Annotated in this window: 50 protein-coding genes and 1 tRNA gene (1 of these 51 running past the window's edge); 13 read left to right on the top strand and 38 right to left on the bottom strand. The window is 65.0% G+C overall.

Annotation, left to right across the window (positions count from 1 at the left end; all coding sequences use genetic code 11):
- The 17 genes from AC1MCD_RS07970 to dinB all read right to left on the bottom strand — a co-directional run.
- Nucleotides 1-594, bottom strand: partial view of a YggS family pyridoxal phosphate-dependent enzyme gene (locus AC1MCD_RS07970; protein ID WP_498677437.1) — the 5' portion only. Its footprint begins 147 nt before the window's first position; the window shows 594 of its 741 coding nt (coding positions 1-594); the start codon lies at nt 592-594; its stop codon lies off the left edge, out of view.
- Nucleotides 587-1,279, bottom strand: coding sequence for a purine nucleoside phosphorylase YfiH/LACC1 family protein (locus AC1MCD_RS07965; RefSeq protein WP_498677436.1), 693 nt, complete (start codon nt 1,277-1,279; stop codon nt 587-589). Before AC1MCD_RS07965 ends, AC1MCD_RS07970 begins: the two co-directional genes overlap by 8 nt.
- Nucleotides 1,280-1,287: 8 nt before the next feature.
- On the bottom strand, nt 1,288-2,523 hold the full coding sequence (gene ftsZ, locus AC1MCD_RS07960; protein WP_498677434.1) for a cell division protein FtsZ: 1,236 nt from the start codon (nt 2,521-2,523) through the stop codon (nt 1,288-1,290).
- A gap of 201 nt (nt 2,524-2,724) precedes the next feature.
- The gene (locus AC1MCD_RS07955) at nt 2,725-3,639 is read right to left on the bottom strand and encodes a cell division protein FtsQ/DivIB (protein ID WP_498677432.1); all 915 of its coding nucleotides are present in this window, start codon (nt 3,637-3,639) and stop codon (nt 2,725-2,727) included.
- Nucleotides 3,632-5,008 (bottom strand): UDP-N-acetylmuramate--L-alanine ligase, encoded by a 1,377-nt coding sequence (murC, locus tag AC1MCD_RS07950; protein WP_498677430.1) that lies wholly within the window; start codon nt 5,006-5,008, stop codon nt 3,632-3,634. Before murC ends, AC1MCD_RS07955 begins: the two co-directional genes overlap by 8 nt.
- Nucleotides 5,005-6,105, bottom strand: coding sequence for an undecaprenyldiphospho-muramoylpentapeptide beta-N-acetylglucosaminyltransferase (gene murG, locus AC1MCD_RS07945; RefSeq protein WP_498677428.1), 1,101 nt, complete (start codon nt 6,103-6,105; stop codon nt 5,005-5,007). Before murG ends, murC begins: the two co-directional genes overlap by 4 nt.
- 6 nt (nt 6,106-6,111) lie before the next feature.
- Nucleotides 6,112-7,398, bottom strand: coding sequence for a putative lipid II flippase FtsW (ftsW, locus tag AC1MCD_RS07940; protein WP_498677427.1), 1,287 nt, complete (start codon nt 7,396-7,398; stop codon nt 6,112-6,114).
- A gap of 2 nt (nt 7,399-7,400) precedes the next feature.
- A complete protein-coding gene (gene murD / locus AC1MCD_RS07935) occupies nt 7,401-8,978 on the bottom strand; it encodes a UDP-N-acetylmuramoyl-L-alanine--D-glutamate ligase (RefSeq protein ID WP_498677425.1) in 1,578 nt (525 codons plus the stop codon).
- Complete coding sequence (gene mraY / locus AC1MCD_RS07930) at nt 8,960-10,069, bottom strand: phospho-N-acetylmuramoyl-pentapeptide-transferase (RefSeq protein ID WP_498677424.1); 1,110 nt, start codon at nt 10,067-10,069, stop codon at nt 8,960-8,962. Before mraY ends, murD begins: the two co-directional genes overlap by 19 nt.
- Complete coding sequence (locus tag AC1MCD_RS07925) at nt 10,066-11,532, bottom strand: UDP-N-acetylmuramoyl-tripeptide--D-alanyl-D-alanine ligase (RefSeq protein WP_498677423.1); 1,467 nt, start codon at nt 11,530-11,532, stop codon at nt 10,066-10,068. The genes mraY and AC1MCD_RS07925 overlap by 4 nt, the downstream gene beginning before the upstream one ends.
- 6 nt (nt 11,533-11,538) lie before the next feature.
- Nucleotides 11,539-13,179 carry a UDP-N-acetylmuramoyl-L-alanyl-D-glutamate--2,6-diaminopimelate ligase gene (locus AC1MCD_RS07920; RefSeq protein ID WP_498677421.1) on the bottom strand — a complete coding sequence of 547 codons (1,641 nt, stop codon included), beginning with the start codon at nt 13,177-13,179 and terminating at the stop codon, nt 11,539-11,541.
- Between the two features lie 80 nt (nt 13,180-13,259).
- Nucleotides 13,260-15,062 carry a peptidoglycan D,D-transpeptidase FtsI family protein gene (locus AC1MCD_RS07915; RefSeq protein ID WP_498677419.1) on the bottom strand — a complete coding sequence of 601 codons (1,803 nt, stop codon included), beginning with the start codon at nt 15,060-15,062 and terminating at the stop codon, nt 13,260-13,262.
- A 94-nt stretch (nt 15,063-15,156) separates the two neighbouring features.
- The gene (gene ftsL, locus AC1MCD_RS07910) at nt 15,157-15,837 is read right to left on the bottom strand and encodes a cell division protein FtsL (RefSeq protein WP_498677417.1); all 681 of its coding nucleotides are present in this window, start codon (nt 15,835-15,837) and stop codon (nt 15,157-15,159) included.
- Entirely contained in the window at nt 15,834-16,826 is a 993-nt protein-coding gene (gene rsmH, locus AC1MCD_RS07905; protein ID WP_498677416.1) for a 16S rRNA (cytosine(1402)-N(4))-methyltransferase RsmH, read from the bottom strand. Before rsmH ends, ftsL begins: the two co-directional genes overlap by 4 nt.
- Nucleotides 16,827-16,994: 168 nt before the next feature.
- The gene (mraZ, locus tag AC1MCD_RS07900; protein WP_190988940.1) at nt 16,995-17,423 is read right to left on the bottom strand and encodes a division/cell wall cluster transcriptional repressor MraZ; all 429 of its coding nucleotides are present in this window, start codon (nt 17,421-17,423) and stop codon (nt 16,995-16,997) included.
- A gap of 429 nt (nt 17,424-17,852) precedes the next feature.
- Nucleotides 17,853-18,227: an SCO2097 family morphological protein gene (locus AC1MCD_RS07895; RefSeq protein ID WP_498677413.1), complete on the bottom strand. Its 375-nt coding sequence runs from the start codon at nt 18,225-18,227 to the stop codon at nt 17,853-17,855.
- A gap of 265 nt (nt 18,228-18,492) precedes the next feature.
- Complete coding sequence (dinB, locus tag AC1MCD_RS07890; RefSeq protein ID WP_498678235.1) at nt 18,493-19,650, bottom strand: DNA polymerase IV; 1,158 nt, start codon at nt 19,648-19,650, stop codon at nt 18,493-18,495.
- 140 nt (nt 19,651-19,790) lie between these two features.
- Between dinB and AC1MCD_RS07885 the strand changes: the two genes are divergently transcribed.
- The gene (locus AC1MCD_RS07885) at nt 19,791-20,318 is read left to right on the top strand and encodes a hypothetical protein (protein WP_498677412.1); all 528 of its coding nucleotides are present in this window, start codon (nt 19,791-19,793) and stop codon (nt 20,316-20,318) included.
- A complete protein-coding gene (locus tag AC1MCD_RS07880) occupies nt 20,315-21,409 on the top strand; it encodes a polyprenyl synthetase family protein (protein ID WP_498677410.1) in 1,095 nt (364 codons plus the stop codon). Before AC1MCD_RS07885 ends, AC1MCD_RS07880 begins: the two co-directional genes overlap by 4 nt.
- Nucleotides 21,410-21,496: 87 nt before the next feature.
- Here the strand turns inward: AC1MCD_RS07880 and AC1MCD_RS07875 are convergent, their stop codons facing one another.
- Nucleotides 21,497-21,850, bottom strand: coding sequence for an Rv2175c family DNA-binding protein (locus AC1MCD_RS07875; protein ID WP_498677407.1), 354 nt, complete (start codon nt 21,848-21,850; stop codon nt 21,497-21,499).
- A 240-nt stretch (nt 21,851-22,090) separates the two neighbouring features.
- On the opposite strand from AC1MCD_RS07875, the gene AC1MCD_RS07870 reads away from it, so the two are divergent.
- Nucleotides 22,091-23,491 carry a lytic transglycosylase gene (locus AC1MCD_RS07870; protein ID WP_498677405.1) on the top strand — a complete coding sequence of 467 codons (1,401 nt, stop codon included), beginning with the start codon at nt 22,091-22,093 and terminating at the stop codon, nt 23,489-23,491.
- A 112-nt stretch (nt 23,492-23,603) separates the two neighbouring features.
- A complete protein-coding gene (gene pknB / locus AC1MCD_RS07865) occupies nt 23,604-25,697 on the top strand; it encodes a Stk1 family PASTA domain-containing Ser/Thr kinase (protein WP_498677403.1) in 2,094 nt (697 codons plus the stop codon).
- Nucleotides 25,698-25,743: 46 nt separating this feature from the next.
- Here pknB and AC1MCD_RS07860 read toward each other — a convergent pair whose 3' ends face one another.
- The gene (locus AC1MCD_RS07860; RefSeq protein ID WP_498677402.1) at nt 25,744-27,135 is read right to left on the bottom strand and encodes a class II 3-deoxy-7-phosphoheptulonate synthase; all 1,392 of its coding nucleotides are present in this window, start codon (nt 27,133-27,135) and stop codon (nt 25,744-25,746) included.
- A 65-nt stretch (nt 27,136-27,200) separates the two neighbouring features.
- On the bottom strand, nt 27,201-27,983 hold the full coding sequence (locus AC1MCD_RS07855; protein WP_498677400.1) for a lysophospholipid acyltransferase family protein: 783 nt from the start codon (nt 27,981-27,983) through the stop codon (nt 27,201-27,203).
- A gap of 111 nt (nt 27,984-28,094) precedes the next feature.
- Here AC1MCD_RS07855 and AC1MCD_RS07850 point away from each other — a divergent pair, with 111 nt between their 5' ends.
- The 3 genes from AC1MCD_RS07850 to AC1MCD_RS07840 are packed head-to-tail and all read left to right on the top strand — an operon-like array spanning nt 28,095 to nt 30,455.
- Entirely contained in the window at nt 28,095-28,946 is an 852-nt protein-coding gene (locus AC1MCD_RS07850) for an alpha/beta hydrolase (RefSeq protein WP_498677398.1), read from the top strand.
- Nucleotides 28,943-29,737 (top strand): alpha/beta hydrolase, encoded by a 795-nt coding sequence (locus AC1MCD_RS07845; protein ID WP_498677397.1) that lies wholly within the window; start codon nt 28,943-28,945, stop codon nt 29,735-29,737. The genes AC1MCD_RS07850 and AC1MCD_RS07845 overlap by 4 nt, the downstream gene beginning before the upstream one ends.
- Nucleotides 29,730-30,455 (top strand): hypothetical protein, encoded by a 726-nt coding sequence (locus AC1MCD_RS07840; RefSeq protein WP_498677395.1) that lies wholly within the window; start codon nt 29,730-29,732, stop codon nt 30,453-30,455. Before AC1MCD_RS07845 ends, AC1MCD_RS07840 begins: the two co-directional genes overlap by 8 nt.
- Before the next feature lie 54 nt (nt 30,456-30,509).
- Here the strand turns inward: AC1MCD_RS07840 and AC1MCD_RS07835 are convergent, their stop codons facing one another.
- The gene (locus AC1MCD_RS07835) at nt 30,510-31,598 is read right to left on the bottom strand and encodes an ROK family glucokinase (protein ID WP_498677393.1); all 1,089 of its coding nucleotides are present in this window, start codon (nt 31,596-31,598) and stop codon (nt 30,510-30,512) included.
- 178 nt (nt 31,599-31,776) lie between these two features.
- On the opposite strand from AC1MCD_RS07835, the gene AC1MCD_RS07830 reads away from it, so the two are divergent.
- Nucleotides 31,777-33,585, top strand: coding sequence for an AMP-dependent synthetase/ligase (locus tag AC1MCD_RS07830; RefSeq protein WP_498677392.1), 1,809 nt, complete (start codon nt 31,777-31,779; stop codon nt 33,583-33,585).
- Between the two features lie 99 nt (nt 33,586-33,684).
- Here AC1MCD_RS07830 and AC1MCD_RS07825 read toward each other — a convergent pair whose 3' ends face one another.
- Nucleotides 33,685-37,080: a pyruvate carboxylase gene (locus tag AC1MCD_RS07825; protein ID WP_498677391.1), complete on the bottom strand. Its 3,396-nt coding sequence runs from the start codon at nt 37,078-37,080 to the stop codon at nt 33,685-33,687.
- Between the two features lie 304 nt (nt 37,081-37,384).
- Between AC1MCD_RS07825 and AC1MCD_RS07820 the strand changes: the two genes are divergently transcribed.
- Complete coding sequence (locus tag AC1MCD_RS07820) at nt 37,385-38,206, top strand: ParA family protein (protein ID WP_498677388.1); 822 nt, start codon at nt 37,385-37,387, stop codon at nt 38,204-38,206.
- Nucleotides 38,207-38,301: 95 nt separating this feature from the next.
- Here AC1MCD_RS07820 and AC1MCD_RS07815 read toward each other — a convergent pair whose 3' ends face one another.
- The 5 genes from AC1MCD_RS07815 to gcvH all read right to left on the bottom strand — a co-directional run bounded on the left by AC1MCD_RS07815 (nt 38,302) and on the right by gcvH (nt 41,386).
- Complete coding sequence (locus AC1MCD_RS07815; protein WP_190988955.1) at nt 38,302-38,898, bottom strand: MerR family transcriptional regulator; 597 nt, start codon at nt 38,896-38,898, stop codon at nt 38,302-38,304.
- Nucleotides 38,899-39,136: 238 nt separating this feature from the next.
- Nucleotides 39,137-39,640, bottom strand: a complete 504-nt coding sequence (locus AC1MCD_RS07810; protein WP_013600629.1) for a bifunctional nuclease family protein — start codon at nt 39,638-39,640, stop codon at nt 39,137-39,139.
- Entirely contained in the window at nt 39,640-40,356 is a 717-nt protein-coding gene (gene ftsR / locus AC1MCD_RS07805) for a transcriptional regulator FtsR (RefSeq protein ID WP_498677384.1), read from the bottom strand. Before ftsR ends, AC1MCD_RS07810 begins: the two co-directional genes overlap by 1 nt.
- Before the next feature lie 23 nt (nt 40,357-40,379).
- The gene (locus AC1MCD_RS07800; RefSeq protein WP_190988957.1) at nt 40,380-40,856 is read right to left on the bottom strand and encodes an FHA domain-containing protein; all 477 of its coding nucleotides are present in this window, start codon (nt 40,854-40,856) and stop codon (nt 40,380-40,382) included.
- Nucleotides 40,857-40,999: 143 nt separating this feature from the next.
- Nucleotides 41,000-41,386 (bottom strand): glycine cleavage system protein GcvH, encoded by a 387-nt coding sequence (gcvH, locus tag AC1MCD_RS07795; RefSeq protein WP_190988958.1) that lies wholly within the window; start codon nt 41,384-41,386, stop codon nt 41,000-41,002.
- A 275-nt stretch (nt 41,387-41,661) separates the two neighbouring features.
- Between gcvH and AC1MCD_RS07790 the strand changes: the two genes are divergently transcribed.
- Nucleotides 41,662-42,531, top strand: a complete 870-nt coding sequence (locus AC1MCD_RS07790; RefSeq protein ID WP_498677381.1) for an Fpg/Nei family DNA glycosylase — start codon at nt 41,662-41,664, stop codon at nt 42,529-42,531.
- Between the two features lie 442 nt (nt 42,532-42,973).
- Nucleotides 42,974-43,318 (top strand): hypothetical protein, encoded by a 345-nt coding sequence (locus tag AC1MCD_RS07785; RefSeq protein ID WP_498677377.1) that lies wholly within the window; start codon nt 42,974-42,976, stop codon nt 43,316-43,318.
- A 62-nt stretch (nt 43,319-43,380) separates the two neighbouring features.
- Here AC1MCD_RS07785 and AC1MCD_RS07780 read toward each other — a convergent pair.
- The 10 genes from AC1MCD_RS07780 to AC1MCD_RS07735 form a co-directional block, all read right to left on the bottom strand.
- A tRNA-Pro gene (locus tag AC1MCD_RS07780) sits at nt 43,381-43,457 on the bottom strand.
- Between the two features lie 147 nt (nt 43,458-43,604).
- Nucleotides 43,605-45,155 carry a ribosome biogenesis GTPase Der gene (der, locus tag AC1MCD_RS07775; protein WP_190988961.1) on the bottom strand — a complete coding sequence of 517 codons (1,551 nt, stop codon included), beginning with the start codon at nt 45,153-45,155 and terminating at the stop codon, nt 43,605-43,607.
- Nucleotides 45,152-45,847, bottom strand: coding sequence for a lysophospholipid acyltransferase family protein (locus AC1MCD_RS07770; RefSeq protein WP_498678233.1), 696 nt, complete (start codon nt 45,845-45,847; stop codon nt 45,152-45,154). The genes der and AC1MCD_RS07770 overlap by 4 nt, the downstream gene beginning before the upstream one ends.
- A gap of 28 nt (nt 45,848-45,875) precedes the next feature.
- Nucleotides 45,876-46,589, bottom strand: a complete 714-nt coding sequence (cmk, locus tag AC1MCD_RS07765) for a (d)CMP kinase (protein ID WP_498677372.1) — start codon at nt 46,587-46,589, stop codon at nt 45,876-45,878.
- A complete protein-coding gene (locus tag AC1MCD_RS07760; protein ID WP_498677369.1) occupies nt 46,589-47,698 on the bottom strand; it encodes a prephenate dehydrogenase in 1,110 nt (369 codons plus the stop codon). The genes cmk and AC1MCD_RS07760 overlap by 1 nt, the downstream gene beginning before the upstream one ends.
- A gap of 3 nt (nt 47,699-47,701) precedes the next feature.
- A complete protein-coding gene (locus AC1MCD_RS07755; RefSeq protein WP_498677367.1) occupies nt 47,702-49,021 on the bottom strand; it encodes a pseudouridine synthase in 1,320 nt (439 codons plus the stop codon).
- A 110-nt stretch (nt 49,022-49,131) separates the two neighbouring features.
- Nucleotides 49,132-49,701: an SMC-Scp complex subunit ScpB gene (scpB, locus tag AC1MCD_RS07750; RefSeq protein ID WP_498678231.1), complete on the bottom strand. Its 570-nt coding sequence runs from the start codon at nt 49,699-49,701 to the stop codon at nt 49,132-49,134.
- A gap of 110 nt (nt 49,702-49,811) precedes the next feature.
- A complete protein-coding gene (locus AC1MCD_RS07745) occupies nt 49,812-50,624 on the bottom strand; it encodes a segregation and condensation protein A (protein ID WP_498677365.1) in 813 nt (270 codons plus the stop codon).
- Nucleotides 50,625-50,631: 7 nt separating this feature from the next.
- Nucleotides 50,632-51,531 carry a ParA family protein gene (locus AC1MCD_RS07740; RefSeq protein ID WP_477711758.1) on the bottom strand — a complete coding sequence of 300 codons (900 nt, stop codon included), beginning with the start codon at nt 51,529-51,531 and terminating at the stop codon, nt 50,632-50,634.
- Nucleotides 51,532-51,764: 233 nt separating this feature from the next.
- Nucleotides 51,765-53,111, bottom strand: a complete 1,347-nt coding sequence (locus AC1MCD_RS07735; RefSeq protein WP_498677361.1) for a cation:dicarboxylate symporter family transporter — start codon at nt 53,109-53,111, stop codon at nt 51,765-51,767.
- Nucleotides 53,112-53,254: 143 nt separating this feature from the next.
- On the opposite strand from AC1MCD_RS07735, the gene AC1MCD_RS07730 reads away from it, so the two are divergent.
- Nucleotides 53,255-54,895, top strand: coding sequence for a sensor histidine kinase (locus AC1MCD_RS07730; RefSeq protein ID WP_498677360.1), 1,641 nt, complete (start codon nt 53,255-53,257; stop codon nt 54,893-54,895).
- A complete protein-coding gene (locus AC1MCD_RS07725) occupies nt 54,892-55,605 on the top strand; it encodes a response regulator (protein WP_498677358.1) in 714 nt (237 codons plus the stop codon). The genes AC1MCD_RS07730 and AC1MCD_RS07725 overlap by 4 nt, the downstream gene beginning before the upstream one ends.
- Here the strand turns inward: AC1MCD_RS07725 and AC1MCD_RS07720 are convergent.
- Nucleotides 55,602-57,500, bottom strand: coding sequence for an AMP-binding protein (locus AC1MCD_RS07720; protein ID WP_498677356.1), 1,899 nt, complete (start codon nt 57,498-57,500; stop codon nt 55,602-55,604). The two genes, AC1MCD_RS07725 and AC1MCD_RS07720, sit on opposite strands and share 4 nt — an antisense overlap.
- Nucleotides 57,501-57,671: the final 171 nt, after the last annotated feature.

The raw sequence follows: 57,671 nt of genomic DNA, 5'->3' as shown, positions 1-57,671 counted from the left end.
GGCGGCGAGTTTTTCGAAGGCCACCTCCGGACTGATCCCGAGGGGGGCGACGGCCATTACGCCTGTCAACTCCAGCCCGTCGGCCGCGGCCAGCCTGTCAGCCAGGAGCGGGACCTCAGCCGGCGCCGCGCCCCCGCGGTGTGCTCCGGCGTCGTCATCGAGACTGACCTGAATGAAACACTTCAGAGCGCCGCGGCCGGTCCGGTCCTGCTCCGCGGCGATAGCGCGCTCCAGGCCATCAACCAAGCCCGGACGGTCGATCGAGTGGACGGCATGGGCATACTTGGCCACGGACTTGGCTTTCTTGCTCTGCAGCTGTCCGACGAAATGCCAGTTGAGCTCGAGGTCGGCCAGTTCGGCGGCCTTGCCTGCGGCTTCCTGGTCACGGTTTTCGCCTACATCACGTATCCCTAGAGCAGCCAGGCGCCTGATGTCCGCGGCGGGATGGAATTTGGTGACCACGATCAAAGTGGGCAACTCATCGCCGCGGCCTGCTTCCGCGGTGGCGGATTTTATCCGCCGCTGAACCGCGGCCAGCCGTTCCGCCAGCTCCGTCATCCGTGCGGTGTCTTCCGCAATCAGTCCGTCATTCATGGGACCACACGAGACCGGCGAAGCGTCCGGTGGTGGTGGACCGCCGATAGGAGAACAGCTGGTCGCTTTCCAGCGTGCACGGCCCGGCATACTCAATGACGACGCCGGCAGCCTCCAGTTGGCTGCGCGCTCCCGACGGCAGATCCAGCGCGGGGGTCCCCCATGACGATTCGGCCCAGGCTGACGGCACCAGCCCAGCCACCTGGTCACGCAGGTCAGCGGGGACTTCGTAGCAGCCACCACAGATTGAGGGCCCGAGCCAGGCCCGGATGCCGGTGGCGCCGGCTGCCCGCATGCGTTCCACTGCTGCCGGCAGAATGCCGTTGGCTACTCCCGGCCGGCCGGCGTGTACAGCGGCCAGCACCGGGCCGCCGTCCGGGCTGTGCCCCACGAGCACGGCCGGGATGCAGTCAGCCACCATGACCGCGAGCGGCAGCCCCCGGGACACCATGGCGTCTGCCGTCGGCGAAGGGGTGCCGAGCTCCATCATTTCCACCGTGGAGCCGTGGACCTGATCCATGAACCGCAGGGATCCCGGGGCCAGGTCCGCGGCGTCCTCCAGCGCTCCGCGGCGCCGCCGGACCTCTGCAGCGTCGTCCCCTACATGCAGGGCCAGGTTGCCGGCGCCCGTGTCCGTAAATGCCACACTCACGCCGGGTGAGACTTCAGCCCGCCAAAGGAACAAGCCGTGCCCTACTTCAGGAAGTCGGGGACATCCAGGTCATCGGCGCGGTTCCCCGAGAGATCCGGCTCCACTACTGACGGAAGGTCGACGTCGAAGCCTGAATCGGCGGGGACGGCCGACGGGCGCTGCTGGCCCCAGTTGCTGAGCCCGGACGCACCCACTCCGGCGTGGACGGGCTGTGTGTTCAGCTGGTGGCTGCCGCCGCCGGACGTGGGGGCCTGCGTCGGTGCGGGCGCTGCGGCGGGCCGCTGCGGCGCCACCTGGGGCTGTGACTGGTCCATGGAGGGCGAGGTGGCCTTCACGTCGTCGAAGCCGGCCGCGATGACCGTCACGCGGGCCTCGTCGCCGAGGGCGTCGTCAATCACGGCACCGAAGATGATGTTGGCTTCGGGGTGGGCCACTTCCTGGACGAGTCGGGCTGCTTCGTTGATCTCGAACAGGCCGAGGTCCGATCCGCCCTGGATGGACAGCAGGACACCGTGGGCGCCGTCGATGGAGGCTTCGAGCAGGGGTGACGCGATGGCCAGTTCCGCGGCCTTCACGGCACGGTCTTCACCGCGTGCGGAGCCGATGCCCATGAGGGCCGAGCCTGCACCCTGCATGACGGACTTGACGTCGGCGAAGTCCAGGTTGATCAGGCCGGGGGTGGTGATGAGGTCCGTGATGCCCTGGACACCGGACAGCAGGACCTGGTCAGCGGATCGGAAAGCGTCCAGGACGGAGACGTTGCGATCGCTGATGGAAAGGAGCCGATCGTTCGGGATCACGATCAGGGTGTCCACCTCGTCGCGCAGGGCATCAATGCCCGCCTCGGCCGAGCCTGCACGGCGGCGGCCCTCGAACGTGAACGGACGGGTGACCACACCGATGGTCAGTGCACCGAGGGAACGGGCGATTCGGGCCACGACGGGAGCGCCACCGGTTCCGGTGCCGCCGCCTTCGCCGGCGGTCACGAACACCATGTCTGCACCGCGGATGACCTCTTCGATCTCGTCGGCGTGGTCCTCGGCCGCCTGCTTGCCCACCTCGGGGTTGGCGCCGGCGCCGAGGCCGCGGGTCAGCTCACGCCCGACATCGAGCTTGACGTCGGCATCACTCATCAGCAGTGCCTGGGCATCTGTGTTGATGGCGATAAACTCGACACCCCGGAGGCCGACCTCGATCATGCGGTTGACTGCGTTCACGCCACCGCCGCCGATGCCGACGACCTTGATGACGGCCAAGTAATTCTGCGGAGCTGCCACGTTACGTGTCCCTTGTTCGTGTCCTATTGCGAAAACTGTGGAGTCGGGCTTGAACCTTGCAACATTAACCTTCGAGTTGAAGGTTATAGTTATGTCAAGTAACTCATGTCTGGAACGCTATTTCCTATGGTTCTGACATTCAATAACCGGGGCCGCGTGTCGCAGGAATACCGGGAAAGTTTGCAGGTGCCGCAGAAACGTTCAACGCGTCACCGGATGACGGGGCGCGCTCACATCGTACACGCGCACGGGGTTCTTCGGATCGGCGGGGACCTTCAGCAGGGCGGCAAGCACCGTGGCTTTCAGTTCCTTCTCCCCCGCGTTTCCCCAAATGATGGTCTGACCGTCCACCAGCTTCAGTTCCACGGCATCCACCGATTGGGCGGATGCGTTGGAAAGCTTCGACAGCACGTCGGGCGGGAGCGCCCCGAGCACTTCAGCGGTGGCCTGGAAAAGGTCCTTGCCAATGGTGCCGGCGCCGCCGTCAATGACGGGCAGGGAAACGGATGCGGGGTCCCCCGTAGTGGCCAGCACCACGCCGTCCACGTCCACCAACTGGTACTGCTCCCCCTGCTTGACCAGAGCCACCGGGACCCGTTCGAGCACTTGCACCACCAGTTCCGACGGCGGCCGCGCTTGCGTCGACACGGATTTGATCTGGACCAGCGGCTCAAGCATGCGGCCCACCTCGTCGTCGCTGACCTGCGGAAGCGGTTTGCCCTTCAGCGGTTCGAGCGCGGTACGGACCTGGTCCGTCGTGACCAGTTTGGTCCCGGTCACAGTAATAGTACCCACGGCCAGGATGGGAGAAAAGATGGCTGCAGCCAGCAGGGCGGCAACCAGCCCCAGGACAACTCCCGTGGCGACCAGGAGATGCCGCTTCCGGCGCTTTGCCGGCGGCTCAGGAAAGACCAGCACGTTGTCGCTGACGGCCGGCGCCTTCTCCCGGGTCGGTGCTGAGCCCGGGCTCTTTCCTTTTTTGGGCCGCGTGGTAGCTGTGTCCGGAACGGGGGCGCTCTTGGATGCGGAGATGGTGTCCGGTTCAGCCGCCGGCGTCTTGGCCGCAGGCTGCCGCCGTGTCGGTGAAGCGTAGGTGGGGCGGCGCGGGCTACCCACCGAGTGCCTGCACGATCTGCGGCCCGAAGCCTGTCACGTCGCCCGCTCCAACGGTCAGGATGATGTCGCCCGGCACGGCCGCTCCCGCGAGGGAAGCCACTGCCTCAGCCGCTTCCACCAGCCGACCCCCCGGTCCCAGATGATCGGCGATGAGCTGGCTGGTCACCCCGGGGATGGGATCTTCACGGGCAGGGTAGATGTCCAGGACCAGGGCGGTGTCCGCCAGGTTCAGAGCCGCGGCGAACTCGCTGGCGAACTCCCTGGTGCGCGAGAACAGGTGGGGCTGGAACAGGACATGGACGTTGTGCCCGCCCGCCACGGACCGGGCCGCCGTCAGGGCTGCGCGGACTTCAGTGGGATGGTGCGCGTAGTCATCAAAAACGCGCACGCCACGGGCCTCGCCCTTCAGCTCGAAGCGGCGCGACGCTCCGGAGAAGTGGGACAGCGCCTGCGCGGCAGCGCCGGCGTCGACCCCCAGCTCCAGGGCGACGGCGACGGCGGCCGCCGCGTTAAGTGCGTTGTGCCGGCCCGGGACCTGCAGCTGCAAAGCGAACCGGCCGGCGGGAGAGGAGACCTCCACCGTCCCGGGGCCGCCGTCGTGCAGCACCAGATCGGACCTATCCGAGGTTCCATAGAGGACCACCCTGGTGTTCCCGCGGGCCCGTGTGCGTTCTGCGAGTGCGAGGGCGCCGGCGTCGTCCGCGCAGGCGATCAGGACACCGTCGGCCGGCAGCAGCCCGGTGAAGCGGTCGAAGGACTCGTACACAGCGTCCGCAGTGCCGTAGTAGTCCAAGTGGTCGGGTTCGACGTTGGTGACCACGGCAATCCTGGGCCGGTAGTTCAGGAACGAGCCGTCGGATTCATCCGCTTCGGCCACAAATATTCCGGAGGTGCCGTGGGCTGCGTTGACCCCCAAAGCAGGCACGTTGGCGCCGATGGCAAACGAAGGGTCCAGCCCGGCTCCCTGGAGCAGAACCGCAATCATGGAGGTGGTGGTGGACTTTCCGTGGGTTCCCGCGATGGTCACCACGATGTCATCCCCCATGGTGGCCGCCAGCGCCTCGGACCGGTGCAGTACGGGCAGGTCGGCCGCACGCGCAGCTACCAGCTCGGGGTTGTCCGCACGGATGGCCGAACCCGCAACCACCGTCTGGGCGTCGCCCAGGTTGGGCGCTCCGTAGCCGACGGCTATCCGGGCTCCGGCGGCAGCCAGCTCCGCCATGACCGGCAGGTCTTTCGCGTCTGAGCCGCTGACGGTGACCCCGCGGGCCACCATGATGCGGGCCACGGCGGACATCCCGACGCCGCCGATGCCGATGAAGTGGACGCGGCCCAAGGACTCCTGGCTGCGGATGCCTGCGGGGGTCATGCGGATACCGCTTCCAGGACAAGACCAGCCATGCGCTGGTCGGCGTTTCTGATGCCAAGTTTGCGGGACTTGGCGGCCATTGTGGCCAGCCGGCCGGAGTCGGTGGCCAGTGGGATGAGTTCGCTCGTTATCCACTGCGCGGTGAAGTCCTTGTCCGGGACGAGGAGGGCGCCACCGGTTTCCACCAGTCCAGCCGCGTTGAGTGCCTGCTCGCCGTTCCCGATCGGCAGCGGAACAAAGACGGCCGGAACTCCTACCGCTGCCACTTCGCAGACTGTGGCGGCACCGGACCGCGCCAGCAGGACGTCAGCGGCCGCGTACACGAGTTCCATGCCGTCCACGTACTCAACCTGCCGGTAACCCTCAGCGGTCAGAGGGCCGCCGTCGGGTCCCAGGACCGTTTTGCCGCGGCCGGTGATGTGCAGCGTCTGGATCCCGGCGGCGCCGAGTTCCCGGGCCGCACCGGCCACCGCACGGTTGATGCTCTGGGCGCCGGATGACCCACCCGTCACAACCAGCGTGGGTTTGTGCGGAGCCAGGCCCAGGGCTTCCCGCGCAGCTCCACGGGCTGCATCCCGGTCGAGGCCGGAGATTTCGGTCCGCATCGGCATGCCGACATGGCGGGCATGCCGCAGGCGGGTGCTGTCGAAGGCCGTAGCCACGTGACGGGTCAGCAGTGACCCCACGCGGTTGGCCAGGCCCGGCCTGGTGTTGGCTTCGTGGATCACGATGGGGATCCCCCGGCGGCGGGCGGCGAGATACAGCGGGGTGCAGACATATCCCCCCACGCCCACCAGAACGTCAGCCGAGGCCTCGTCCAGGATGCGGCCTGACTGCCGCACCGCGCCGGCAAGCCTTGCCGGCAACTTCAGCAGGTCCAGGGAAAATTTCCGCGGAAACGGCACCCGGTCAATGGTGGCGAGCTCCACGCCGGCCGCGGGCACCAGCCGGGTCTCCATGCCCGCCGGAGTGCCCACTGCAAGCAACCTGGCCCCCGGTGAGGCGGACCGGAGGGCAGCGGCAATCGCCAGGAGCGGGCTGATGTGGCCGGCGGTGCCGCCGCCCGCCAGGACTATGGACAGGTTCTGGGAAGTCATCTGGTGCTAGGTACGCTTTCTTGCGGTTTTGGTGCGGGCGGATTTCCCGGCCTTCTTCTTGGCGCCGAACTTCAGCATTCTTTTGGGGCGAAGGGCGGGCGCCATCTGTTCGCGCGCCAGCGACAACACCACTCCCACGGCACAGAGCGACATCAGCAAGGCCGAGCCGCCGTAGGAAATGAACGGCAAGGGCACCCCGATGACGGGCATCAGGCCCGTCACCACAGCCATGTTGACAGTAGCCTGCCCCAGCAGCCACACCATGATGGTGCCGGCAAGGACGCGGTGGAACATGTCCTCCTGCGCCACCACCACGCGGTAAATGGCGGCTCCGAGGATGGCAAAAAGGACAAGTACGACGACGGTGCCAACCAGGCCGAGTTCCTCGCCGATGATGGCGAAAATGAAGTCGTTGTGGGCTTCCGGAATCCAGCTGTACTTCTGCCGGCTCTGGCCAAGGCCCACGCCGAACCAACCCCCGGACGCGAGTCCGTAAAGCCCGTTGGTGGCCTGGTAGTTTGCATCGATCCCGTCGGCGCAGGACTGCCCGGTCCACCAGGAGGTGATGCGGCACATCCGGTTGGAGCTGGTGATGGCCATAAAGGCCGTTCCCGCCGCGGCCGCCACCGCCGCGAATCCGAAGAGGTACAGCGGCACGCCGGCAAAGAACAACGCCGCTGCCGTAATCATCATGATGATCATGGCCGTGCCGAGGTCATTGCCCAACAGCACCAGGCCGATCACTAATCCTGCCGCCGGGACGGCGGGGATCAGCACGTGTTGCCAACGGCGAAGCAGCTTCCCTTTTCTGGCAAGTACCGTGGCCATCCAGAGCGCCAGGGCAAGCTTGGACGCCTCGGACGGCTGGAACGTGATGCCGCCCAGATCGATCCAGTTCTTGTTTCCGTTGACTTCGTCACCGACCGCCTGGACCAGGGCCAGGAGGACCAGGGCCGTGCCCAGTACCGGCCAGGCCAGTCGCTTGAGCCAGACCACGTTGATGCGGGAGAGGACGAACATCACGAAGATGCCGATCGCGGCGAACATCCCCTGTTTGAGGGCGTCACCATAGGGCGATTTCCCGGCGGCGATTGATTCAACGCTGGAAGCCGAGAGCACCATCATGATGCCGATGGCCGTGAGCGCCAGCGTGGACCCCAGGATGAGGTAGTACGTGGAGCCGTTCCGGGACGTCCCGTTTCCTTCCAGGGCGGCCCAGAAGCCCCGGTACCAGCCCCTGATCCGGGCGGGCAGGTTTGGCCGGGCACTCGGCCGGGTGGGCGTACTGACCATTGTTACTCCTCGCCGGTCTGGGCCTGCCCTTCCACCAGCTCGCGGACAGCGTCGATGAAGGCGTTGCCGCGGTGAGCATAGGAAGAGAACTGATCCATGGAAGCAGCCGCCGGTGCCATCAGTACGGTGTCGCCTGATACGGCCAGCTGCGCCGCTGACGCAACGGCCCGGGACATCACGTCCTCCCCCGAAACCGGAGAGTCGCCCGCGATGGCTCCGCCCGTTACGGCAGTCTGCATATTTTCAGTGTCGCCCGCCGCAGCGGTGATCACGGGGACATCCGGCGCGTGTCGCCGCAGGGCGTCGGCCAGCGGAGCGGTGTCGACGCCGATGAGCACCACGCCCTTGAGCCTGGCGGCCTGATCGCGAACCAGGTCATCGTAGCTGACTCCTTTGGAGAGCCCTCCCGCGATCCAGATGACCTTCTCGAAAGCAGTCAGCGATGCCGCCGCCGCGTGGGGGTTGGTGGCCTTCGAATCATTCACCCAGAGAACACCGTTCAGGCGGGCCACTTGCTGGATCCGGTGGTTGCCCGGCGCATAGTCCTGGATGCCCCGGCGAACCGCCGGCGCGTCCACGCCATAGGCACGCACCAGGGCGGCCGCGGCGAGGGCGTTGGCCACCATGTGGCGGGGGGCAAACTGCCCCAGGTCTTTCATCGAGGCCAACTCGGCAGCGCTGTCCTTGCGCTGCTCAATGAAGGCGCGGTCCACGAGGAGGCCTTCCACCACGCCCAGCATGCTGATGGCCGGCGTGAGGGTGGTGAAGCCAACGGCCCGGCAGCCCTCAACCACATCGGTGTCCTCCACCATGCGTTCTGTTTCGATCTGCTCGGCGTTGAAGATGCAGGCTTTTTGGGTCCGCGCGTAGACCTTGGCCTTATCAGCCAGGTAGGAGTTGTAGGAACCGTGCCAGTCAACGTGGTCTTCCGCCACGTTCAGGCACACACTGGCGACCGGCGACAGTGACTCAGCCCAATGCAGCTGGAAGCTGGACAGTTCAACCGCGAATACGTCGTACTCAACGGGGTCGCGGAGGGCATCCAGGATGGGTGTGCCCACGTTGCCGACGGCAATGGCCTTCAGGCCGGCGGCCTGAAGCATCGACGCCGTCAGGCCCACCGTGGTGGTCTTTCCGTTGGTGCCCGTGATGGTCAGCCAGTCAGCGGTTTTGTGGCCCTCCCGGACGCGCAGGCGCCAAGCGAGTTCGACGTCGCCCCACACCGGAGTGTGTGCGCGCGCAGCGGCGGCCAGCAGCGCCTGGTCGGGACGCCAGCCCGGCGAGGTGACGATGAGGTCGGGGAAACTACCGTCCACCTTCGGGACCCTGCTGACAGCTTCCTCGCCGAGGAACACGTCCACAGCGCCGACGATCTTCAAGGTGTCGGCCTGGGCCTTGGCTGTGTCCGTGGTGGCGGCGTCCACCACCACCACGCGGGCCCCGAGTTCGATGAGGGTGTCTGCGGCGGCGAACCCCGAAACCCCGATTCCGGTAACCACAACGCGCAGTCCCGCCCAGTCGGAGTCCCAGCTGACAAGGTTCTGAAGGCGGGGAGAAACAGTCACAGGAGCACAACCCATTCAGCGTAGAAGACACCCAGGCCCACGGCTACAAAGAGCCCGCCCAGGATCCAGAAACGGACAACCACCGTGACTTCGGCCCAGCCTTTAAGCTCGAAGTGGTGCTGCAGCGGTGCCATTTTGAAGACACGTTTGCCGCCGGTCAATTTGAAGTAGCCCACCTGGATAATCACCGAAAGGGTAATCAGGACGAACAGGCCGCCAACGATGCCCAGGAGCAGTTCGGTGCGGGACAGGATGGCGAAGCCGGCAATGGCGCCGCCGATCGCGAGGGACCCGGTGTCGCCCATGAAGATCTTGGCGGGCGAGGTGTTCCACCACAGGAAGCCCACCAGGGCGGCGCTGAGGATCGCTGCCAGGAGTGCCAGGTCCAGGGGGTCGCGCACGGTGTAGCAACCGCTACCGGCTTCACGCGGCGATCCACAGGCCTGGTTGTTCTGCCAGATTCCCATCAGGGTGTAGGCGCCGAAGACCATCACGGAAGCGCCGGCGGCCAGCCCGTCCAGGCCGTCCGTCAGGTTCACGCCGTTGGTTGCTGCCGTCACAATCAGGTTGGACCAGAGGACAAACAGGATGGCGCCAACAACGGTGCCGCCGAAGGCCAAGTCCAGCCAGGGAATATCGCGGACCAGGGAGATTTTTGTCGACGCCGGCGTGAGGCCGTCGGGGTCGGGAAAGTTCAGGGCGAGGATGGCAAAGGCAATGCCTACCGCTGCCTGGAGGATGAGCTTGGCCTTCGCATCCAGGCCCAGGCTCCGCTGGCGCGAGATTTTGATGAAGTCGTCGAGGAAGCCCACCAGGCCCATGCCGACCATGAGGAACAGCAGGATCAGGGCCGAAGCTGACGGGCCGGCGGACGCCGGGTTCATCAACCACATGATCAGGTGGGTCAGTCCGTAGCTGAGGAGGACCGCTCCCACCACCACGGTTCCGCCCATGGTGGGCGTGCCGCGTTTGGTGTGGTGCGATGTGGGTCCGTCATCGCGGATGAATTGTCCGTAGCTCTTGCGGACGAGCAGGCGGATAAACAGGGGGGTTCCCACCAGGGCGAACAGCAGGGCAAGTCCCGCGCCGATCAATAGAGCAATCACAGCAGCTCGCTCCTTTCTTCGGCAGGTTCCGTGGTTTGTGGGGGTAATGCTATCCGATCGCCTAAGTGCCGAAGCCCCACACTGTTGGAGGACTTGAAGAGCACCAGGTCACCCGGTTCGAGCTCGGCGTCGAGGAGCGAATAGGCGTCCTCGACCGTTTCCGCGAACACGCATTCGTCGCCCCAGGAGCCTTCCTGGACGGCGGAAACGTACAGGGCCCGTGCCTCACGGCCGACAACTACCAGCCGCGAAATGTTCAGGCGCACCACTTGGGTGCCCACAGCCGTGTGTTCGCGGATGGAATCCGGCCCCAGCTCAAGCATGGCTCCCAGCACGGCCCAGGTTCGGCGTCCGCGGCCGAGGTCGGCCAGGGTGCGCAGGGCGGCACGCATGGACTCGGGGTTCGCGTTGTAGGCGTCATTGATGACCGTGACGCCGTCCGCGCGTTCAGTGCGTTCCATCCGCCAGCGGCTGGCCGCTGACTGGGTGTTGAGGGAAGCTGCGATGTCCGTTCCCGTCACGCCTGCTGCATGCGCTGCCGCTGCTGCAGCCAGGAGGTTTCCCGTGTGGTGGGCACCAATCAGGCCGCTGCTCACGTGCAGGCCGGCTTCACTGCCGGGCAGGACAAGGTCAAATTCCGGGTTTCCGAAGGCGTTCGTGTCCGGTTCGACAGCCCGGACGGCCGCTTCAGGGCGGTCCTCGGCGGAGAAGCCCAGCACAGCGGCGACCGTGCGGGGCCGCATGCCCGCGACCCGGTCGTCGTCAAGGTTCAGGATGGCGGTGCCGGTGGGCGCCAGTGCCTCCACGAGCTCGCCCTTGGCAAGCACGATGTTTTCGACGCCGCCGAACTCCCCCGCGTGGGCTGTGCCGACGCCCAGGACTACGCCGATGTCGGGCTTGACCATGTCAGCCAGGTAGCGGATGTGTCCGATGCCGGTGGCACCCATTTCGATGACCAGGTACCGGGTCCCGGTGTCGGCCCGGAAAACGGTGAGGGGCACGCCTACCTCGCCGTTGTAGGAGCCTTGAGGCGCCACCGTGTTGCCCTGGGTTGTGAGGATCCCGGCGAGGAGGTCCTTCGTGGTGGTCTTCCCTGCTGAGCCCGTGATGCCGATGACGGTGAGGGATTCGCCGGCCGAAGCCCGGGCCGCACGGATGCGGCGGACGGCTTCGGCGGCCAGCGCGCCCATGGCCAACACGGCGTCTTGGACCAGGACTGCGGGATAGTTCACGCCGTCGGGTCCTGTGACAGGGCGCTCCGCGAGAACCAGCACGGCACCCTGACTGAAGGCGGCTGCGACGAAGTCGTGCCCGTCCGCGTGTTCGCCGGGTTTCGCGACGTAGAGCGCCCCGGGAGTAGCGTCGCGCGAATCCGTTACCACCGAATGCGGGGTGATCCCCGGATCGGCGTCCAGGCGGCCGTTTGTGATTTCGGCGATTTCCGCCGCAGTAAGTGCAATCATCTCGGTCTAGGACTCTATCCGGTCGTCCTGGAGAACGGTGAATCCCCCTGCTGTCAAGGCGTTCCGGAGTTCCACCCGGTCATCGAGGGCAAGGTTGACGCCTTTGACCTCTTGCCAGACCTCGTGTCCGCGGCCGGCCACCAGGATGGTGTCCTGGGGTCGGACCAGCTCAACGGCACGTTTGATGGCGGCGTCACGGGGATGGATTTCCTCGATGACGCACTCAAGTGCTCCCTGTTCCTGGGCGGCCCGGGCACCCGCGAGCACGTCCGCGCGGATGGCTGCTGCGTCCTCGTCATGGGGGTCGTCATCGGTGACGATCACCACGTCGGCAAGTTGGGCCGCGATGGCCCCCATGGCCGGTCGCTTTCCCTGGTCCCGCTGTCCGGTTGCACCGAAAACGACAATGACCCGGGAACCGGGAAGCGGTGACCGGACAGCCTCAAGGGCACGGGCGAGTGCGTCGGTGTTGTGGGCAAAATCTACAACGGCGGCCGGTTCCTCGGAGACGAGTTGCATGCGGCCTGGTACCGCCACGGTGAACGGGTCATGATGCGCCAGGGCGGCTTGGACGGCGGCGACATCCACTCCGCTGGCCAGGACCATCGCGGTGGCCAGCGCCGCGTTGGCGACGTTGAATGCGCCGGGCAGGCCGGTGTGGACCTGCAGGCGGGCGTTGTCCGGCCCGCTGAGGGTGAACTCGGTACCCAGCCCGCGCGCCGCTGTCGCGGTGACCGTCCAGTCCGCCGAACCGCCCGCCCGCGTGGTCGCGACTGTCGTGACCGGGATCCCGGTCGCCGCTGCAAGCTTGCGGCCCCATTCGTCGTCGACCGTCACGACGGCCGCTCGGGCGCGGCGGGGCGTGAACAGCTCGGCCTTGGTGGCAAAGTACTCGTCCATGGTGCCGTGGAGGTCCAGGTGGTCCTGGGTCAGGTTAGTGAATCCGGCGACATCGAAAACTACTCCGTCCACGCGTTGGAAGGAGATGGCGTGGGAGGACACTTCCATGGAGGCTGCGTCCAGGCCCCTCTCCCGCATGAGTGCCAGCAGGCCGTGCACATCCGTTGACTCGGGCGTGGTCAGGAGGCTGGGAATGGGGTCTCCACCGGCGAGGATTTCGATGGTTCCGATCAGGCCGGTCCGTCGTCCCACGGCGCGGAGGAGGGCATTGATGAAGTACGTAGTGGTGGTCTTGCCATTTGTGCCGGTTACCCCGAACAGGTGCGGTGGGTGGCCCGCGGCCGGCTGGCTCTGGTAGATCATGGTGGACAGCGGACCCACCACATTGCGCGGACCCTCCACCACGAGTATGGGGACCGCAGTCTCCGCCGACAACGCAAGCAGGCGCGCCCCGGCGTCGTCCGTAAGGACTGCCACAGCTCCCCGCTCCACTGCCTGGGTGACAAAGTCAGCTCCGTGGCGGGACGCGCCCGGGAGCGCGACGTAGAGGTCGCCGCGTTCCACCGTGCGCGAGTTAAGTGAGATCCCCGTGACTCCCACGGCGGCCGAGACGCCTGGGACCTGCACGCCAACGGCTTCCCCGATGCTGGCCAGGCGGACCGCGGCAACGGCTGTCGGCCTGAACCGGGCAGCGGCGGGTTCCTCCGCAGGCGCGGTATGACTGCCGGGTGAGTTCTGCTCTGACAAGGGAATCTCCGATGGTGCTAGTGGATCATGCCCGCGCGAAGAAGCCCCGCCGCGGGCGGTGTAGGTACTGCTGCCTGACGTTACTTGGCGTACTGCGGCAGCCGGGCCGGTTCGCCCGTGGAAGGCTGCACGTTGTAGGTGCGCAGTGCCTGGCTCATGACCGACCGGAAGACCGGGCCATTGGTGATGCCGTAGATGCTGCCCTTGGGACGCTGCAGGACCACCTCCACAATAAACCGCGGATCGTCCATCGGCGCCATCCCCACCATGGAGGCCGTGTAGCCGCAGAAGCCGGACTTGCCGTCGTCGCACGGGGACTCGGACGTTCCGGTCTTGGCTCCCACCCGGTAGCCGTCAATCGCGGCGTCCTTGATCTGGCCCTCGGTCACTGCGCTCTCCAGAATGTCCTGGACTTGCTGCGCGGTGCCGTCCGACACCACCTGCCGCGACGGCTGCGGGGCCACCTTTTCCTCGGTGCCGTCTGCTGAAACGTAGGAGTCGATCAGGCGGGGCTGGAGCATCACACCGTTATTGGCGATGGTCTGGAAGGCGCGGACTGTCTGCAGGGTGGACTGTGAAACGCCCTGGCCGAACAGCACCGTGTACTGCTGGCGGCTGTCCCACTGGTCTGCTGGCGCAAGGATGCCGGACGCCGTGGCAGGCAGTCCGATGTCCGGCGCCTCGCCGATGCCGAACTTCCGCAGCCAGTCATGGCGTTGCTCCTTGCTGAGCCGGGAGCCGGCCGCTACGGTTCCCGTGTTCATGGACCAGCCCAGGATGCCGGCAAGCGTGCGTTCTTCGGTGCCGTGGGTGAAGGCGTCCGTGAAGGTCTGGCCGTCGATCGTGTACGACGGCGGGAGTGTGAAGGTGTCCAAGGGGCTGGATTTTCCTTCCTCGATGAGCGCCGAGGCCGTGATCATTTTCTCCACGGAACCCGGTTCATACGCGGCGGTCACCGAACGGACGCCCCTGTCCTTGGCCGCCACCCTGCCGGGCTCGTTCGGGTCAGGGGAGTTGGTGTCCGCCATGGCCACAATGTTGCCCGTCTTGGTATCCATCACCACGATGCTGCCCCACTCCGCACCCAGTTTGTCGCTCTGGCTTTGGATGGCCTGCTGGGCGAAGTACTGAAGATCCGAGTTGAGGGTGAGCTTGACGTCCTTGCCGTCCTGCGGGGGTGTGAGTTCGTCCACACCGACGGGGATCCTGAGGCCGTCGGCCCCGATTTCGAAGAGCCGCTTACCGTCTTCTCCGCGCAGCAGCCCGTCCTGGGTCTGCTCAATTCCGGCCTGGCCGGTATTGCCGTCCTGGAGGAAGCCGATGATCCCGCCCGCAACGGATCCGTTCGGGTAGACGCGCTTACTGACGCCCACGGTGTCCACTCCAGGGATGCTCAGTTTCGAGACCCTCAGCTCAACGTCCGGCTTGAGGTCCTTCGCCACGATGTAATACCGCTGTTCGCCGGTGACAGCTTCGCGGGTGGCATCCTGGCTCATGCCTAAGACCGAGGCGAGTTCTTTCAGACCCTGCTCCCGGCTGACGTCCACCAGCTTGTCTTTGCCGTCAACTTTTTCGAAACGTTTAAAGGTCTCGGTCTTTGTATTGACAGTCTGGTCCACCACCACGTTGTACCGGATCACACTGTTGGCCAGGACTGTGCCGTTGGAGTCCAGGATGCTGCCGCGCTCGGCAGGAAGGGTAGTTTCGCGCATGCGGTAGTCAAGGGCAGCCGCAGCCATCCCGCCGACGTCCAGGCCTTGGACCATAAAAAGCTTGCCACCCACAACCAGCAGCAGTGTCAGCATGATTCCCAGGCCGAGGCGCAATCGCTTTGTAGCGTTTGGCACTTTGACGCCGCTTGCCTTACCGGTCCTCTGCGCCACCGTAATCCCTTGCTGCTCGCCTTGTTGCCTGCTGTGGAGCCGGGCTGGGCGCCTGGCCGTTCTGCCTGACCGGTTGCTTTTCAGCGGCCGTCAGTTACTGCCCCGGCACCTTTTGTTCCGGTGCCGGCACGGAACCGCCGTGCAGCTCGACCGCCGGTGCCGGGGGTGCCGGTACCGCCGCCGGTGCTGCGGCAGGCGCGCCGGCCGGAGCCGGCACCGCTGCTGCCGGCGCAGGCACTTCACTGGCAGGCTTGCGGCTCGCTGACGGTTCGGTGGCTGTTACCGGCGGCACCACCGTCAACACCCCGGCGATGGCTGGAGCCGGGATAACGGCTCCTGCAGCGCCGCCCTTCACGGCCGGAGTTGCCTTGCCCGTGACGGTGAGGGTGGAAAGGTCGATCTGGCCTTTGACAGTGGAAGCTACCATTCCCAAGTCTGCCGCCTTGGCAGCAAGGTTCTGGGGAGCTTCGAAGTTCTGGAGCTGCTGTGTCAGATCCTGGTTCTCTTTCGTGAGAGTGCTCTGCTTACTCCTGAGTTCCACCAGCTGGTACTGGGAGGTGGACACCGAAATATTCAGGACCAGCACCGCCACCAGTGCCACGGCGAGCAGGGCGAAGCACATCACCACAAACGGGGCACGGCGCTTCTTCGGTGCTGAGCGCACCACGGACAACGGTGTGCGTTCCTTCCGGCCCGGACCGGCAGGCAGGGCCTTGATAGCGGGCGCGCTGCTGCCGGAGAGGACCGGAAAGTTCTTGACGGCGGCGGTGCTCATGCTTCTCTCCTGGCTCTGATGCGTTCCACGGCGCGCAACCTGGCGGAGGCGGCGCGGGGGTTTTCGGCGATTTCGACGGCGGTGGGTACCTCGGTGCCCTTGGTCAGGGTTTTCAGCACTGCTTTGTGTTCTTCCAGTTCCACCGGGAACCCCAGCGGCGCTGAGGATTTGGAGCCGGCCTGGAAAACGGACTTGACGATCTTGTCCTCAAGGGAGTGGTACGACATCACCACGATGCGTCCGCCCAGTGCTATGGCTTCCACAGCCGCAGGAACCGCGCGTTCCAGCACGTCGAGTTCCTCGTTGACTTCGATCCGGAGAGCCTGGAAAGTCCGCTTGGCCGGGTGGCCGCCCGATTTGGCGGCTGCAGCGGGAACCACTGAACGGATCTGCTCCACCAGCTCACCGGTTGTGGTGATCGGTTTGACGGCCCTTGCTGCGACGATCCTGTTAGCGATCCGGCCGGCGAATTTCTCCTCGCCCCATTTACGGATGATCCGGACGAGGTCCTCTTCGCTGTAGTTGTTGACCACATCGGCCGCTGTCTGGCCCCTGCTGGTGTCCATCCGCATATCCAGCCGCGCGTCAAAGGAGTAGGCGAAACCACGTTCGCGCTCGTCCAGCTGAAGGGACGAGACCCCCAGGTCCATCAGGATGCCGTGGACTTCCCTGACCCCAAGGTCCTCGAGAACCTCGGCAATTTCGTCGTACACAGCGTGCACAAGGTCCGTGCGGTCAGCGAAACGGGCCAGCCGCTCCCCCGCCAGGGCCAGGGCCTCTTCGTCGCGGTCGATCCCAATCAGGTGCAGGTCCGGGAAGCTCTCCAGCATGGCTTCGGAGTGACCGCCCATGCCGAGCGTCGCATCTATGGCGATGGGTGTATCGCCCCGGAGGCGCGCGGCCTCGAAACCTGGCGCCAACAAATTGATGCACCGGTCCTTGAGGACCGGCACATGGCGTTCGGACGTCGGCTTCGGGTGATCATTCATGCCTTCGTCCTTTCATTCGGCGGGTATCCAGGGGTGCTTCTTGAGCCAGATCCCCATCCGCGCCTATCGTCCCGGCCGCCTGGCTCCGGGGAAGTGAGCCAGGTGGACTATCCGATGGGCGGCTGGAGATCTCGTTCAAGAAGCGGGTCTTCGGGGCCGTTCAGGTGATCACAGAATCCCCGGAATGGCGTCGTCGGTTTCAGAGAAGGCGGTTTCCTTCTCTGCCAGGTACTCGTTCCAGGCCTGGGCGTCCCAGATCTCGGCGCGGGTTCCTGCGCCGATGACGGCCAGTTCCCTGCCGAGGCCTGCGTACTCCCGGAGCGCCGCCGGAATGGTCACGCGCCCCTGCTTGTCAGGTACCTCGTCCGAGGCTCCAGAGAGAAAGACACGAATGTAGTCCCGAGCCTGCTTGGAGGAGATGGGCGCCTCCCGCATTTGCTCGTGAACCCTCGCAAATTCCTGCTCACTGAAGACGTAGATACAACGCTCCTGGCCCCTTGTGAGAACCAGCCCGGCGGCAAGTTCCTCGCGGAACTTTGCGGGGAGGATAATTCGGCCCTTTTCGTCCAGACGTGGCGAATGTGTGCCCAGAAACACTGGCCCACCGCCCGTCTGCCGTCAGGAACTGCACATCCCCTAATGTTGCAACTACCCTCTTATGTCCTCCACATTACTCCACTTTCCCCCACAGTCAATGCAAAATGGGCCCCACCAGCCCCCTTTCGGTGATCTTTTCCCCCAAATGGCGCGGAAACACGTGGTGGATGAGAGTGGAGGGCCTGGGGAGCCAAGTGGGCCGCCCCCAACGGGAGGGCACGACGGCGGTACGGCCGCGCCGTCGGGCACCCCCCTGTGGTGCCGTTAAACGCAGAAGACCCGCCGGGGCGGGTCTTCTGCAGCGGCCCCCATCAGCAGCACGAGCCAGGGGGAGAAAAGTGGAGGGGTGGGAAGTGGAGTAAAAGGCCCGGCAATCAGGGCAGCGGGCAATTCAACATGAACAACCGTGCCATCAGCGGCGGCAGGGCCTCAGGAGTCGTCGCGGCGACGCTCGTCCCAGCGCTCCTCAAGGCTGGACATAAAGGAACTCCTGGGCTTTCCGGACTTCCCCGTACCGGATGCGGAGCCTCCCTTGGCGCCGGACGCGTTGCGCATGGTGGCGAAGTAGACACCACCGCCCATAACCACGAAGCCGAGGACGCCAACAATGATGAACTGGGTGGTGACGCCGACCAGAAGCAACGCGATGCCCGCCAAAGTGCAGAGGACACCGATGACAAGGTGCCGGGTGGACCAGGTACGCCCAGGATCCGATCCCATGGAATTCGCGAACTTCGGATCGTCCTCGTGCAACTGCTTCTCCAGCTGCTCTAGCAGCTTCTGTTCGTGCTCCGAGAGCGGCATCACGACCTCCTTATGTAGGCCAACGTCCGGGCTGGTCCCATCCCGTACTCCTGCTCCAATAACGACCCGCATGCCCGGGAGGTTCCCGCCCCGCCAAGGGTGGCGGATTGCGAACACCGGCATGTGGGTGATTGGAACGGCAGTACGTCCAAGAAGTCCGGCAGTAACTGAAAACTATGTACATATAAGGATAGTTTGTCGGAGCCTGTTCTGAAAGACGGCCATCACCCTCCTGGCCCGTCATGAAGCCGAATTGAAATGACTCTTAGCGCCCGCTGCCGGGGTCCAGCAGACTGGCCGGCAGGACGGATTTGTTTCCGAACTTCCGGCTGACCTGGTCCAGCACCTGCTCTGCCGCGCGCCAGTTGTCATCCCTGCGGTCAAAGCTCAGTTGCAGGGAGGTTTGGGCGGCCTCTTCCAGCTGCTCCGCCCGGATGCCGACCAGCCGGACGGTCATGGGACGCGGCCCCAGGGATTCCAGGAGTTGGAGTGCCACCCCGTGGATCAACTGCGCGCTGTCCACTGGCGTGTGCACTGTGCGGCTCCGGGTAATGGTGGAGAAATCCGCATAGCGGAGCTTCAACGCCACGGTCCGGGCCACCGTTCCCGAACTCCGCAACCGGCCGGCAGTGCGGTGGGCCAGCCGCAGCAATTCGCGGCTGATGATGGCATCATCGGCGGTGTCCACCGCGAAGGTCTCTTCCGCACCGATGCTCTTTTCCAGCCGGACAGGGGTCACCGGACGCGGGTCTATCCCCCATGACAGCCGGTAGACGTGCTCACCGATGGTGCCGAGCACCTTCTTCAGGGATGTCACCGGCGTGGCGGCCACATCCGCGACGGTCCGGATGCCCATCCGGGCCAGCACGTCCGCGGTCTTGGCACCGATTCCCCACAGTGCCCCCACGGGCAGGCTGTGCAGGTAAGGTACCGTCTCGTCCGGCCCGATCAGCAGCAGCCCGTCCGGCTTGCAGCGCGTGGACGCAATCTTTGCAACGAATTTGCTGGCCGCGATTCCAACGGACGCCGTGATGCCCAACTCGGCAGCAACCCGGCGGCGGATCAATTCACCAATTTCGCGCGGGGGACCCAGGCGCCGGATGGCCCCTCCCACATCCAGGAAGGCTTCATCAACACTAAGAGGCTCCACGAGGTCCGTGATGGACTGAAAGATTTCCATCAGCTGCGCGGAGACCTCGTAGTACAGCTTGTGGCGCGGCTCAATAATGACGGCCCGGGGGCACATCCGTGCTGCGACCACCATGGGCATGGCGGACTTCACGCCGAAGGCCCGGGCCTCATACGAAGCTGACAGGACCACTGAACGGTCCGCCGGGAATCCCACGATCACTGGCTTTCCACGGAGTTCCGGACGCGTGCGCAGCTCCACGGATACGAAAAATGCGTCCATGTCCACGTGCATAATGCAGTTGCGCCGGAGCTCGCGAAGACCCGCTTCGCTGTACTGGTTGTTCCGCTCAGGCCCCACAACGGCAATTCTATCTGTTGGTACTGACTAAACTGGAGGCTGAGCCCGGCATCAACCCCAGGAGGAAAGTCCCTGTGACGGTCACGAAGAAACTTAAGCCAACGGGATTAGCAGCCCTCGCCGCCGGCGCAATGTTGGCCCTTGCCGCCTGCAGTCCCGCGGCGCCCGACGTGGCCTCATCGTCAGCAGGCACGTCCTCACCAGCCCCCAGCCCGTCCAGCGTCACGGCGTCGGCAAGCCCGACGGCATCACCCGGAACATCTGCCACGGTGGGAAAGATCGTGGATGGATTTCCCGAAACGCTGATACCGGTGATGCCTGGCGCCACGGTAATTTCCAGCAGTTTGGATAAGGCCAAACAGCCTGCCACGGCAGCGCTCGTGGCCAGCATCACAGCCCCCACTACCGCCGTCGTGGACTTCTACACAAAGCACCTCGAGGGCCAGGGCTTCAAAGCCGTACCCGGCGATGCGGTGGGAGCGGTGGCCTCCAAGGATTTCGTCCGAAACGACAACGAGACTGTCAACGTTGCGGTTGTCGAAGCGGCCGGCGTTTCCACCTTCACCATCGGCGCCAACGCCGCAGTTGAGTCAGCCAAGTGACGGTTTCGGAGCAGCTGAGGCTTGAACAGACCGCCTTCGTAGCAGCCGTTGCCGGCGAGCTGACAGACTTCCTCACCACGCGGCAGGCCCTTGTGGCCGGAATTTCCCCCGACATCGAACCCCTCATGGGGTCTATCTCCAACCTGGTGACCGGCGGTAAAAGGCTCCGCGCCCTGATGTGTTACTGGGGCTGGCGGGGCGCCGGTGGCGAGCCCTCGGCCGGACAGATCGTCACGGCCGGGTCGGCCCTGGAGCTGTTCCAGGCGGCGGCACTCATCCATGACGACATCATCGACCGTTCGGACACCCGCAGGGGTGGCCCGAGCGTCCACCGCCGGTTCAGCCAGTTGCACGACACCCAGGGCTGGGCACTGGACAGTGAACGGTTTGGACACGCAGCGGCCATCCTGACCGGCGACCTGTGCCTGTCCTTCAGCGAAGAGGCCTTCACTGACATCGGCGGGCAGGCGGCCTCCGGCAGCAGGGCGAGGCTGATCTTCAACCTCATGCGCACAGAAGTGATGGCCGGCCAATACCTGGACATCCTTGAAGAAGTAGCCGGACCGGTGCGGGACCGGGCAGGGGCTGTGACGCGGGCCCAGTCCATCATCCGGTTCAAGTCGGCGAAGTACTCCACCGAACATCCGCTGGCACTTGGCGGTGCACTGGCGGGGGCCTCGGACGACCTCCTCCGCGGCTACTCGGCGTTCGCCTTGCCTCTGGGCGAGGCGTTCCAGCTGCGTGATGACGTCCTGGGCGTCTTCGGCGACCCCGTCACTACCGGCAAGCCGGCAGGCGACGATCTCCGCGAAGGCAAACGGACTGTTCTGATTGCTCTCGCCCTGGAACAAGCGTCAGCGCAGGAATCAGCGTTTATCGATGCAAAACTCGGGAGCCCGGATCTGGGCGAAGAGGACGTGGCCGAGATCCGCCGGATTATTGAAGAGTCCGGAGCGCTGCAGGCCACCGAACTGCTGATCAACGAATTCGGCACGGCCGCCTACGAGGCCCTGGAGCAACTGCCACTCGACGAACTGCCCAAGACGGCACTGCGACGGCTGGCCGAAGCCACCGTCAGCCGCGCCGCCTGATTTCGGCTCTGGCACGAGCCGCGCCGCCGGGGCAGGCGCTGCCTGGACACCGGGCTTACGGTCCTGTTGCACCGGTATCCGGCAGCGCTACCAGGCGAGAGTCTGCGCCCTGCGCCTGATTTCGGTTTTTCGACCTTCCCGCAGGGCATCAATTGGTCGGCCGCGCAGGGACTCGTCAGTGGTGAACAGCCAGACAATGAGGTCCTCGTCGGAATAGCCGGCATCCGCCAGGACGACGATGGTTCCCCGCAGGCTGTCGACAACCTGGCCGTCCAGGATAAACGCGGCCGGAACGGACCGGATCCGCCGTTCCCCCACCCGCAGGGCCGCCAGGGCACGTTCATCAATAAGGCTGTGGACTTTCGTAATTGAAACGTCCAACAGCTGCGCGACATCAGGCAGGGGCAGCCACTCGCCCACAAGGCTTTCTACGTTACTCACGGATCAAGGTTGCCACGGCCGGAGCCCTGCCGCCTAGTCGGCTTTACCGCGCACGCCGACGATTTATTCGACACTCCGCAAAACCTTAGATACGGGGCGGTGTCAACTTCTTGTGCTATAGCCAAATTCATGAGAGATTCACATAGGTCACATTTGTAACAGTAACAACTTAAGTAACACTAGTATCAATAGTCACACGCATCACCCGTCCCCCGGCAGTTAAAGAAGAGGATTCCTTCCATGACGACGTCCCGCTCGCCAAAGCAGGCACCCCGGCCGAGTCTGCCCATGATTGCTGCCACCACAGCGGCACTTCCTGTAGTCGTCTTGTCGTCCTTGGCCCTCGCCCAGCCAGCTTCGGCAGAGGCGCCAGCCCGCGCCATCCCGGCAACGCTTGCGGCCGCCATGAAAGCACAGGCAGCGGAAGTCAAAGCAGCCCTCATCCCGGCTGCCTCTGTTTCCTCCAGCATTCCCGCGGCGTTTATGCCGGCACAACCCTCTGCCCCTGCCGAATACACGATCGCCCGCGGCGACACCATCAGCGCCATCGCCGGGAAGTTCGGCCTGAACACCGGGGAGATCCTGACCCTGAACAACCTTCAGCCGAACACCATCATTTACCCCGGCCAGAAGATCAAGTTGTCCGGTTCCGCTGCCTCCCCGGCAGCTCCGGCCCCCGCTGCCCCGGCAGCGGCCCCGTCCGCGCCGGCCAGCTCCGGCGGCAGCTACACCGTAAAGGCCGGGGACACGCTCAGCGCCATCGCCTCCCGGCACAACGTAGGCCTGTCTGAGATCTTCACCTGGAACGGCCTGAACATGCGTTCCATCATCTACCCGGGCCAGAAAATCAAGGTTGGATCCGGCGAGGGAGCGGCTTCAGCCCCAGCGGCGCAGCCAGCTGCTGCACCCGCTGCCCCGGCGGCGGCCCCTGCACCGGCAGCCCCTGCACCGGCCTCCGCTCCGGGTGGCTCTTACACCATCAAGGCCGGCGACACCCTGTCCGCGATCGCCTCGAAGCACGGCGTGAAGCTCTCGGACATCCTGGCAGCCAATCAGCTCAGCATGACCACGGTGATCTACCCGGGCAATAAACTGGTCATCCCAGGCGGCTCCATCCAGCCGGCGTCGTCCACTCCGGCAGCCACCGTGACCCCGCTCGTGCCCAGTTCCTTCCTGGGCTTCACGTACCCTGAGGTCGTGGTCAGCTCCGCCAACCAGAACAAGGCGTTGCTGAACGCCGCACCGGTGCCGTCCCGCGATGAGATGCGCACCATCGTGGCCGACACTGCCCGTGCGATGGGGGTAGAGCCGTCCCTGGCCCTCGCCTTCGCGTACCAGGAATCAGGCTTTAACCAGCGCGCGGTTTCGCCCGCCAACGCCATCGGCACCATGCAGGTGATCCCCACGTCCGGCGAGTGGGCCTCAGACCTCGTAGGGCGGAAGCTGAACCTGCTGGATCCCTACGACAACGCGACTGCCGGTGTGGCCATCATCAAACGGCTGATTGCCACCAGCAAAGACGTGGACACGGCCATTGCAGGGTACTACCAGGGCCAGTACTCAGTCAGCAAGTACGGCCTGTACGACGACACCAAGGCTTACGTAGGCGCCATCAAGGCACACCAGAAGAATTTCGGCTAACCGGCCACCTTCGCAATGCACCGGGGGCTTGTCGATACAGGCACCGCGGATAACGATAAGGGTCCGGACCGCACGTCGGTTCGGACCCTTTTCGTTGCGGGATTAGGATCGTATGGTGCAGGAACAAGTGTCTGACCGTCTCGTTGGAACGCTGGTGGATAACCGCTACGCCGTCCGTTCCAAACTCGCGCGCGGAGGCATGTCCACCGTCTATCTCGCCACAGATCTCCGGCTGGAACGGGATGTTGCCCTCAAAGTCCTCCATCCGCACCTCGCCACGGATGAGACCTTCCTGGACCGCCTCGGCAGGGAGGCGAAAGCCGCCGCGAAACTCTCCCACCCGCACGTTGTGGGAGTACTGGACCAGGGCAACGACGGCGTGACGGCCTATCTGGTGATGGAGTACATCAAGGGCCACACCTTGCGCGACGTCATCAGGTCCAAGGGGGCGCTGCCTCCCCGGCTGGCACTTGCCCTCATCGATCCCGTGGTGGAAGGCCTGGGCGAGGCCCATGCGGCCGGCCTGATCCACCGCGATGTCAAGCCGGAGAACGTCCTGATCGCCGACGACGGCCGCATCAAGATCGGCGACTTCGGATTGGCACGGGCGGTGACAACGACCACCAGCACGGGCGCCCTGATCGGCACCGTGGGCTACCTCTCCCCCGAGCTTGTCCTGGGGAAAACCGCCGATGCCCGCAGTGACATCTACTCTGTGGGCATCATGCTCTACGAGATGCTCACCGGCCAGCAACCGTACGACGGCGAGGTCCCCATCCAGGTGGCCTATCAGCACGTCAACGAAACCGTCGGGCCGCCGTCGGCCCTGGTGCCGGGGCTCGCCGCCGAAATGGATGAACTGGTCCAGTGGTGCACCGCCAACGATCCCGAAAACCGGCCGGTGGATGGCCATGCGCTCCTCCAGGAGTTGCGGCACATCCGGACCAACCTCACGAATTCCGAGCTGGACCTCCGGCCTCCGGCTGCCGTCCCGGCCGGGCAACCGAACCCCACCGAGATCATCTCCCGGACCAACAATCCAACTGCGGTGTTGTCCTCCTCCCTCGGCCGGCCGCAGCCACAGCAGCCGTCGCGTCCGCCGCAGGCCGCGAACCCGCCACATGCCCTCTACCCGCCGGACGACCTGTACCCGTCAGACCCGCGGCCCATCCAGTACGAACAGGACGTCCGGAGCCAGGCTGGGGCTCCGGAGTCCCTCCCGCTCAGCAAACGCGCGCAGCGCAAGGTTGACCGGGAGGATGAGAAAGCAAGGTCCCGGGCAGCGGCGACGCCGGTCAGGAGCCTGCGCGAAGGAAACCCGCGCCGCCGGGGCATCCTCTGGGTGGTGGCCCTGATTATCATTGCGTTGCTTGCCACCGGGGCCGGCTGGTTCTTCGGCATGGGGCCGGGCGCATCCGCCACCATTCCTGCCGTCGCCAACAAGTCAGTGGCCCAGGCTCAGCAGTTGTTGAGCCAGGCGGGCTTTCAGTCCCGGACCAACGACGTGTTCGACGACGACGTTCCCTCGGGACTGGTGGTGGGCTCCGAACCCGCAGCGGGTGCCCAGATCAGAAAGTTCCAGCCGGTAGCGCTGTTTGTCTCGAAGGGGCCGCAGCTGTACGAGCTGCCGAAGCTGGCGGGCGGAACACTGGACCAGGCGAAGATTGCCTTGAACCAGGCTGAGATGGCGCTGGGCAATATCACGGAAAAGTTTGACGAAGCGGTGGCCGCCGGTGTGGTGCTCGCGCAGGATCCGGCCGCCGCGACCCCGGCAAGGCACGGCACCCCGGTGAACCTGGTGGTGTCCAAAGGCCCGCAGCCAATTCCCGTGCCCTCAGTTTTGGGCAAGGAGGAGAACGACGCCGTCGATGCCATCGAAGCTGCCGGGCTGAAGGCCGACGTCGCGTCCGAGGAGGTTTTCGACCGCAAAATCCCCGAAGGGTCAGTGGTCAGCCAGTCCCCGGCAACCGGCACCTTAACCAAGGGCGGCACCGTGACACTGACCATCTCCAAGGGCCCCAAAATGGTCAAGGTTCCCAGCTTTATCGGCAAGCAGGCCGGGGAGGCCCGCAAGGGATTGGAAGCCCTGGGGTTCAAGGTTGAGGTCAACAACATCCTGGGCGGTTTCTTTGGCACGGTGCGGGATCAGAACCCCGTGGACGAGGACGTCCCCGAAGGTTCCGTCATCACCCTCACGGTGGTGTAACCGGCAGCTGCCGGTCACACCACTCGCAGCGCTCCCGCGGAAACGGTCAGTGCTTGGCCAGTGCCCCGGCTACAAGGAACGCCATCTCGAGGGACTGCATGTGGTTCAGTCGGGGATCGCAGACGGACTCGTACTTGTCCAGGAAGGCTTCCTGGTCCACAGGATCCGCACCGCCGAGGCATTCCGCGACGTCGTCGCCGGTCATCTCCACGTGCAGGCCGCCGGGCACGGTGCCCAGGGCGTGGTGCACTTCGAAGAACCCGCGCACTTCGTCAATGACGTCGTCGAAATTGCGTGTTTTGTAGCCGTTGGGCGACGTGACGGTGTTGCCGTGCATCGGATCCGTGACCCAGAGGACCTGGGCACCGGAAGCGGTGACCTTTTCGACGACGGCGGGGAGCTTCTCGCGGATGTTTCCTGCCCCCATGCGCGTGATGAATGTCAGGCGGCCGGGTTCGCGTTCGGGGTCCAGCTTGTCGATGAGGCGCAGGGCGTCGTCCCCGGTGGTGGACGGGCCGAGCTTCACGCCGATGGGGTTGCGGACCCGGGAGAGGAAATCGACGTGGGCGTGGTCGAGTTCGCGCGTGCGCTCCCCGATCCACAGGAAGTGGGCCGAGGTGTCGTAAGGGAAGCCGGTGCGGGAGTCGATGCGCGTGAGGGCCCGCTCGTAGTCCAGGAGCAGGGCTTCGTGGCTCGCGAAGAATTCCACCCGCTTGAGCGCTTCGAAGTCGGCGCCGCAGGAGGCCATGAACTTGATGGCGCGGTCGATGTCCCTGGCCAAGGACTCATAGCGTGCGTGGGCAGGGTTCTCCGTGAAGCCCTTGTTCCACTGGTGCACCGAGCGCAAGTCCGCGAACCCGCCCTGGGTGAAGGCCCTGATGAGGTTCAGCGTGGAGGCTGAGGTGTGGTACGCCCTGAGCATCCGCGCGGCGTCGTGGCCACGGGATTCAGGAGTGAACTCGTACCCGTTGACGATGTCGCCGCGGTACGCCGGCAGGGTCACGCCGTCGCGGGTCTCGTCATTGGAGGAGCGGGGCTTGGCGAACTGCCCGGCCATCCGGCCCATCTTGATGACGGGCATCGCCGCACCATAGGTGAGCACCACTGCCATCTGGAGGATGGTCTTGACGCGGGCACTGATCTTGTCCGCCGTGGCGGCTTCGAAGGTCTCAGCACAGTCGCCGCCCTGGAGCAGGAACGCCTTGCCCTGGGCCGCAGCTGCCAGCCGCTCACGCAGGACGTCCACTTCGCCGGCGAAAACCAGTGGCGGGAGCATGGAGAGTTCGCGGACCGAGGCGTCGAAAACGTCCTTGTCCTGCCAGCTCGGCTGCTGGGAAATCGGAAGATCCCGCCAGTCATCAAGGCCAGGATAATTGGCTGCTCCGCTCTGGGCGGTGCTGGACAGCGAAAAGGCGGGTTTTGCAGATAGCTCAGTCACTATCTAAGACTAATGCGCGCCGGACTCTTCGGGACACCCGGCCGTCACGCGTCCAGAGAGCGGCGTCACAGTGAGCCGGCGGCCGGGTCTGTGCCCTCCGGGCCTGCGGCCGGGTCTTTGCCTTCCGGGCCTGCGGCCGGGTCTTTGCCTTCCGGGCCTGCGGTCTCGGCGCCGGCAAGCCGGAGCTTCACGACTGCAGCGTATTCATCCACATACTCCTGGCCGGAGAGCCGCATCAGCTCGAACATGATCTCGTCGGTGACTTTGCGCTGCACCAGCCGGTCATCGGCCTGGTGGGCGTACTGGCTGAAATCCAGCGGCGCCCCAAAAATCATGCCGATCCGCCGGATATTGGGCAGGCGCTTGCCGATGGGCTGGACCTTGTCCGTCCCGATCATCGCCACTGGAATGACCGGCACGCCTGCCTGCAGCGCGAGCCTGGCCACGCCCACCTTGCCGCGGTACAGGCGCGCATCCGGGCTGCGGGTCCCCTCGGGATAGATCCCCAGCAGGCCTCCGCTGGTGAGGACATCCATGCCGGCATTCAGCGAAACCGCAGATGCTGCCCCGCCGGATCTGTCCATGGGCAACTGGTTGGTGAGCCTGAAGAACATTGCCGTCAGCCGGCCTTTAACACCTGTCCCCGTGAAGTACTCGGACTTTGCAAGGAAAACGACGGGCCTAGGCACCGTCAGCGGCATAAAAATGGAGTCCGAAAAAGACAGGTGGTTCGAAGCGATGATTGCCGCGCCCTCCGCCGGAACGTTGTCCAGGCCCTTGACCCAGGGGCGGAAAAGAAGCCGCAGCACCGGCCCCAGGAAGATCCTTTTCATGACCCAATAAAACACGTGTCGAACCTCTCCGGAAGCCTGCCGGCCGGCCCTCCGTTGGGTCAGGCCAGCACTTCAATGCAACCCTACTCTAGTGAGATTTGTCCCGAAGAGTGACACGATGGAGTCATGACAGAAAGCAGCACACCGCCCCGGCCTGCCGCTTTCAGCTACCCCGGCCACGGGCCCAACGCCAGGACCGGGATCGCCATCTGCCATGGCTTTACCGGCAGCCCGCTGAGCGTGATGCCTTGGGCTGAACAGCTCGCGGCCCAAGGATTTGCCGTGTCGGTTCCCCTACTCCCGGGCCACGGGACTGACTGGAGGCAGCTTGCGCGCTGCGGCTGGCGGGAATGGTACGGAACCTTCGTGGCTGCCTACCAGGAACTGAACGCGCGCACGGACCACTGTTTTGTGGCCGGCTTGTCCATGGGCGGCGCCATCGCGCTGCTGACGGCCTCCCGGCATCCGGTGGCAGGGGTTTCGGTGGTGAACCCGGGGCTTAGCTTCTACGACCGCCGCGTCCGTGTCATCGGGGTCCTCAAGTATTTCCAGCGGACCACGCTGCCCATCCAGGAGGAACAGCCGACGGCGGCAGTAACCGACGACGGCGACTACTCGCGCACGCCGCTGGCAGCCGTCCATGAGCTCAAGAAGCTGTTCGGCGCAACCGTCCGCGGACTTCACAAGGTCAACGCCCCGGTGCAGGTCTTCAAGTCCAGTGCCGACGCCGTGGTGCCGCCCACCTCGCTCTCCACCCTGCGGCGTCGGCTGGGTCCCCGGCTGGTGGAAGTGGTTGATCTCCACAACAGCGGCCACGTAGCCACCCTCGACCTTGACGCGCCGGAGATCTTCAACCGTTCCAGCCAGTTCTTCCTCGACCATTCGGCCAGCGGCCAACCCGCCGGTCACCATTCCGGTGGCACGGCAGAGCCGGCCCGCACGTCAAACAGCGCCCAACCCACCTCGGAGACTTCATGACCAGCCTTCCGGACCACAGCCCCTTCAGCAGCCCGGCCGCCGGTGAGGGAGCCCGGGTCGGGGTGGTTCTCTCGCATGGGTTCACAGGCAGCCCGCACGGACTCCGCACCTGGGCCCAGTCACTCGCCGACGCCGGCTTCGCCGTTCGCATGCCCTTGCTGCCGGGCCACGGCACAAGCTGGCAGGAACTGGCGCGGACCCGCTGGCCGCAGTGGCATTCCGCCCTGGACGACGCTTTCCTCGACCTCGACGCCCAGTGCGACCATGTCTTCGCCGCCGGGCTGAGCATGGGCGGCGCGCTTGCACTGAGGATCGCCGCCACCAGGCCGGTGACCGGCGTGATCCTGGTAAACCCCGGGCTGGTCATCGATGATCCCCGCGCCCCGCTGGCCGGCATCCTGAAGCTCGTACTGAAGAGCACTCCGGCGATCGCGAATGACATCCTCAAACCCGGCATGGATGAGGGGGCCTATCCACGGACACCGGTAGCCGCGGCCCATGAACTGAACAAAATGTTCAAGGACACCATCCGGATGCTTCCCCGTGTTACTGCTCCGGTCAGGGTGTTCCGTTCCACGGTGGACCATGTGGTCTCAGACTCGAGCATCGTGGCACTGCGCCGCGGCCTGGTCAATGCTCCCGTGACGTTAACCACCCTCGAGAACAGCTACCACGTGGCCACGCTTGATAACGACGCCCAGGAAATTTTCGGCGGGTCGGTGGACTTCATCCGGACTGTACTTGCCGAGGCTGCAGCAGTCGAGCCAAAGGAGGGCGCTGCCCGTGACTAGGCCCGACTCCGGCTCGCCGGACCAGAGTGCAAACCAGGACGATGCTGTCTGGCTCGATCTTGTTGCCCGGCTGGAGGGCACGACCTCCGAGGACAGCAGCGCGACGAACGGCAACACTGCGGACGGGAGTACTGCAAAGGGCGGCGCTGCGGAGGACGGCACTGCGGATCACGGCACTGCCCCGAACGCTCCGATCATTCCCACCAATCCTGATGCTGAAGGACCCGGCAACCCCAGCCCGGTCCCGTCCCTGGCACCAGCCGACACCCCTGGACGGCCTGCGACTTTCCGCGACTTTGACCCCCTGGGCCTTGCCGGCCGGGCTCCCACCGAGTTGTCCGCGGCCGAGCGTTCGGCCGCAGCCCGAAGGGGCGGCACCGGTCAACCACGATCCGGCGAGAGTACCGGCAACGGGCAGGATGGCCAGGACATCGAGGGCAGCCCTGACGGCCCACGGGACTATGCGGTGGAGGACCACGGCGGCGAGTTCGTCCCGGAGGAACCGCCAAGCCTTTCCGGGACGGACCCGCTGACGATGCTTGCCTGGCTCGGCGCGGTGGGTGGTCCCATTGCCCTGCTGCTGTCAGCCATGTTTTGGCGGACAGCGCCCCTGCTGGCAATAGTGGGCATGGTGTCAGCGTTCATCCTGGCCGTGGTCTACCTGATCATGAAGCTGCCCCAGGAAAAAGACGACAACGACGACGGCGCCCGCGTCTGAGCGGTGCCGACCCAGCACTGTAGGTCCGAGCGGGTGTCGCGGCAGCTTCGCTCCTCAGCCGCGCGTGCGGCTGCTGACGCGTGACAGATCCGCTGCTCCGATGAGCCCGGCGTTGGGTCCCAGCGCTGCCAGTTCGATGCCGGCGGCGGGTCGGAAGCCTCGGCCCGTCAAATTCCTGGCGAACGCCTTGCGCGCAGGTTCCACCAGCAGGTCCCCTGCTGAGCAGAGCCCGCCGCCGATCACGAAGAGTCCCGGGTCCAGCGCTGCGGCGAGATTTGCCAGTCCCAGGCCAAGCCACTCCCCCACTTCGTCGAGGAGTTCGCGGCAGGCGGCGTCGCCGGCCAGGGCAAGTTCGGTAACTATCGCGCCGGTGATCCGGTCCGGATTTCCTCCCACCGCGGCAAGCAGTTCCTGGGCCACCGGCGAGTTGGCCGCAGCCAGGATCCGCGCTTCGCGCCCCAGCGCGTTGCCCGAGGCATATTGTTCCCAACAGCCCCGGTTTCCGCACTCACAACGGTGTCCGCCCGGCATGATGATCTGGTGGCCAAATTCACCGGCGACACCAAACCGGCCCCGCTCCACCCGGCCGTCGATCACCATGGCACCGCCGATGCCGGTGCCGAGGGTGATGCACACCATCCGGTCCTCACCCTGCCCGGCACCAAAGCGCCATTCCGCCCACCCTGCGGCATCGGCGTCGTTCGTCAACAGGACGGGCCTGCGCAGCAGGCGCTGCAGGTTGGCCCGCAAAGGCTCGTTGCGCCAGGCAAGGTGCGGGCTGAAAAGTACTGTTCCGCCGTCGAGATCCATCCAGCCGGCCGCCCCGATACCCACTGACCGGATCCGGTGACCGGCGCTCAGCTCGTCCACGAGCTCCACGATGACCTGCTCCACGGCCCGCGGATCGCTGCCGGGCGTGGATCGCCGCGCCTCGCTGAGGATCCGGCCGTCGGCGTCCACCACTCCGGCGGCCACTTTTGTGCCACCAATGTCGATCCCGATCGCGAGTCCTTTGCGCCCGAGCCGCGGACTCGCGCGGAACCTCTCCCAGCGCCAGGTCTGTGTGCGGCCACCCCGGGGCTGCCGCCGCCAAGGCACTGGCCGGCCGGGCGGACTGTTCTGCTCAGGGGAGGCTGCGTACATAGTGACTCATTCTAAGCGCGCCGCCGGGCCCGGTTCCGGCAGCCCGGCACCGCGCCTTTCCCGCACCCTTTGACTCCTATGTTACTGGCCAGTAGGTTTATGACAGCACGACCACGTTGCGGGCGTATTAGTCTTTAGGGACACCCTGCGCGGGTCCATGGATATCAAAGGAGCTATAGTGCGCGAATTCAGTGTTCCGCCACTGGTTGTTGTCCCACCGGAAACCAACATCACCGATCTGGTGCTGCGGCAGGCCGCCAAGCCCAGCAACCCGGCATTGTTTTCGCGGCTCGATTCCGCAGGCGCCTGGCAGGACGTCTCCGCAAAGGACTTTCTGGCGGACGTCTCCGCGCTTGCAAAGGGTCTGATGGCAAGTGGCGTGGCCGCCGGGGACCGGGTGGGCATCATGTCCCGCACACGCTACGAATGGGCGCTCGTTGACTTCGCCATCTGGTTCGCCGGGGCCGTCTCGGTGCCTATCTACGAGACGTCGTCGCCGTCGCAGGTCGCCTGGAACCTTGGCGATTCGGGTGCCGTTGCCGCCTTCGCTGAGTCCGCCCACCACGAAGACGTGATCCGCCAGGCAGCCAATTCTGAGGGACTCACTGCCTTGCAGCACGTCTGGCAGCTCGAAGGCGGCGGGCTGGACGCAGTTCGTGAGGCGGGGCGTGGTGTCAGCGATGCCGAGCTCGAGGAACGCCGGACGTCTGCCAGTCTCAGCGACGTAGCCACCGTCATCTACACCTCCGGCACTACCGGCCGGCCCAAAGGCTGCGAGCTCACCCACGGCAACTTCGTTGAGCTCTCCGACAACACGCTGGCGATCCTCGGCGACGTCGTCAATGAGCAGGCCAAAACCATTATGTTCCTGCCGCTGGCCCACGTTTTTGCGCGCTTCATCTCGGTGCTGGCCGTTGCCGCCGGCGCCACCGTGGCACACACTCCCGACATCAAGAACCTTCTCGCTGACCTGCAGAGCTACCAGCCCACGTTCATCCTGGCTGTCCCCCGCGTGTTCGAAAAGGTCTACAACTCAGCGCTGACCAAGGCGGAGGACGGCGGGAAGGGCGCCATCTTCCACAAGGCCACCGAGACCGCCATCGCCTTCTCCAAGGCCCGGCAGGCCGGACACGTGGGCCTGGGCCTGAAACTCAAGCACACCATGTTCGACAAACTGGTGTACGGAAAGCTGCGCGCTGCCATGGGCGGGAATGTGGCCCATGCTGTGTCCGGCGGCGGACCGCTCGGCGAACGGCTTGGCCATTTCTTCCAGGGCATCGGCCTGCAGATCCTGGAGGGCTACGGCCTGACGGAGACCACCGCCCCCATCTCGGTGAACACCCCGTCCCTGATCAAAATCGGGTCCGTTGGCAAGCCCCTGCCGGGCAACTCGGTCAAGATTGCCGACGACGGCGAAATTCTTGCCAAGGGAGTCTGCGTCATGCGGGGCTACTACAACCTTGACGGCCTGACTTCGGAAACCTTTGCCGACGGCTGGCTGCGCACCGGTGACATCGGACGCCTTGATGAAGACGGCTTTGTCTGGATCACCGGCCGGAAGAAGGAAATCATCGTCACTGCCGGCGGCAAGAACGTCATCCCGGCCCTTCTGGAGGACCAGATCCGCGCTGACGCGCTGGTCTCGCAGGTCCTGGTTGTCGGTGACAACAGGCCCTTCATCGGCGCCCTGGTCACCCTCGACCAGGAAGCACTCCCCGGCTGGCTGCAGCGCCATGGGCTGCCCGAGTCCACCACCCTTGAGGAGGCAGTGGAGAATCCTGTGGTCAAGGCAGCTGTGCAGGATCTCATTACGCAGGCCAACAGCTCCGTGTCCCAGGCCGAAGCCATCAAGTCGTTCCGGATTGTCGCGTCCGACTTCACTGAGGCATCCGGCCACCTGACCCCGTCCATGAAAGTGAAACGAGCCCAGGTGATGAAGGACTTCGAGACAGTCATCGAGGAAATGTACGGCGCACCTCGCGACTAGCAGATAACCGTCACAAGCCAACAACGACGCGGGGTCACTTCCCGCCCGATAAACAGTGTTTATTGGGGCGGGAAGTGACCCCGCGTTGCTTATAGGGTTTTACTCCACTACGAGGAGGAGATCCCCGCCTTGGACCTGCTCCACCGCTGAAATGGCGAGGCGCGAGACCTTGCCGCCCACCGGCGTCGTGATGGATGCTTCCATCTTCATCGCCTCGATGGTGGCCACGGTGTCACCGGCCTTGACCGTGTCACCGGCCTTGACGGTCACCGTGACGGCGCCGGCGAACGGCGCGGCTACCTGGCCCTGCTGGGCAGGATCAGCCTTCTCGGCAGCCTTGACGTTACTGACCACGGAACGGTCCCGCACGACGACGGGGCGGGACTGCCCGTTCAGCGTGCACATCACCGTGCGCATGCCCTTTTCGTCCGGCTCGGAAACGGCTTCCAGCGAGGCAATCAGCCGGACGCCCTTTTCGAGCTGGATCTCGTGCTCCACGCCGCGCTGCAGCCCGTAGAGGTAATCGCGGGTGTCGAGCACAGAGATGTTGCCGTAGGTTTCCACGCTCTTGAGGTAGTCCTTGGTGGGACCGTCGAAGAGCAACCGGTTCAGGGTGCCCTGCCGGGTCTTGGAATCGCCCTTGAGCGCGGCGCTGTCCTCGGGGCTGAGTTCAACGTCGCGGACCTTGATGCTGCGCCCCTGGAGTGCCTTGGTGCGGAACGGTTCCGGCCAGCCTCCGGGCGGGTCCCCGAGTTCACCGGACAGGAACCCGATGACGGAATCGGGGATGTCGTAGTTCTGCGGGTTCTCGTTGAAGTCCGCGGGGTCTGCGTTGAGTCCCACCAGGTGCAGTGCAAGATCGCCCACCACCTTTGACGACGGCGTGACCTTCACCAGGCGGCCGAGGATGCGGTCCGCTGCGGTGTACATGTCCTCGATCGCCTCGAAGCGCTCCCCCAGTCCCAGCGCCATGGCCTGCTGGCGCAGGTTGGACAGCTGGCCGCCCGGGATTTCGTGCTTGTAGACCCGGCCGGTGGGGCCCGGCAGGCCCGACTCGAACGGTGCATAGACGCGGCGCACAGCCTCCCAGTACGGCTCCAGTGAGCTGACTGCGTCCAGGTCCAGGCCGGTGTCCCGCGGAGTGTGGGCCAGTGCCGCCACCAGGGCGGAGGCCGAGACCTGGCTGGTGGTGCCGGCCAGCGACGCCGATGCAACGTCGACGGCGTCCACGCCGGCGTCAACTGCAGCCATCAGTGTGGCCAGCTGGCCGCCTGCGGTGTCGTGGGTGTGGAGGTGGACCGGAAGGTCGAAACGCTCGCGCAGGGCGGCCACCAGCTTGGCAGCCGCTGCCGGCCGGAGCAGGCCGGCCATGTCCTTGATGGCCAGGATGTGGGCGCCCGCGTCCACAATCCGCTGCGCAAGTTCAAGGTAATAATCCAGGGTGTAGAGCTTCTCATCCGGGTTCAGCATGTCGCCGGTGTAGCAGAGGGCAACTTCTGCCACTGCGGTGCCGGTGGCCCTGACAGCACGGATGGCGGGCGCCATCTGGTTCACGTCATTGAGCGCGTCAAAGATGCGGAAAATGTCGATGCCCGTCGCGGCAGCTTCGTTAACGAAAGCCTCGGTCACCTCTTCGGGGTACGGCGTGTAGCCCACGGTGTTCCGGCCGCGCAACAGCATCTGCAGGCAGACGTTCGGCAGCGCCTTCCGGAGGGCCGCCAGGCGGTCCCACGGATCCTCGCCGAGGAAACGCAGGGCCACGTCATAGGTGGCGCCGCCCCAGGCTTCGACGGACAGGAGGTCAGGCAGCAGCGCGGTTACTGCCGGGCCTGCCGCCACTAGGTCCCGCGTCCGTACCCGGGTGGCAAGGAGCGACTGGTGGGCGTCGCGGAACGTTGTGTCAGTGACGGCGACGGCATTCTGCTCGCGCAGGGCCTTGGCGAAGCCTTCCGGGCCGAGCTCCTGGAGACGCTGGCGGGAGCCGGGCGTCGGCTGCAGATCGCCTACGTCAGGCAGCTTCGCCGCCGGATCCGACTGGACGGTGAGCTCGCCGTTGGGCTTGTTGACTGTCACTTCGGCCAGCCAGGTGAGCAGCTTGGTCCCGCGGTCAGCAGAGACCCGGGCCTTCAGGAGCTGGGGACGCTCGTCAATGAAGTTGGTGGCCACATTTCCGGCAATGAAGTCAGGATCGTCCAGCACGGCCTGCAGGAACGGGATGTTGGTGGATACGCCGCGGATGCGGAATTCGGCGAGGGCGCGGCGGGCACGGGCAACGGCAGCCGGGTAATCGCGGCCACGGCAGCTCAGTTTCACCAGCATGGAGTCGAAGTGGGGGCTGATCTCGGCACCCGAGTAAACAGTGCCGCCGTCGAGCCTTACACCGGCGCCGCCCGCGGAACGGTAACCGGTGATCTTCCCGACGTCGGGACGGAAACCGTTGGCAGGATCCTCGGTGGTGATGCGGCACTGCAGCGCTGCGCCCCGGAGCTTGACCGTCTCCTGGGACAGGCCGAGGTCTGCGAGTGTTTCCCCGGACGCGATCCGCAGCTGTGCCTGTACCAGGTCAACGTCGGTCACTTCCTCGGTGACGGTGTGCTCCACTTGGATGCGGGGGTTCATTTCAATGAAGACGTGCTGGCCTGCGCGTTCGCCGACCGTGTCCACCAGGAACTCGACGGTTCCGGCGTTGACGTAGTTCAGGGCCTTGGCGAACTTCACGGCGTCGCGGTAAAGCGCCTGGCGGATCCCTTCGTCCAGGTTGGGCGCGGGCGCGATCTCAATAACCTTTTGGTGACGGCGCTGGATGGAGCAGTCGCGCTCGAACAGGTGCATGACGTTCCCCTCAGCGTCTGCCAGGATCTGCACCTCAATGTGCCGGGGGCGGAGGACCGCCTGCTCCAGGAACATCGTGGGGTCACCGAACGCCGCATCAGCCTCGCGCATGGCGGCCTGCAGTGCTTCCGGCAGGGCCTCGCGGGTGTCCACGCGGCGCATGCCGCGCCCGCCACCGCCGGCCACGGCCTTGGCGAAGATGGGGAAGCCTATCTCGTCGGCAGCCGCGATCAGCTCGTCCACGTCCTTGGACGGTTCGCTCGACTTCAGGACCGGTACGCCTGCTTCACGTGCGGCCTTCAGGGCAGCCACCTTGTTACCGGCCAGCTCCAGCACCTCGGCCGGCGGGCCCACAAAGGTGATGCCCGCTTCTTTGGCGGCGCGTGCCAGGTCGGGGTTTTCCGAAAGGAAACCGTACCCGGGGTAGATGGCGTCAGCCCCGGACTCCTTGGCCACCCGCACAACCTCGGCAACGTCCAGGTAGGCCCGGACAGGGTGCCCCTCTTCACCGATCAGATACGCCTCGTCGGCCTTCTGGCGGTGGATCGAGTTGCGGTCCTCGTTGGGAAAGACAGCAACGGTCTTGGCGCCCAGCTCGTAGCCGGCGCGAAAGGCCCTGATCGCGATTTCGCCGCGGTTGGCCACCAGAATCTTGGAAAACATACTTCTCCTGCATCATCGCGGGTGTATCGGTCAGTGGTGACAGTGTCTAAGACCTGTGCGGACAAACACAAATCATTGTGGCCACAGTCACAAAAACTTCCGTCATGTCCCGCGTGAATCGACGGACGCTAGCAGAAACCGGTCCGCTGACCGGACCGCGAAGCCATGTCGGTCTCCTTTAAGGCGGTATTCGCCGGCATGGCCACATATGATGAGTACGGCGGCAGGGGCCGCCCGGCTTCGGCACTGCCGGAGCAAACATTACCCCCAACACGGCATCCGGCGTTAGGTTTTGGTCTCACAAGTGCAAGTAGTCAGCATCAGCAGCCTCAAGGGCGGAGTCGGCAAGACTTCCGTCACCACAGGATTGGCGTCTGCGGCGCTTGCCGCGGGCATCCCCACACTGGTGGTGGATCTGGATCCCCATGCAGACGCGACCACGGCCCTCGGCGTCCAGCCCGGCGACCAGCTGGACATCGGCAGGATGCTGAAGAGCCCGCGCCGCGCCAAGCTGGCTGAGAACGTAGCGGGCAGTTCGTGGACTGCACGGGCGCACTCAAACGGATCCGGATCGGCCGTACTGGACGTCGCTGTGGGCTCCGCGTACACCGGCATCTACGACCGGCCGGACCTTGGCCGCCGTGACCTCCGCCGGCTTTCGTCAGTCCTTGCCGGCGCCGATGGTTATGACCTGGTCCTCATCGACTGCCCTCCATCCCTGAACGGACTGACCCGGATGGCCTGGTCCGCGAGCGACAAGGTGGCGCTGGTGGCCGAGCCCGGGCTCTTTTCCGTGGCCGGCACGGAGCGCACCATGCGCGCCATCCAGCTCTTCAAGCAGGAATTCGCGCCCAATCTCTCTCCCGCGGGCATTGTCGCCAACCGCGTACGCACCGGCTCGTCCGAACACGCCTACCGGCTCGCCGAGATGGAGTCCATGTTCGGGGACCTGCTGTTGAGCCCGCGGATTCCGGAGCAGGCGAACTGGCAGCAGATCCAGGGGGCCGCCCACCCGGTGCACCACTGGCCGGGAGAATCGGCCAAAACCTCGGCCGCCTTGTTCGATGCGTTGCTGGCAAACCTTCTCGCGGCCGGCAGCGGATTGCGCAACCGGACCCAGCGCTGATCCTGCCGGGCACAATCCTGGACGCAGAAGAGGCCACCCCGGCCTGAACATGTCAGACCGGGCTGGCCTCTTCTCTTGCGTCAGCTTGTCTTGAGTCAGCCTGTCTTACGTGCAGCGCGCCGTTTGCTCAGTTCGTCGTCGGGAAAAGACTGGACTGCCGCGTGTTCGCTCGGCAGGGAGGCCAGGCTACCCTCGACTTCGCGCCAGACCCGGCCCACCGCGATCCCGAAGACCCCTTGGCCGCCCTGGACAAGGTCGATTACTTCGTCAGCGGAGGTGCATTCGTAGACGCTCGCGCCGTCGCTCATGAGGGTGATCTGTGCCAGGTCTTCCACACCGCGTTCGCGCAGGTGCTCCACGGCCGATCGGATCTGCTGGAGGGAGACGCCGGTGTCCAGCAGGCGCTTGACCACCTTGAGCACCAGGATGTCCCGGAAACCATACAGCCGCTGCGAGCCGGAGCCGGCAGCACCACGGACGGCGGGCTCAACCAGGCCGGTACGCGCCCAGTAGTCCAACTGGCGGTACGTGATGCCCGCAGCTTTGCAGGCCGTGGGGCCGCGGTAGCCTGCGTCTTCGTCAAGGACAGGGAGGTCTTCGGTAAACAGGAGGCCCTGGGCACCGCTTGCCGGCACAGCCACACCAGTGGTGGTGGGCTGCTTCAGTCCGCCTGCTTCGCCTTTGGGACTCACCTGGATCCTCCTTCGTATAAGCTCCCGGGGACTTCTGCATCAGCCAGTGCACGCATGAAGTCCATGTGTGTAATTTCGCGGGGGTCGCACTTTTACAGTGTGACTTGCGCGGCTGCTGTAAGCAATGGGAGCTTGATACCTTCGACGTTAGGCCTGCGGAGGCCGCAGGTCAAAGACCTTGAACGGATCGCAAAGGCGTGTCGGAACTTTCAGCCTCAACTTTAACCTTAATGAGACCTCAGCCGTCGAAATCCTCCGGTTCCACGTCGTCCAGGAACTCCCGGAAACGCCGCAGCTCCCGCTCTTCGTCCACCGTGGGCCCGGGCTCGGTGTCCTCGCCCTCATCGTGTTCGGTGATGCGGACACCGGCTTCATCCATCACCGAGTCAGCGCACCAGATGCGGCACTTTGCCCGCAGTGCGATGGCCAGGGCATCCGAAGCCCTAGAGCTGACGGTGGTGCCGTTCTCAAACTGAAGTTGACCATAAAAGATGTTGTCCTCCACGGCGACGATATTCACGCTGACAACTGAATGCCCGAGGGACTCCACCACGTCCACCAGGAGGTCGTGGGTCATGGGCCGCGGCGGGACTACCCCTTGCTGGGCGAGGGCGATGGCGCTGGCTTCCGGCGTTCCGATCCAAATGGGCACGTGGCGCTCACCGTGCATCTCGCGGAGAAGGACCAGCGGCTGGTTGGAGGGCAGTTCGATGCGAACGCCCACGATCTCGACTTCGATCATCAGATGTCCATACGGGAGATCCGGTCCTGCACAAGTGCCCGGTGCAGGATCAGGCAAAGGTCGGAAATTTCGCGGGCTGCTTCGGCCGCCCGCGCCTGGGAAGCGGAATCGCGCCGGGACGCCAACGGGGCAACTGCCCGCTCCACGAGCCCGAATTCGCGTTCCGCGGCGGCCTGGAAAGGACGCAGGTGGCGCGGCTCCAGACCGTGACCCTCCAACTGCACACATGCCCGGGCCACTTGGAGCGCATGCTCATCAAATCTGCCGTTGCTGTGGCTGATGAGTCCAAAGCTCAACAGAGACTGGAGCAGCGGGACGCTCGCGCCGGACTCGGCCCGCAGCTGCTCCTCGCTGAATTTCCGCCCCCGGTTTTGGAGCTCCGCTGCCAGTTCGTCGGAGACGATCCGGGGCGAAACCACGACGCCGGGCGGCAGGTTTTCGGGGCGCTCTCCCCTGTCGATCGCGTCGAGGTAGTCCTTGATGACCTTGAGGGGAAGGTACTGGTCGCGCTGCAACGCAAGCACAAAGCGGAGGCGCTCAACATCGCTCTCTGCGTATTGCCGGTAACCGGCCGGGGTACGGCGCGGATTGATCAGCCCCTTTTCCTCAAGGAACCTGATTTTTGACGCGCTCATACCGGGAAAGTCGGCGCTGAGTTGGGCGAGGACTTCCCCGATGTTCAGGACTTGGGGTCCCCGGCGTTCCGGTTGTGCCATTGCCACAGGCAGGTGCCCCTGAATCAGGCGCGGCCTGCTGCGCGGGCAGGGCTCAGGTAGAAGGTGAGGCGGAACTTGCCGATCTGGACTTCGTTCCCGGATTTGAGCTCAACACTGTCCACACGGTCGTGGTTGACGTACGTCCCGTTGAGGCTGCCGGTGTCCACCACTTCGAAGCTCCGGGGAGTGCGGCGGAACTCCACGTGGCGCCGCGAAACGGTGACGTCATCGAGGAAGATATCGGCGTCCGGGTGCCGGCCGGCGGTGGTGGTGTCGGAATCAAGCAGGAAGCGGGCCCCGGCATTCGGTCCGCTGTGGGCAACCAAGAGCGCAGATCCAGCCGGCAGCGCTTCGACGGACGACCGTTCCTCGGTGGACAGCCGGGGAGCGATGGTGGGCTCGTCGGCAACGGGGGTGAGATGGATCGAGGTGGTCTCCGAAGCCCTGGCCGCACCTGTGCCGTAATCGCCTTCGGCATGGTCCTTTTTGTGGCCAACCATGGGCTTCCTCCTCTTTCGCTGCAGCTCACACGACTGCATTCAACATTTGCTGCGGGATACCCCGCGCAGTTCCGACGCGGGCCCGCATCCGGCCAATGACGTGCGACGACGCCCGCTGGCCGGACCGGATGAACCCGTTATGTTCAGCCTACCTGCTGTTCGTACTCGGATGCACTGAGCAATGAGTCCACGGCGTCGGCTTCGGCGAGCTTGATCTCGATCAGCCAGCCATCTCCATACGGATCAGTGTTGATCAGGGCCGAGTCCGTGTCGAGGGATTCGTTGCGGGCTACCACTTCACCGCTCACCGGGGCGTAGATGTCGCTGACGCTCTTGGTGGATTCCACCTCGCCCACCACTTCATTCGCGGTAACCTTGCTGCCGGCTTCAGGCATCTGGGCGTAGACAACATCTCCGAGGGCGTCCTGGGCGAAATCGGTAATGCCCACACGGACCACGCCGTCAGCGTTCGGTGCGGTCACCCACTCGTGCTCGGCAGTGTAGGACAGGTCTTCGGGAATGTTGCTCATCAGGGGCCTTTCATCGGGTCAATCACCAATGTCAACGGGGCCTGGGAAATAAGCCGCCGCTGAAAGTATAGGCACAAGTCCACGGGCGTTCGAGGATGATTCTGACATGATGGGACGCATGCGATCACAGGCACAGGAAACACCCAGGAAAAAGGGATACTGGGCGCCGCGGATCATCTTTAGCGGTGTTGCCCTTGCGTCAAAGATAGACGGGGAAGGCGCGGCCGAGCCAAAGCCCGCAGCAACTGACACGCCAGCTGACCGCGGGTAGTCCCATGCCGGAGCTACCCGAGGTTGCAGGCTTGGCTGGGTTCCTGGACGGACAACTGCGCGGGTCGGTGGTGGAGAAGGTCCAGATCGTATCGTTCGCCGTCCTGAAGACCGCAGATCCGCCTTACACCGCGCTGGAGGGGAGCACTGTTGCCGGTGTCCGGAGGTTCGGAAAGTTCATCTGCATCGACACCGACGGGTCCTCCTTCGTTTTCCATCTGGCACGGGCTGGTTGGGTCCGTTTCACCGACTCCCCTGCCGACACGCAACTCCGTCTGGGCAAGAGCTACATCGCCGCCAGGCTCACCTTCACCGGCCCGGATGGCCGCCACGGCATGGATCTCACCGAGGCAGGGACCAAAAAGAGCCTTGCAGTCTATGTAGTGCGCGATCCCCGCGATGTGCCGGGCATCGCAGCCCTCGGCCCGGACCCGTTCAGCGACGGGTTCGACGCCGACACGCTGGCGGAGATTCTCGGCTCCAGTTCCCAACAAATTAAGGGCCTCCTGCGGAGCCAAAGCGTTATTGCCGGGATCGGCAACGCCTACAGCGACGAGATCCTGCACGCGGCCAGGATCTCCCCCTTCGCCATCGCCAAATCCCTGGACCGCGCTACCGTGCAGGTTCTGTATGACTCGATCCACAGCATCCTCGGAACGGCCTTGGCCGAGGCCGCGGGGAAGCCGCCCAGTGAACTCAAGGACGTCAAGCGCAGCCATATGCGCGTTCATGCCCGGGCCGGAGAGGCATGCCCGGTCTGCGGCGACACCGTCCGGGAAGTCTCGTTCGCGGACACGGCCCTGCAGTACTGCCCCACCTGCCAGACGCATGGAAAGATCCTGGCGGACCGCAGGACATCCAAGTTCCTGAAGTAGGGACCGTATTGGCAGGCATGTTCTGCAGAAAACTTCCAGTAATGGAACCCTAAGTCTTCTAAAGCCGGAGCCACCTCAGTAGTGTGGATATCACGTCCCCCCTTCGAATACAAAGCGCGGACGGAAACTGTTTGCATGATGGCCCGGAAACCCGGCGCCCATCGCTTAAGTTCAGCGCCCATTTGGGCCTTTGTCATCTCAGTAAATCACCCACAGCGCCCTTCACATCGGTGAACCGGGGGCATTACAGGGTTCACTGTTTGTTGCGGGCGTTGGCACCCTCGAGCATGGTGCTTCCTGCGCACATACCGCGCCAGCGCACCTACCGGGCTTGGGAGACAACCGTAGACAGGCGAGTTTCGCAAAGGGGTGGCCAGCGCCCACTCACCTTGTTCATCTGTTCCTGCGGGTATCTATCAAATGATTACGTTTGGAAAATTCAATGAATAAAATATCGCGCTTCTTCGGTACTACTGTCCTCGCCGCAGGCCTGGCCCTCAGTGGTGCAGCCCTGACAGCCGGAGCAGCCTCTGCCAGCGACCATTCCAGAGATGGTAACCGGAGCTCGTCCTATCACAACGACCACGACAATAACGGCCACGACAAGGACGGCCGCGGCCGCTACGACAGGGACGGCTACGACAAGGACGGCTACAACAGGGAGGGCTACGACTGCGATGGGTACAACCGCTACGGTAATGACCGGCACGGCCATCACCGCACGTCGGATTCCTGGTACAGGGACAGCCGCGGCCACGTGCACTACATCATCATCATCGTGGGGTAGTGAATAGTCCGTATACGCCAAAGGGCCGTTTTCCGGTAGACAAACCGGAAAACGGCCCTTCATGGTCGGGCTGACAGGATTTGAACCTGCGACCCCTTGACCCCCAGTCAAGTGCGCTACCAAGCTGCGCTACAGCCCGTCAGTTCCGCCGTTCTCCGCTGCGTTTACTCCCGGTGTTACCCAGGATTTCAACTCAGCAGTCCGGCCGAACCACCTTGAAAAGCTTACACGATCCCGGAGGGTGCCGGTGACACTTTGCCACCTGCACGCCTCCGGTGTGTCGTAATTAACGCTGCTTGCCACGCTTTTCGCGCACGCGCATGTTGACCTCAATGGGAGTGCCTTCGAAACCGAAGGTCTCACGCAGCCTGCGGGTGATGAAGCGGCGGTAACCGGGGTCCAGGAATCCGGTGGTGAACAGCACGAACTTAGGCGGCCGGCTCGATGCCTGCGTGCCGAAGAGGATGCGCGGCTGCTTTCCGCCACGGACCGGATGCGGGTGCGCCGCCACCAATTCGCCCAGGAAGGCATTGAGCCTGCCGGTGGGGATGCGCTTGTCCCAGTTCTCCAGGGCCAGGTCCAGGGCGGGCACCAGACGGTCCTTGTGCCAACCCGTAAGCGCCGAAATGTTGACCCGGGGTGCCCAGGCCACGTGGGCCAGGTCCTGCTCAATTTCGCGTTCCAGGTACGTGCGGCGTTCGTCGTCGAGCAGGTCCCACTTGTTGAACGCCAACACGAGGGCCCGGCCGGACTCGATGGCCAGCTGAAGGATGCGGACATCCTGCTCGCTGAGCACCTCATCCACCGCGAGGAGCACGACGGCGACCTCCGCCTTCTCGAGCGCGGCCTGCGTACGCAGGGAGGCGTAGTAGTCCGCGCCCTGCGCCATGTGCTGACGGCGGCGGATGCCTGCCGTGTCCACAAAGCGCCAGGTGCGGCCACCGAGGTCAATGAATTCATCCACGGGGTCACGGGTGGTGCCGGCGGTGTTGTCCACCACCACGCGCTCGGAGCCCGCCAACTTGTTCAGCAGCGATGACTTACCCACGTTGGGGCGGCCAATCAGCGCAATGCGGCGCGGTCCGCCGGACCGTTCCAGGCCCTCAATGGTGGAGAACTCCGGGAGAGTGTCCATGACATGGTCCAGGAGGTCGGCTACGCCGCGGCCGTGCAGCGCCGAGACGGGGTACGGCTCGCCAAAGCCAAGGCCCCACAGCGTGGCGGAGTCAGCCTCCTGGGCAAAGTCATCCACCTTGTTGGCCACCATGATGACCGGCTTTTTGCTGCGGCGGAGCATCTTCATGACGCCCTCGTCAGTGGCCGTGGCCCCTACGGCCGAATCAACCACAAACAGCACGGCATCGGCGAGTTCCACGGCCATTTCGGCCTGTTCGGCCACACGCGCATGGATGCCGCGGGCATCGTGCTCCCACCCGCCGGTGTCCACCAGGGTGAAGTTGCGCCCGTTCCAGTGCGCCGAGTACATCACGCGGTCGCGCGTCACACCCGGAGTGTCTTCCACAACGGCTTCGCGGCGGCCGAGGATGCGGTTCACCAGTGTGGACTTGCCCACGTTGGGTCGGCCGATGATTGCCAGGACGGGGTCTAGCTTGACCGGGCCGTCGAAGTCTTCGTCGTCATAGTCCCCGCTCAGCAGGGCCGCGTCGTCCTCATCGAGGTCGTAGTCCGCCAGTCCGGCCCGGAGCGAGGCGGCACGAAGCTCCGCCTCGTCGTCGCCAATGGCGGCCAGCCGCTCGGCCACCTGGTCCGTGCCGGTGGGCGTGTATTCGTCTTCGCCGGCGCCGGAGGGGCCGGAGGTTTGAGTCGTATCGCTCATTGCACTTTCCTTAAGTGGTCATCTGCCGGCGTCCCGGCTACTGCTGTGAAGTTCGTGCGGGAATCCGCGTGGGGCAATGGCTGCCCACTGTGTTCGATAGTGTCCTGGACGTGCCCCGCCAGCGCAGCGCGGATTTCCATTCCCGCTCTGTCCATTGAAGCACGGCCTGTTTCGCCGGGGTTCCGACTGAGGGTCAGTGCGTTGCCGAAGCTGACGTGAAAACGCCGCCCTGGCCTGGGTACGGTGTCGAGGTGTTCGCTGCCCGTCCGGGTGCCGAGGATCGCCACTGGAACCACGGGTGCCCCCGAGTTCAGTGCCAGCCAGGCGACCCCCTTGTTGATGTCCGTCGCCTCCCCGCTCCCCCGCGTACCTTCCGGGAGAATCCCAATGCAGCGGCCGGCGTCGAGCACGTCCTTGCCCAGCAGCAGCGCCGCCCGGTCCCCGGAACGGTCCACTGAAAGCTGGCCGGAGGCGTGGAGGACCCGGCCCAGGAACCCTTTGAACATCTCCTTCTTAACGAGGATGTGCATGGGGCGAGGCGACGCGCCGAACATCACCGGCCCGTCCAGGAAGCTGATGTGGTTTCCGGCAAAAATAACCGGCCCGCCCGTGGGGACGTTGTGCCTGCCGGTGACGGACGTCCGGTACACCACGTGGTCCAACAGCCAGCCGACGGGCCGGCTCCAGGTCATGGTCAGGCCGGAGGGAAGCTTGGCGCGGTCAGTCACGGTTGAGGACCTTCGTCACGATCACCAGGGCGGCATCGACGGTTTCGGCGAAGTCCAGCTCAGAGGAATCGAGCGTGACCACGCCGTCGGCAGCCTGCGTGAAGTTCACCACCGTGGAATCCTTCGCGTCGCGCGCGGTGACTTGGGCGGCGAGCTGCTCCGCGTTTTGGGTGCCGCCCAGCTGGATGCCGCGGCGCCGGAGCCGTGCTTCCTCACTGGCAGTCAGCAGCATCCGGACTTCTGCGCCGGGCGCGACGACGGTAGTAATGTCCCGCCCTTCCACCACCATGCGGCGGTGGTGCTTTTCGATGAGTTCGCGCTGCCTGCGGATCAGTTCCGTCCGGGCGCCCAAGGTAGTGGCCACCGCACTGACCGCCGAGGAGATGGCGGGCTCACGGATGGCATCGGTGACGTCGGCCCCGTCCACCCGCACGTATTCCGCCTGGGGCGTGGTGCTCAGGTCCAGGACGAGGTCCCTGGCTGCCTGCTCCACGGCGGCGGCGTCGGCCAGATCGATTCCGCCGGTGACGCAGAACCAGGTGAGGGCACGATACATGGCGCCGGTGTCCAGGTAGGCAAGGTGCAGCCTGCGGGCCACTTCCCTGCTGACACTGGATTTGCCCGAGCCGGAAGGCCCGTCGATGGCCACCACCAGTGGCCTGCCGACGCGCAATGCTGGCACGGTGTCAAGAAGTTCCTGTGTCATTACTGCAGTACCCGCCATCCGCGGTCGTTGAGTGCTTCGATCAGGTGGTCATGCTTGTTCGGCAGCACGGAGAGTTCCACCATTCCCACGTTCTGTCCGGACGAATGGTCCAGCCTCAGGTCCTCCACGTTGACGCCGATTTCACCGATTTCGGTGAGCAGCCTGGCGATCTGACCCTGCCTGTCGTCAACCAGGACCGTCAGCCAGGCGTATGCCTGCGGCGGACCGCCGTGCTTGCCCGGAATGCGGGCCTGCCCGGCGTTTCCTTCGCTGATGAGTTGGGCCAGGTCCAGCCTGGCACCCGGCGCGAGGGGTTCCTCCAGGGTGCCGATGAGCCGGTTCAGGTCCTCGCGGACACCGTAGAGGATCTCCACCACCTTCGCCGCGTTGCCGCCCAGGATCTGAACCCACAGCTTCGGATCGCTGGCGGCGATCCGGGTCACGTCCCGCAGGCCATTGCCGGCAAGGGACAGCGAGTGCAGCGGTGTCCCTTGCAGCCGGCTGGCCAGCAGCGAAGACATGATCTGGGGCAGGTGCGAGACGAGAGCCACGGCCTGGTCGTGTTCGTCAGCCGTGAACTCCGAAATCACTGCTCCGAGATCGGTTGCCAGCGAACGGGCCGTCTGCACCGCAGCCGCGGATGATGCCGGGCCGGGGCAAACCACCCACGGCATGGACGTGAAGAGCTCGCCGCGGGCCGCAACGGGGCCTGACTTTTCGCGCCCCGCCATAGGGTGCGTGCCCACATAACGGGACATGTCCGCGCCGCTCCCCTGCAGCTCCGCCAGGATGGCAGCTTTGACGCTGGCGATGTCCACCACCACGGATTCCGGGTAGTCAGTCAGTGCCCGCGCCACAACAGTGGCTGTCACGTCCGGCGGTGCCGCCACCACCACAAGCTCCGGCGACTCATCCCCGAGTTGGTTCAACGGCTGGCCGGCGCCGATGTCCACAGCAACGGCCTGGTTGGTGGGCGACGGATCAGAGAGGAACACCGGCACGCCGCGCCCCCGCAGGCCCAGCCCGATGCTGGTCCCGAGCAGGCCGGTGCCAATCACCACGACCGGACCGTTGAGGTGTCCGCGCCCGTGTGAGCGAAATGCGGACATGCGTCAGAGCCCTACGGATGCCAGCAGATGGCCGACTTCCTGCTTGCCAAGGTTGCGGATGCTGCCCTGGCGCTGGTCGCCCAGGCCGATGGGGCCCACCTTGACGCGCACCAGGCGCAGGACCGGGAAGCCAACAGCGTCAAACAGACGCCGGACAATCCGGTTTTTGCCGGAGTGCAGGATCACTTCGATCAGCACGTGGCCCGGCGTGGAGTCAACCAGCTTGAACGAGTCCACATTGGCGAAGCCGTCCTCGAGCTCCACACCTTCCCTGAGCTGGGCACCGATCCCCTGCGGGAACGGACCACGGACCTGGACCAGGTAGGTCTTGGGGACCTCATAGGACGGGTGGGTCAGCCGGTTGGCCAGCTCGCCGTCGTTCGTCAGCAGCAGCAGCCCCTCGGTGGCGACGTCCAGCCGGCCCACGTGGAACAGGCGTTCGCCCTGGTGGGTCTTCCGCACGAAATCGCTGATGCAGGGACGGCCGTCGGGATCCTCCATGGTGGACACGACGCCCTTGGGCTTGTTGAAGACCATGTAGACCAGGTTTTCGTCCAGCTGGATGCGCAGTCCGTCCACGTGGATGATGGCTGTCTTGGGGTCCACGCGGACACCAAGCTCCGTGACGACCTGGCCGTCAACCTCTACGCGGCCTTCGGCGATCATTTCCTCGCAGACGCGGCGTGACGCCACGCCGGCCTGGGCCATAACCTTCTGCAGGCGGGTGCCGTCGGCGTCGTGCATTTCGGACTGCGGAACGTCACCGCGGGGTCCGCGCTTGCGGGAGGGCTTGCGTACCGGGCCAAGGTTCTGGCCGAAACGTTCGCTGCCAAAAGCACGGGAGGCTGCGGCCCCCGGCTTGCCCGCGCGTGGCTTGGGCTTGAGTGCCCCGGGAGTTCCCGGTGCTTTTTTGGCGCCCGGCTTCCGGGCAGCAGGCTTCCGCGATGAGGGGGCGGCTGGCTTCCAGCCGGAATCCCCGCCGCCGTCCGGCGAGGCCGGCGCATCGCCGGGATCAACGAAAGGCTCCTCGCGCGGCCGCGGTGCCTTGTAGGGGCGGTCGCCGCCGCCGAAACCGGCGTTGCGCTTGCCGGCGCCGGCACGGAAGCCGCCGCCCGCCGCGCTGGGACGGCCGGAGCCGCCCTGCGCCGGGTTACGGCCCGTGCCGCCCTGCGCCGGGTTACGGCTCGCCGGCGTACTGCGGCTCGCCGGGGTATTGCGGCTAGCCGGCGTACTGCGGCTCGCGCCGCCTTGCCCGGCATTGCGTTCTGAACTGTTGCGTCCCGAACTGTTACGTGGTGAACCCTGGCGTCCCGCCTGTGTCATGACCCGTCCTTCGATATGTTGACCGGCAAGTTGTCCAAAACAACCCTAACCAGCCGTGCAGAATTTATCTGCCCTTATGAATACTCTTGTGCGCAGGCGGGATTTCCCGCCTACATCCTGTCGGCGTCGTAGAACTCGGCGATGCCCTCGAGCCCCGGAAGATGGGGTGAGAGCTGCGGCAGTTCCGCCACGGAGCCGATTCCCATCCGTTCCAGGAAATACGAAGTAGTCCGGTAGAGGATGGCTCCCGACTCGGGATCGTTTCCCGAATCTTCGATCAGCCCGCGCTGGGTCAATGTCCGTACGACAGAATCGACATTGACTCCTCGAATTGCAGACACCCTGGCTCTGGAGACAGGCTGGCGATACGCGATGACGGCAAGTGTTTCCAGTGCCGCCTGCGTCAGCCTGGCCGTCTGACCCTCCAGCACAAACCGGCCAACAATATCGGCGAAGTCTGCGCGGGAATAGATCCGCCAGCCACCGGCGATGCTCCGCAATTCAAAACCCCGGGGGCTGGAGCTGAAACCAGCAACGCTGGCATCGTCCATGTCCGGGGCTTTAACAGTATAGCCGCTATACTCCTGCTGCAGGTCCGCAAGCAACTGCTCCACGGCGGCGACCGTCAGATTAAGGCCCGCGGCAAGTTCCGTGGCCGTGGCAGGCTGGTCGAGGACCATCAGGACCGCTTCGAGTGCAGCCTTGGCACCTCCGGGGAGTCCGTGGACATCCGGATATTCCTGGTCATCATCAATTGCCGGCGCCGTGGGAGTGGCCGAAAAGTCCTCAGTCACGGTTGCTCCTCATACTCTTCGCTTAAATTTTCTGTTGACCAGTCCGTACCGTCCGCCGACCAGTGCACCGTAAGGTCACCCAGCGGCGACAGCTGGTCAAAGGAGACCGCCCTGTCACGGAACATTTCCAGCAACGCCAGGAAACGGGCCACCACCACCAGGGTGGACTCGGCGTCGGCAATCAGCGCCCGGAAGGACAGTGGTTGCCCCGACTGAAGCCGCAGGCCCAGGATCTCCGCCTGTTCCTTGACGCTGACGGCACTGCCGTGAAGGTGCGCCAGGCCCACTTCAGTGGGTTTGGGCGCCTTTGGCTGCAGGGCGGCTTCGGCCAGGCGCGCGAATTGCTGCGGCGTGTGTTTCCACACCAGCTCCGGAAGCATGGCCGCGAAGTGCTCCTCCAAGGCAACCTGCCGAGGGAAACGCTGTGCCTCCTGCTCCAGGCTGTCGGCCATCAGCGCGGCCACCTGCTTGAACGCCTTGTACTGGAGCAAGCGGGCAAACAGGAGGTCGCGGGCCTCCAGCCGGGCGATGTCTTCGTCGTCCTCCACCTCGCCGGCCGGCAGCAGCCGTGCCGCCTTAAGGTCCAGGAGCGTGGCTGCGATGACGAGGAATTCGCTGGCTTCGTCCAGCGCCCATTCCTCTCCCAGCTTCTGGAGCTTCCTGATGTACTTGATGAACTCATCAGTGACGGTGGCGATGGCCACCTCGGTAATGTCCAGCTGATGTTTGGCGATGAGGCCCAGCAGGAGGTCAAACGGCCCCGTGAAGTTGGCCAGCCGCACCTCAAAGCCGGGCTTGGACTCAGCCACGGCCTGGCTAGGGTGCGCCGCCGCGGGAAATCAGTTCCTTGGCCAGGCGGCGGTAGGCATCCGCGCCGATGTGGTTCCCTGCGTAGCTGGTGATCGGTTCGGCCGCCACCGTGGCGTCGGCGAACTTAATGGAGCGCTTGATGACGGTCTCGAACACCTTGTCGCCGAAGGCTTCCACCAGGCGGCTGATGACTTCGCGGCTGTGCAGGGTGCGGGCGTCGTACATGGTGGCGAGGACGCCGTCCACCTGCAGGCGGGGATTGAGCCTGTCCTGGACCTTGTCGATGGTTTCCACCAGCAGTGCAACCGCACGGAGGGCGAAGAACTCACAAATCAGCGGGATGATCACGCCGTGCGCGGCAGTGAGGGCGTTGACGGTCAGCAGGCCCAGCGACGGCTGGCAGTCGATCAGGACGACGTCGTAGTCGTCCTCAACTTTCTTCAACGCCCGGTCCAGGACCTGTTCGCGGGCCACCTCGTTGACAAGCTGCACCTCGGCGGCCGAGAGGTCGATGTTGGCCGGGAGCAGATCGACGTTTTCGACGCCGGTCTGGTGGATGGCATCGCGGATATCCACTTTGCGGTCCATCAGGACGTTGTAGACAGTCAGGTCCAGTTCGTGGGGATTGATGCCCAGGCCTGCGGACAGTGCGCCTTGGGGATCAAAGTCAACCAGCAGCACCCTGCGGCCGTACTCGGCGAGGGCCGCTGCCAGGTTGATGGTGGACGTGGTCTTGCCTACGCCACCTTTTTGGTTGACCATGGCGATCACCCGCGCGGGACCGTGGGACGACAGCGGTGCGGGTTCCGGAAATTCGCGGTGGGGGCGCCCGGTGGGACCCATCACGGCGTCTTCCAGATCGAGTTCCGTGCCTTCCAGAGTTGCCGAACCCTGTTCGCTGCTCACGTATCTATCCACACTTTCGATGACGGTGATTCTTCCTGCCGCTGATGATCCAGCGCCGATCCTGCTTTTCACCTAGGCTACAGGTCCCGACACGGCATTCGAGGGAACTTGACTTTGTAAGCATTCTGAGCCTTGACCTTCTACTAGAGGTCGAAGGTTGCCCTCGCTGACAGAGAAACCGCCCCTGCAGCAGGGCTGCCGGGGCGGTTTCTCTGTCAGGATCAGAAGGGATTTTAGGCGTGCGCCGCTACCTCTGAGGTGGCGGCGGACGTGCCCATCCGGTCGCCGTGGCCTGCGATCATGGTCTGCTCGTCGAAGGGGCGTTCGCCGGAAAGCACCTTGGTGACCTGCTCGCCGTCGATCTCCTTGACCCAGGTGCCAATGAGGACAGTGGCCACCGCGTTGCCGGTGAAGTTGGTCAGGGCCCGGGCCTCGGACATAAACCGGTCAATGCCGACGATCATACCCACGCCACCGAGCAGCTGGGGCGCGTGGGCCTGCAGGCCCGCAGCCAGCGTGGCCAAGCCTGCCCCGGTGACGCCGGCGGCACCCTTGGAGGCGATGATCATGAAGATCAGCAGGGAAACCTGGGCGCCGAGATCCATCGGCATGTCCATCGCGTTCGCCACGAACAGCGACGCCATGGTCAGGTAGATGGCGGTGCCGTCCAGGTTGAACGAGTAACCGGTCGGAACCGTGACACCCACAACCGGCTTGGAGACGCCCAGGTGTTCCATCTTGGCGATCAGGCGAGGCAGTGCTGCTTCGGAAGATGAGGTGGAGAAGATCAGGAGGTATTCGCGGGCCAGGTACTTCATCAGCTTGAAGATGTTGACGCCTGCAACCACCTGCAGGATGCCGCCGAGGATGACCACGATGAACAGTGCACAGGTGATATAGAACGCCACCATCAGCGTGAACATGCTCACGATCGCCTGGAAGCCGGTGGCGCCAACCACTGCGGCGATGGCACCGAAGGCACCCACGGGGGCGAGCCACATGATCATGATGAGGATGCGGAAGACCAGTCCCTGGCCGTGCCCGATGGCCTTAAGGATCGGGGCACCCTGCGGGCCCATCTTCTGCAGGGCAAACCCGACAAGGATGGCTGCAAGGAGCGTGGGCAGGACAGGGATATCACTGGGGATGATGCCCAGCAGGAAGTCCACAGTGCTGTCAGTGGCGGCCTTCTTGTTGGGATCGTACGGCGTCAGCTTGAGGCCCTCACCCGGGTGGATCAGGTTGCCCACCACCAGGCCGATGGCCAGTGCAAAGGTGGACATGATTAAGAAGTACCCAAGCGCCAGGCCACCCACCTTGCCGACCGTTGCGGCTTTGGCGATGGAACCGATACCCAGGACGATGGTGCAGAAGATGATGGGTGCAATCATCATCTTGATGAGCTTGATAAAGCCATCGCCGAGGGGCTTCAGCGATTTGCCGACCTCGGGGAACAGCAGACCGACTACAGCGCCCAGGATCACGGCGGCAATTACGGCGATGTAGAGGTAGTGGGATTTGTCGAGGCCCTTGCGGGCGGCCTTCGCAGGCGCTGCTGACTCTCCTCGTTGAGAAGCCATGATGTGTCTCCTTATATGGATAATCTGGTAGACGCTGCGGCGCATTCTCTGGGCTCATCGCGTCGGTCTGGTGTGATATCCATCATTGGGCACACCGTGACTTAGCTCACCGTTGCGTTCATATTGGTCATGGGAGGTGCTTGATGATCCACCGCTGGAGTATCGCCCGCAGGCTGTTTGTTGCCAATCTGCTGATTGTGCTTGCCTTCATCGCGATCGTGGGCACTGCAACCTACCTCGATGCCCGGGACCGCAGCTATGAGGAAGCAGCACGGCGGATGACCGGGGTGGCGGCTGCCGTCGCAGCCAATCCCCTGGTCCTGCAGGCTGCTGACACCCAGGATCCGTCGGCGTTGCTGCAGCCGTATGCGCTGGACGTCATGGCGGGTTCCGGAGCGGACTTCCTGACGATCATGGCACCGGACAGGACACGCTGGACACATCCCCGGAATGAGGAACTCGGCAAGCCGTACATCGGTTCCATTGATGCTCCTCTACGCGGTGAAGTGTTCACCGAGGTCACGGCCGGAACGCTGGGGCCGTCGGTGCGGACGGTTGTCCCGGTCAAGGATGCGGCAGGAAAAGTCAGGGCCCTCGTGGCCGCGGGTGTCACCGTCCGGACGGTCGACGTGGCCCTGTCCGGGCGGTTACCCGCCCTGCTGGCCATCGGCCTCGCCCTGCTGGTAGGCGGATCGCTGGCCTCCTGGCTGTTGGGCCGGTACCTGCGACGCGTCACCAGGGGCTGGGGCCCCGAGCAACTCGCGCAGTTGTTTGCCTATTACGAATCGGTGCTTCACTCCGTCCGGGAAGGACTCATCCTTATTGACACCAAGGGCAGGGTGGTGATGTACAACGACCAGGCAGCTGACCTGCTGGGCCTGGAACCCCGCGGCTCGGGCGACGATCCGTCCCGGCCACCGCTGCTGGCCGACCTTCCGCTGGCGCCGAGCCTGAAGGGTCTCTTTGAATCGGGCCGGACGGCCCTCGATGAGATCCACCTGACGGGCCCGCGGATCGTAGTGGTTAACCAGGGCCCGGCCGTGGGGCCAGCCTCCCCCGGCATCCGCCGCCCTGCTGTCTTCGGGACCGTTGCCACCATCCGCGACCGGACGGAGATCGAGTCGCTGGGCAGTGAACTGGAGACGATGCGGACGCTGTCCGATGCCCTCCGTGCCCAGACCCACGAGCACGCCAACCGGCTGCACACCATGGTTTCGCTGCTGGAACTGGGCCGCACCCGGGAGGCCTTGGACTTCGCCACGAAGGACCTCGAGCTGAGCCAGCAGCTCACGGACGAGATGGTGAGCTCCGTGGACGAACCGGTTCTCAGCGCCCTGATCATGGGGAAAGCGGCCGAGGCAAATGAACGCGGCGTCAAGCTGACGCTCGCTGCTCAAGGGTCCGCTGCTGTCACCGGCCTGGCCATCCAGGATCTTGTCACCATCCTGGGAAACCTCCTGGACAACGCGATCGACGCGGCCGCGGACGGCGGGATACCAAAGTTGGTGCAGCTGACGGTTGAATCCGATGCAGAGGGTCTGGACATCACGGTGGAGGATTCGGGGCCGGGCGTGGACCCGGCCGCCGTGGAGGACATTTTCCGGCACGGCTTTAGCACTAAGGCAGCGGGTCCTTTTGGACGCGGCATTGGACTGGCCCTCGTCCGCCAGGCGGTGCAGCGCCTGGACGGTACCATGACCATCACAGGCACGCGCGGCGCACGCTTCCATGTCTTCCTGCCAGCCCTGGCCACCGGAATCGATAAAGAGGAGCAGATCCTGTGAGTGATATCCGCGTCCTCGTGGTGGAGGACGAACCGGTGGCATCGGCCGCCCATGCGGCCTATGTGGGCCGGATTCCCGGGTTCTCGCTGGCAGGCACCGCACCTGACGGCCAGTCCGCGCTGAGGCTCCTGACGGAGCTCGCGGCCGCCGGCCAACCGGTGGAACTCGTCCTGCTGGACATGAACCTCCCGGATCTGCACGGCCTGGACATTGCCCGGCGGATGCGGGCCGCAGGCATCCTGGCCGACATCATCGCGATTACGGCCGTACGCGAGGTGGCGATCGTCCGGAGCGCGGTTGCCATCGGCGTGGTCCAGTACCTGATCAAGCCCTTCACGTATGCCACCTTTGCGGACAAGCTGGGCAGCTACCGGCTGTTCCGGCAGCAGCTGGCAGCGCCGGCAGCCGGGGCGGGCAGGGCCGGGGCGTCCCAAAGCGAAGTGGACCAGGCGTTCGCAAGCCTCCGGGCGCCGTCGGAACTGCCGCTGCCTAAAGGCCTGTCCGGCTCCACCCTCGACTCCGTCAAGGAGTACCTGAAACGGCAAGGAAGCGCAGTTTCAGCCACCGAGGTCATGACGGCGCTGGGCATGTCCCGGGTGACCGCCCGCCGGTACCTCGAATACCTTGCCGACGCCGGCACGGCCACGCGGGCACCGCGCTACGGCACGCCCGGCCGCCCGGAGAACGAATACGGCTGGAAACGGGCCTAAGCGGCACCGTCCGGCCGGAGCACACCCAGCAACTGCGCAATCACCTCCGGGTCCTCAATGGTCGAGGGCACAACATATTCGTCGCCGTCGGCAATCTGGCGCATCGTCTTGCGCAGGATCTTGCCCGACCTCGTCTTCGGGAGGGCCTGAACCACCGTTGCGTGCTTGAAATCGGCCACGGGTCCAATGTCCTTCCGGACCAGGGCAACCAGCTCGCGGACCAGCTCGGCCTCGTCGGTGTCCACGCCGGCTTTGAGCACCACGTAGCCACTGGCACGCTGCCCCTTGAGGGCGTCTGCCACGCCGATCACAGCGCATTCCGCCACAGCCGGGTGGCTGGAGATGACCTGCTCAATCGCACCCGTGGACAGCCGGTGGCCTGCCACGTTGATGATGTCATCGGTGCGGCCCATCACGAAGACGTAGCCATCGGCGTCCCGGTAGCCGCTGTCCCCCGTCACGTAGCTGCCCTCGAAAGCCGCCAGGTAGGAGGACACGTAGCGGTCATCGTTCTGCCAGAGCGTGGTGAGGGTGCCGGGAGGCAGAGGCAGCCCCAGGACGATGTTCCCCTCTTCCCCCTGGTCCACCGGCTCGCCGGAACCGTCCACGATGCTCAGGGCATAGCCGGGCATGGGCACTGTGGGTGAGCCGGGTTTGAAGGGCAAGTCCTCCAAACCGCGCGGGTTGGCGCAAATTGCCCAGCCGGTCTCGGTCTGCCACCAGTGGTCCACCACGGGGACGCCCAGGGCCGCGCCGGCCCACTTGTAAGTTTCCGTGTCGAGCCTTTCCCCGGCCGCAAACAGCGTCCGGAGGCTCGAGATGTCATAGCGGGCCAGCTCTGCGGCCTGGGGGTCTGCCTTCCGGATTGCCCGGAGGGCAGTAGGGGCTGTGAACAGGACATTCACGTGGTGGTCCTGGACAACGCGCCAGAACGCGCCGGCGTCGGGGGTGCCCACGGGTTTGCCCTCGTACAGGACCGTTGTGGCGCCGGCCAGCAGGGGGCCGTAAACGATATACGAGTGGCCAACCACCCAGCCGACATCCGAGGCTGTCCACATCACGTCGCCGGGACCAATGTCGTAGATGTTCTCCATGGTCCAGGAAAGCGCGACGGCGTGGCCGCCGTTGTCCCGCACCACACCCTTGGGCGTCCCGGTGGTGCCGGAGGTGTAGAGAATGTAGAGCGGATCCGTTGCGGCCACGTCCACGGGTGCCGCGGGGACGGCGCCTTCCATGGCGAGGTCCCAATCGAGCCACCCGGGGAATTCAGACAGTGGGGCGGCGAAACCTTCCCGGCCTTTGACGATGACAGGGAGCGCGCCGGCGCTGCTCAGGGCCAGGGCCTCGGCAACGGCAGGCAGATACTCCACCCGCCGGGAAGGTTCAATGCCGCCCGAGGCGGTGACAATGATAGATGGCTTGGCGTCGTCAATCCGGGCTGCCACCTCCTTCGGCGCGAAGCCGCCAAACACCACAGAATGCACTGCCCCCAGCCGTGCGGTCGCCAGCATGGCAATGGCCGCTTCGGGAATCATGGGCATGTAGATGACCACGCGATCACCCTTGCCCACGCCCTGCGAGCGCAACACCCCGGCGAACCGTGCCACGAGTGCGGTCAGTTCGGCATAGGTGAAGCTGCGTTTGATTCCCAGCATCGCAGAATCGTAAATGAGGGCGTCCTGGTGCCCGCGGCCGGCTTCGACGTGGCGGTCCAGGGCGTTATAGGAGGTATTCAGCATGCCGTCCGGAAACCAGCGGTACAGCGGGGCCGCCGAGTCATCCAGCGCCTCCGATGGTTCCCTGCTCCACGCCACGGCCTTGGAAGCTTCCAGCCAGAAGTCGTCCCGCTTTTCCAGGCTCCGTGCGTAGGTGTCCCGATAGTTCGTGCTGGCCATTGCTCTGCTCCTGTCGACTCTGACATCTTGCGCTCCATGCTATGCCGACTGCGCGTTCCGGACAAGGGTTTTGTATACATAGAGAACAGATTTACCGCAATTATCACCCAAATGCTTGGGCTTCACTGTGGTTTATGTATACACTGGCACCATCCACGGAAAGAGGGGAGG

The organism is Arthrobacter sp. BF1, assembly GCF_056680215.1.
The sequence above is the reverse complement of the archived record's forward strand: the minus strand, read 5'-3'. Positions and strand labels throughout refer to the sequence as shown.

What these genes read in the sequence shown, in the direction of transcription:
- murC (WP_498677430.1), bottom strand. Translation starts at nt 5,008, where the DNA reads ATGACCCCCGCAGGCATCCGCAGCCAGGAGTCCTTGGGCCGCGTCCAC.
- murG (WP_498677428.1), bottom strand. Translation starts at nt 6,105, where the DNA reads ATGACTTCCCAGAACCTGTCCATAGTCCTGGCGGGCGGCGGCACCGCC.
- ftsW (WP_498677427.1), bottom strand. Translation starts at nt 7,398, where the DNA reads ATGGTCAGTACGCCCACCCGGCCGAGTGCCCGGCCAAACCTGCCCGCC.
- murD (WP_498677425.1), bottom strand. Translation starts at nt 8,978, where the DNA reads ATGGGTTGTGCTCCTGTGACTGTTTCTCCCCGCCTTCAGAACCTTGTC.
- AC1MCD_RS07925 (WP_498677423.1), bottom strand. Translation starts at nt 11,532, where the DNA reads ATGATTGCACTTACTGCGGCGGAAATCGCCGAAATCACAAACGGCCGC.
- ftsL (WP_498677417.1), bottom strand. Translation starts at nt 15,837, where the DNA reads ATGAGCACCGCCGCCGTCAAGAACTTTCCGGTCCTCTCCGGCAGCAGC.
- rsmH (WP_498677416.1), bottom strand. Translation starts at nt 16,826, where the DNA reads ATGAATGATCACCCGAAGCCGACGTCCGAACGCCATGTGCCGGTCCTC.
- AC1MCD_RS07895 (WP_498677413.1), bottom strand. Translation starts at nt 18,227, where the DNA reads ATGCCGCTCTCGGAGCACGAACAGAAGCTGCTAGAGCAGCTGGAGAAG.
- dinB (WP_498678235.1), bottom strand. Translation starts at nt 19,650, where the DNA reads ATGCACGTGGACATGGACGCATTTTTCGTATCCGTGGAGCTGCGCACG.
- AC1MCD_RS07870 (WP_498677405.1), top strand. Translation starts at nt 22,091, where the DNA reads ATGACGACGTCCCGCTCGCCAAAGCAGGCACCCCGGCCGAGTCTGCCC.
- pknB (WP_498677403.1), top strand. Translation starts at nt 23,604, where the DNA reads ATGGTGCAGGAACAAGTGTCTGACCGTCTCGTTGGAACGCTGGTGGAT.
- AC1MCD_RS07850 (WP_498677398.1), top strand. Translation starts at nt 28,095, where the DNA reads ATGACAGAAAGCAGCACACCGCCCCGGCCTGCCGCTTTCAGCTACCCC.
- AC1MCD_RS07845 (WP_498677397.1), top strand. Translation starts at nt 28,943, where the DNA reads ATGACCAGCCTTCCGGACCACAGCCCCTTCAGCAGCCCGGCCGCCGGT.
- AC1MCD_RS07835 (WP_498677393.1), bottom strand. Translation starts at nt 31,598, where the DNA reads ATGTACGCAGCCTCCCCTGAGCAGAACAGTCCGCCCGGCCGGCCAGTG.
- AC1MCD_RS07825 (WP_498677391.1), bottom strand. Translation starts at nt 37,080, where the DNA reads ATGTTTTCCAAGATTCTGGTGGCCAACCGCGGCGAAATCGCGATCAGG.
- AC1MCD_RS07810 (WP_013600629.1), bottom strand. Translation starts at nt 39,640, where the DNA reads ATGATCGAAGTCGAGATCGTGGGCGTTCGCATCGAACTGCCCTCCAAC.
- ftsR (WP_498677384.1), bottom strand. Translation starts at nt 40,356, where the DNA reads ATGGCACAACCGGAACGCCGGGGACCCCAAGTCCTGAACATCGGGGAA.
- AC1MCD_RS07800 (WP_190988957.1), bottom strand. Translation starts at nt 40,856, where the DNA reads ATGGTTGGCCACAAAAAGGACCATGCCGAAGGCGATTACGGCACAGGT.
- gcvH (WP_190988958.1), bottom strand. Translation starts at nt 41,386, where the DNA reads ATGAGCAACATTCCCGAAGACCTGTCCTACACTGCCGAGCACGAGTGG.
- AC1MCD_RS07790 (WP_498677381.1), top strand. Translation starts at nt 41,662, where the DNA reads ATGCCGGAGCTACCCGAGGTTGCAGGCTTGGCTGGGTTCCTGGACGGA.
- AC1MCD_RS07785 (WP_498677377.1), top strand. Translation starts at nt 42,974, where the DNA reads ATGAATAAAATATCGCGCTTCTTCGGTACTACTGTCCTCGCCGCAGGC.
- der (WP_190988961.1), bottom strand. Translation starts at nt 45,155, where the DNA reads ATGAGCGATACGACTCAAACCTCCGGCCCCTCCGGCGCCGGCGAAGAC.
- AC1MCD_RS07770 (WP_498678233.1), bottom strand. Translation starts at nt 45,847, where the DNA reads ATGACCTGGAGCCGGCCCGTCGGCTGGCTGTTGGACCACGTGGTGTAC.
- cmk (WP_498677372.1), bottom strand. Translation starts at nt 46,589, where the DNA reads ATGACACAGGAACTTCTTGACACCGTGCCAGCATTGCGCGTCGGCAGG.
- AC1MCD_RS07760 (WP_498677369.1), bottom strand. Translation starts at nt 47,698, where the DNA reads ATGTCCGCATTTCGCTCACACGGGCGCGGACACCTCAACGGTCCGGTC.
- AC1MCD_RS07755 (WP_498677367.1), bottom strand. Translation starts at nt 49,021, where the DNA reads ATGACACAGGCGGGACGCCAGGGTTCACCACGTAACAGTTCGGGACGC.
- scpB (WP_498678231.1), bottom strand. Translation starts at nt 49,701, where the DNA reads ATGGTCCTCGACCAGCCTGCCACGGCCACGGAACTTGCCGCGGGCCTT.
- AC1MCD_RS07735 (WP_498677361.1), bottom strand. Translation starts at nt 53,111, where the DNA reads ATGGCTTCTCAACGAGGAGAGTCAGCAGCGCCTGCGAAGGCCGCCCGC.
- AC1MCD_RS07730 (WP_498677360.1), top strand. Translation starts at nt 53,255, where the DNA reads ATGATCCACCGCTGGAGTATCGCCCGCAGGCTGTTTGTTGCCAATCTG.
- AC1MCD_RS07720 (WP_498677356.1), bottom strand. Translation starts at nt 57,500, where the DNA reads ATGGCCAGCACGAACTATCGGGACACCTACGCACGGAGCCTGGAAAAG.